56 protein-coding genes and 1 pseudogene are annotated in these 54,982 nt (G+C 69.2%); 36 read left to right on the top strand and 21 right to left on the bottom strand.

The genetic code is table 11. The annotated features are described in order from the left end of the window. Positions 1 to 123: 123 nt before the first annotated feature. Positions 124 to 657: a hypothetical protein gene (locus ACIBK6_RS29930; RefSeq protein WP_399054543.1), complete on the bottom strand. Its 534-nt coding sequence runs from the start codon at positions 655 to 657 to the stop codon at positions 124 to 126. Between the two features lie 108 nt (positions 658 to 765). On the opposite strand from ACIBK6_RS29930, the gene ACIBK6_RS29925 reads away from it, so the two are divergent. Further along, positions 766 to 2,217 carry a cellulase family glycosylhydrolase gene (locus ACIBK6_RS29925; RefSeq protein ID WP_399054542.1) on the top strand — a complete coding sequence of 484 codons (1,452 nt, stop codon included), beginning with the start codon at positions 766 to 768 and terminating at the stop codon, positions 2,215 to 2,217. Between the two features lie 118 nt (positions 2,218 to 2,335). Then, a complete protein-coding gene (locus tag ACIBK6_RS29920) occupies positions 2,336 to 2,683 on the top strand; it encodes an alkyl sulfatase dimerization domain-containing protein (RefSeq protein ID WP_399054541.1) in 348 nt (115 codons plus the stop codon). Here ACIBK6_RS29920 and ACIBK6_RS29915 read toward each other — a convergent pair. Together ACIBK6_RS29915 and ACIBK6_RS29910 are read right to left on the bottom strand one after the other, a co-directional pair. Then, positions 2,613 to 4,214, bottom strand: coding sequence for an amidohydrolase family protein (locus ACIBK6_RS29915; protein WP_399054540.1), 1,602 nt, complete (start codon positions 4,212 to 4,214; stop codon positions 2,613 to 2,615). The genes ACIBK6_RS29920 and ACIBK6_RS29915 overlap by 71 nt on opposite strands. Positions 4,215 to 4,548: 334 nt before the next feature. Next, on the bottom strand, positions 4,549 to 5,841 hold the full coding sequence (locus tag ACIBK6_RS29910; protein ID WP_399054539.1) for an amino acid deaminase: 1,293 nt from the start codon (positions 5,839 to 5,841) through the stop codon (positions 4,549 to 4,551). A 196-nt stretch (positions 5,842 to 6,037) separates the two neighbouring features. Here ACIBK6_RS29910 and ACIBK6_RS29905 point away from each other — a divergent pair, with 196 nt between their 5' ends. The 5 genes from ACIBK6_RS29905 (at position 6,038) to ACIBK6_RS29885 (ending at position 11,024) form a co-directional block, all read left to right on the top strand. Continuing rightward, positions 6,038 to 7,216: a sugar kinase gene (locus ACIBK6_RS29905; RefSeq protein ID WP_399054556.1), complete on the top strand. Its 1,179-nt coding sequence runs from the start codon at positions 6,038 to 6,040 to the stop codon at positions 7,214 to 7,216. Continuing rightward, positions 7,213 to 7,986: an IclR family transcriptional regulator gene (locus ACIBK6_RS29900; RefSeq protein WP_399054538.1), complete on the top strand. Its 774-nt coding sequence runs from the start codon at positions 7,213 to 7,215 to the stop codon at positions 7,984 to 7,986. Before ACIBK6_RS29905 ends, ACIBK6_RS29900 begins: the two co-directional genes overlap by 4 nt. Then, positions 7,983 to 8,396 carry a RidA family protein gene (locus ACIBK6_RS29895; RefSeq protein WP_399054537.1) on the top strand — a complete coding sequence of 138 codons (414 nt, stop codon included), beginning with the start codon at positions 7,983 to 7,985 and terminating at the stop codon, positions 8,394 to 8,396. The genes ACIBK6_RS29900 and ACIBK6_RS29895 overlap by 4 nt, the downstream gene beginning before the upstream one ends. A 123-nt stretch (positions 8,397 to 8,519) precedes the next feature. Further along, a complete protein-coding gene (locus ACIBK6_RS29890; RefSeq protein ID WP_399054536.1) occupies positions 8,520 to 10,001 on the top strand; it encodes a GntP family permease in 1,482 nt (493 codons plus the stop codon). 159 nt (positions 10,002 to 10,160) lie between these two features. Continuing rightward, positions 10,161 to 11,024, top strand: a complete 864-nt coding sequence (locus tag ACIBK6_RS29885; protein WP_399054534.1) for a serine protease — start codon at positions 10,161 to 10,163, stop codon at positions 11,022 to 11,024. 66 nt (positions 11,025 to 11,090) lie between these two features. Here the strand turns inward: ACIBK6_RS29885 and ACIBK6_RS29880 are convergent, their stop codons facing one another. Continuing rightward, on the bottom strand, positions 11,091 to 12,848 hold the full coding sequence (locus tag ACIBK6_RS29880; RefSeq protein WP_399054533.1) for a chitinase: 1,758 nt from the start codon (positions 12,846 to 12,848) through the stop codon (positions 11,091 to 11,093). Positions 12,849 to 13,188: 340 nt separating this feature from the next. Here ACIBK6_RS29880 and ACIBK6_RS29875 point away from each other — a divergent pair, with 340 nt between their 5' ends. The 17 genes from ACIBK6_RS29875 to ACIBK6_RS29795 all read left to right on the top strand — a co-directional run bounded on the left by ACIBK6_RS29875 (position 13,189) and on the right by ACIBK6_RS29795 (position 27,587). Further along, a complete protein-coding gene (locus tag ACIBK6_RS29875) occupies positions 13,189 to 14,112 on the top strand; it encodes a hypothetical protein (RefSeq protein ID WP_399054532.1) in 924 nt (307 codons plus the stop codon). Positions 14,113 to 14,179: 67 nt separating this feature from the next. Beyond that, positions 14,180 to 14,887 (top strand): Flp pilus assembly protein CpaB, encoded by a 708-nt coding sequence (gene cpaB, locus ACIBK6_RS29870; RefSeq protein WP_399054531.1) that lies wholly within the window; start codon positions 14,180 to 14,182, stop codon positions 14,885 to 14,887. Between the two features lie 7 nt (positions 14,888 to 14,894). Beyond that, on the top strand, positions 14,895 to 16,133 hold the full coding sequence (locus ACIBK6_RS29865) for a CpaE family protein (RefSeq protein ID WP_399054530.1): 1,239 nt from the start codon (positions 14,895 to 14,897) through the stop codon (positions 16,131 to 16,133). Further along, positions 16,133 to 16,540 carry a TadE/TadG family type IV pilus assembly protein gene (locus ACIBK6_RS29860; RefSeq protein WP_399054529.1) on the top strand — a complete coding sequence of 136 codons (408 nt, stop codon included), beginning with the start codon at positions 16,133 to 16,135 and terminating at the stop codon, positions 16,538 to 16,540. The genes ACIBK6_RS29865 and ACIBK6_RS29860 overlap by 1 nt, the downstream gene beginning before the upstream one ends. A 3-nt stretch (positions 16,541 to 16,543) precedes the next feature. Further along, positions 16,544 to 16,930: a hypothetical protein gene (locus ACIBK6_RS29855; protein WP_399054528.1), complete on the top strand. Its 387-nt coding sequence runs from the start codon at positions 16,544 to 16,546 to the stop codon at positions 16,928 to 16,930. 23 nt (positions 16,931 to 16,953) lie between these two features. Beyond that, a complete protein-coding gene (locus ACIBK6_RS29850; protein ID WP_399054527.1) occupies positions 16,954 to 18,291 on the top strand; it encodes a CpaF family protein in 1,338 nt (445 codons plus the stop codon). Positions 18,292 to 18,305: 14 nt separating this feature from the next. Next, on the top strand, positions 18,306 to 19,241 hold the full coding sequence (locus tag ACIBK6_RS29845; protein WP_399054526.1) for a type II secretion system F family protein: 936 nt from the start codon (positions 18,306 to 18,308) through the stop codon (positions 19,239 to 19,241). Positions 19,242 to 19,276: 35 nt separating this feature from the next. Continuing rightward, positions 19,277 to 20,170: a DUF5936 domain-containing protein gene (locus ACIBK6_RS29840; RefSeq protein WP_399054525.1), complete on the top strand. Its 894-nt coding sequence runs from the start codon at positions 19,277 to 19,279 to the stop codon at positions 20,168 to 20,170. Further along, positions 20,167 to 21,462 carry a sensor histidine kinase gene (locus tag ACIBK6_RS29835; RefSeq protein ID WP_399054524.1) on the top strand — a complete coding sequence of 432 codons (1,296 nt, stop codon included), beginning with the start codon at positions 20,167 to 20,169 and terminating at the stop codon, positions 21,460 to 21,462. The genes ACIBK6_RS29840 and ACIBK6_RS29835 overlap by 4 nt, the downstream gene beginning before the upstream one ends. Next, on the top strand, positions 21,452 to 22,255 hold the full coding sequence (locus ACIBK6_RS29830) for a response regulator (RefSeq protein ID WP_399054523.1): 804 nt from the start codon (positions 21,452 to 21,454) through the stop codon (positions 22,253 to 22,255). The genes ACIBK6_RS29835 and ACIBK6_RS29830 overlap by 11 nt, the downstream gene beginning before the upstream one ends. 110 nt (positions 22,256 to 22,365) lie before the next feature. Further along, complete coding sequence (locus tag ACIBK6_RS29825) at positions 22,366 to 22,626, top strand: hypothetical protein (protein ID WP_399054521.1); 261 nt, start codon at positions 22,366 to 22,368, stop codon at positions 22,624 to 22,626. Then, entirely contained in the window at positions 22,623 to 23,219 is a 597-nt protein-coding gene (locus ACIBK6_RS29820; protein ID WP_399054555.1) for a pilus assembly protein TadG-related protein, read from the top strand. The genes ACIBK6_RS29825 and ACIBK6_RS29820 overlap by 4 nt, the downstream gene beginning before the upstream one ends. 69 nt (positions 23,220 to 23,288) lie before the next feature. Beyond that, on the top strand, positions 23,289 to 23,849 hold the full coding sequence (locus ACIBK6_RS29815; RefSeq protein WP_399054520.1) for a hypothetical protein: 561 nt from the start codon (positions 23,289 to 23,291) through the stop codon (positions 23,847 to 23,849). 7 nt (positions 23,850 to 23,856) lie between these two features. Continuing rightward, a complete protein-coding gene (locus tag ACIBK6_RS29810; protein WP_399054519.1) occupies positions 23,857 to 24,495 on the top strand; it encodes an OmpA family protein in 639 nt (212 codons plus the stop codon). A 357-nt stretch (positions 24,496 to 24,852) separates the two neighbouring features. Next, positions 24,853 to 25,221: a hypothetical protein gene (locus ACIBK6_RS29805; RefSeq protein ID WP_399054518.1), complete on the top strand. Its 369-nt coding sequence runs from the start codon at positions 24,853 to 24,855 to the stop codon at positions 25,219 to 25,221. Further along, positions 25,218 to 27,011 (top strand): alpha/beta hydrolase, encoded by a 1,794-nt coding sequence (locus ACIBK6_RS29800; RefSeq protein ID WP_399054517.1) that lies wholly within the window; start codon positions 25,218 to 25,220, stop codon positions 27,009 to 27,011. The genes ACIBK6_RS29805 and ACIBK6_RS29800 overlap by 4 nt, the downstream gene beginning before the upstream one ends. Beyond that, the gene (locus tag ACIBK6_RS29795) at positions 27,012 to 27,587 is read left to right on the top strand and encodes a hypothetical protein (RefSeq protein WP_399054516.1); all 576 of its coding nucleotides are present in this window, start codon (positions 27,012 to 27,014) and stop codon (positions 27,585 to 27,587) included. A 485-nt stretch (positions 27,588 to 28,072) separates the two neighbouring features. Here the strand turns inward: ACIBK6_RS29795 and ACIBK6_RS29790 are convergent, their stop codons facing one another. Then, positions 28,073 to 28,264 carry a hypothetical protein gene (locus ACIBK6_RS29790; RefSeq protein WP_399054515.1) on the bottom strand — a complete coding sequence of 64 codons (192 nt, stop codon included), beginning with the start codon at positions 28,262 to 28,264 and terminating at the stop codon, positions 28,073 to 28,075. 222 nt (positions 28,265 to 28,486) lie between these two features. On the opposite strand from ACIBK6_RS29790, the gene ACIBK6_RS29785 reads away from it, so the two are divergent. Continuing rightward, complete coding sequence (locus ACIBK6_RS29785; protein WP_399054514.1) at positions 28,487 to 28,720, top strand: hypothetical protein; 234 nt, start codon at positions 28,487 to 28,489, stop codon at positions 28,718 to 28,720. Between the two features lie 41 nt (positions 28,721 to 28,761). Here the strand turns inward: ACIBK6_RS29785 and ACIBK6_RS29780 are convergent, their stop codons facing one another. Together ACIBK6_RS29780 and ACIBK6_RS29775 are read right to left on the bottom strand one after the other, a co-directional pair. Then, a complete protein-coding gene (locus ACIBK6_RS29780; RefSeq protein WP_399054513.1) occupies positions 28,762 to 28,953 on the bottom strand; it encodes a hypothetical protein in 192 nt (63 codons plus the stop codon). A 9-nt stretch (positions 28,954 to 28,962) separates the two neighbouring features. After that, the gene (locus ACIBK6_RS29775) at positions 28,963 to 29,814 is read right to left on the bottom strand and encodes a helix-turn-helix domain-containing protein (protein ID WP_399054512.1); all 852 of its coding nucleotides are present in this window, start codon (positions 29,812 to 29,814) and stop codon (positions 28,963 to 28,965) included. A gap of 252 nt (positions 29,815 to 30,066) precedes the next feature. Here ACIBK6_RS29775 and ACIBK6_RS29770 point away from each other — a divergent pair, with 252 nt between their 5' ends. Next, a complete protein-coding gene (locus tag ACIBK6_RS29770) occupies positions 30,067 to 30,555 on the top strand; it encodes an ATP-binding protein (protein WP_399054511.1) in 489 nt (162 codons plus the stop codon). Between the two features lie 164 nt (positions 30,556 to 30,719). On the opposite strand, the gene ACIBK6_RS29765 is transcribed toward ACIBK6_RS29770, so the two are convergent. From ACIBK6_RS29765 to ACIBK6_RS29740, 6 genes are all read right to left on the bottom strand, one after another. After that, a complete protein-coding gene (locus ACIBK6_RS29765; RefSeq protein WP_399054510.1) occupies positions 30,720 to 32,150 on the bottom strand; it encodes a DUF6177 family protein in 1,431 nt (476 codons plus the stop codon). Between the two features lie 232 nt (positions 32,151 to 32,382). Next, entirely contained in the window at positions 32,383 to 33,387 is a 1,005-nt protein-coding gene (locus ACIBK6_RS29760) for a hypothetical protein (protein WP_399054509.1), read from the bottom strand. 11 nt (positions 33,388 to 33,398) lie between these two features. Continuing rightward, the gene (locus ACIBK6_RS29755) at positions 33,399 to 35,690 is read right to left on the bottom strand and encodes a hypothetical protein (protein ID WP_399054508.1); all 2,292 of its coding nucleotides are present in this window, start codon (positions 35,688 to 35,690) and stop codon (positions 33,399 to 33,401) included. Further along, complete coding sequence (locus ACIBK6_RS29750; protein WP_399054507.1) at positions 35,687 to 36,094, bottom strand: DUF6507 family protein; 408 nt, start codon at positions 36,092 to 36,094, stop codon at positions 35,687 to 35,689. The genes ACIBK6_RS29755 and ACIBK6_RS29750 overlap by 4 nt, the downstream gene beginning before the upstream one ends. Positions 36,095 to 36,247: 153 nt before the next feature. Then, positions 36,248 to 36,877 carry a Uma2 family endonuclease gene (locus tag ACIBK6_RS29745; RefSeq protein ID WP_399054506.1) on the bottom strand — a complete coding sequence of 210 codons (630 nt, stop codon included), beginning with the start codon at positions 36,875 to 36,877 and terminating at the stop codon, positions 36,248 to 36,250. A gap of 44 nt (positions 36,878 to 36,921) precedes the next feature. Beyond that, the gene (locus tag ACIBK6_RS29740) at positions 36,922 to 37,134 is read right to left on the bottom strand and encodes a hypothetical protein (RefSeq protein WP_399054505.1); all 213 of its coding nucleotides are present in this window, start codon (positions 37,132 to 37,134) and stop codon (positions 36,922 to 36,924) included. 538 nt (positions 37,135 to 37,672) lie between these two features. Between ACIBK6_RS29740 and ACIBK6_RS29735 the strand changes: the two genes are divergently transcribed. After that, on the top strand, positions 37,673 to 38,434 hold the full coding sequence (locus ACIBK6_RS29735) for a hypothetical protein (RefSeq protein ID WP_399054503.1): 762 nt from the start codon (positions 37,673 to 37,675) through the stop codon (positions 38,432 to 38,434). Here ACIBK6_RS29735 and ACIBK6_RS29730 read toward each other — a convergent pair. Next, positions 38,424 to 38,798 carry a DUF192 domain-containing protein gene (locus tag ACIBK6_RS29730; RefSeq protein WP_399054502.1) on the bottom strand — a complete coding sequence of 125 codons (375 nt, stop codon included), beginning with the start codon at positions 38,796 to 38,798 and terminating at the stop codon, positions 38,424 to 38,426. The genes ACIBK6_RS29735 and ACIBK6_RS29730 overlap by 11 nt on opposite strands. A 46-nt stretch (positions 38,799 to 38,844) precedes the next feature. Between ACIBK6_RS29730 and ACIBK6_RS29725 the strand changes: the two genes are divergently transcribed. The 3 genes from ACIBK6_RS29725 (at position 38,845) to ACIBK6_RS29715 (ending at position 42,288) form a co-directional block, all read left to right on the top strand. Further along, positions 38,845 to 39,648, top strand: a complete 804-nt coding sequence (locus ACIBK6_RS29725) for a class I SAM-dependent methyltransferase (RefSeq protein WP_399054500.1) — start codon at positions 38,845 to 38,847, stop codon at positions 39,646 to 39,648. Between the two features lie 11 nt (positions 39,649 to 39,659). Next, entirely contained in the window at positions 39,660 to 41,222 is a 1,563-nt protein-coding gene (locus ACIBK6_RS29720) for a DUF2079 domain-containing protein (RefSeq protein ID WP_399054499.1), read from the top strand. A 385-nt stretch (positions 41,223 to 41,607) separates the two neighbouring features. Beyond that, on the top strand, positions 41,608 to 42,288 hold the full coding sequence (locus ACIBK6_RS29715; protein ID WP_399054498.1) for a hypothetical protein: 681 nt from the start codon (positions 41,608 to 41,610) through the stop codon (positions 42,286 to 42,288). A gap of 70 nt (positions 42,289 to 42,358) precedes the next feature. Here ACIBK6_RS29715 and mgrA read toward each other — a convergent pair whose 3' ends face one another. Further along, positions 42,359 to 43,396, bottom strand: a complete 1,038-nt coding sequence (gene mgrA, locus ACIBK6_RS29710) for an L-glyceraldehyde 3-phosphate reductase (RefSeq protein ID WP_399054497.1) — start codon at positions 43,394 to 43,396, stop codon at positions 42,359 to 42,361. Positions 43,397 to 43,532: 136 nt separating this feature from the next. Between mgrA and ACIBK6_RS29705 the strand changes: the two genes are divergently transcribed. The 4 genes from ACIBK6_RS29705 (at position 43,533) to ACIBK6_RS29690 (ending at position 48,853) form a co-directional block, all read left to right on the top strand. Further along, positions 43,533 to 44,294 (top strand): isoprenyl transferase, encoded by a 762-nt coding sequence (locus tag ACIBK6_RS29705; protein WP_399054496.1) that lies wholly within the window; start codon positions 43,533 to 43,535, stop codon positions 44,292 to 44,294. 480 nt (positions 44,295 to 44,774) lie between these two features. Further along, the gene (locus tag ACIBK6_RS29700) at positions 44,775 to 46,097 is read left to right on the top strand and encodes a PhoH family protein (RefSeq protein ID WP_399054495.1); all 1,323 of its coding nucleotides are present in this window, start codon (positions 44,775 to 44,777) and stop codon (positions 46,095 to 46,097) included. 386 nt (positions 46,098 to 46,483) lie between these two features. Next, positions 46,484 to 47,191, top strand: a complete 708-nt coding sequence (locus ACIBK6_RS29695; protein WP_399054494.1) for a transglycosylase SLT domain-containing protein — start codon at positions 46,484 to 46,486, stop codon at positions 47,189 to 47,191. A gap of 171 nt (positions 47,192 to 47,362) precedes the next feature. Continuing rightward, entirely contained in the window at positions 47,363 to 48,853 is a 1,491-nt protein-coding gene (locus ACIBK6_RS29690; RefSeq protein ID WP_399054493.1) for an AI-2E family transporter, read from the top strand. A gap of 96 nt (positions 48,854 to 48,949) precedes the next feature. On the opposite strand, the gene ACIBK6_RS29685 is transcribed toward ACIBK6_RS29690, so the two are convergent. Together ACIBK6_RS29685 and ACIBK6_RS29680 are read right to left on the bottom strand one after the other, a co-directional pair. Beyond that, entirely contained in the window at positions 48,950 to 49,483 is a 534-nt protein-coding gene (locus ACIBK6_RS29685; RefSeq protein ID WP_399054492.1) for an alkyl hydroperoxide reductase, read from the bottom strand. A gap of 3 nt (positions 49,484 to 49,486) precedes the next feature. Then, positions 49,487 to 50,056, bottom strand: coding sequence for a peroxiredoxin (locus tag ACIBK6_RS29680; RefSeq protein ID WP_399054491.1), 570 nt, complete (start codon positions 50,054 to 50,056; stop codon positions 49,487 to 49,489). Between the two features lie 141 nt (positions 50,057 to 50,197). Between ACIBK6_RS29680 and ACIBK6_RS29675 the strand changes: the two genes are divergently transcribed. Then, on the top strand, positions 50,198 to 50,701 hold the full coding sequence (locus ACIBK6_RS29675; protein ID WP_399054490.1) for a DUF6233 domain-containing protein: 504 nt from the start codon (positions 50,198 to 50,200) through the stop codon (positions 50,699 to 50,701). Positions 50,702 to 51,047: 346 nt separating this feature from the next. Further along, positions 51,048 to 51,674, top strand: a complete 627-nt coding sequence (locus ACIBK6_RS29670; protein WP_399054489.1) for a hypothetical protein — start codon at positions 51,048 to 51,050, stop codon at positions 51,672 to 51,674. 1,812 nt (positions 51,675 to 53,486) lie between these two features. Here the strand turns inward: ACIBK6_RS29670 and ACIBK6_RS29665 are convergent. The 4 genes and pseudogenes from ACIBK6_RS29665 to ACIBK6_RS29650 all read right to left on the bottom strand — a co-directional run bounded on the left by ACIBK6_RS29665 (position 53,487) and on the right by ACIBK6_RS29650 (position 54,814). Then, a complete protein-coding gene (locus tag ACIBK6_RS29665) occupies positions 53,487 to 53,642 on the bottom strand; it encodes an HNH endonuclease (protein ID WP_399054488.1) in 156 nt (51 codons plus the stop codon). Between the two features lie 30 nt (positions 53,643 to 53,672). Then, positions 53,673 to 53,936 carry a Scr1 family TA system antitoxin-like transcriptional regulator gene (locus ACIBK6_RS29660; protein WP_399054554.1) on the bottom strand — a complete coding sequence of 88 codons (264 nt, stop codon included), beginning with the start codon at positions 53,934 to 53,936 and terminating at the stop codon, positions 53,673 to 53,675. A gap of 145 nt (positions 53,937 to 54,081) precedes the next feature. Beyond that, positions 54,082 to 54,543: pseudogene (locus ACIBK6_RS29655) on the bottom strand (DUF6879 family protein). Positions 54,544 to 54,583: 40 nt separating this feature from the next. Then, entirely contained in the window at positions 54,584 to 54,814 is a 231-nt protein-coding gene (locus ACIBK6_RS29650) for a hypothetical protein (RefSeq protein ID WP_399054487.1), read from the bottom strand. Positions 54,815 to 54,982: the final 168 nt, after the last annotated feature.

Raw genomic sequence — 54,982 nt, 5'->3', positions numbered from 1 at the left:
TGTTGGGTGCGGGTGTCTGGGGGTGAGATTTTCCCCACCCCGCCCCTTCCCGCTGCGACACTATGCGGCTCCGCCACGTGGGGGCTCCGCCCCAGACCCCGCTCCTCAAACTCCCCCAAGGCCTTAAGGGCCAGGGAGGGACCCCCATGAGGGGCTGGAATTTGTACTGCCCAGCGCAGCCAAGCCCGCCGGCCACCCCAGCACCACCCCCCACACCGCCCCGAACACCACACCCACCACCCCGTAGCCGATCCACCCCACCGGGTCGGCCTCGACCATGCGGGCCGTGACCAGGCCGCGCCACGCCCCTGCCGCCGCCGCGCCCGCGATCAGGGCGGTCCAGCCCGCCAGGAGTCGGCGCAGGCGGCCCGCGTCCGGGCGCAGGCGCAGGTGGCGGCGCATTCGTACGGCGGCCACGGTCACCAGGACCGCCACCGCGAAGTCCTCGCAGAGCAGCGGCGTCCACCCCGTACTGCCCAGCGGCACCGCGCGCAGGGCGGGCAGTGCGAACGGCACCCCCAGTGCGCTCGGCACCAGGGTCGTCCCCTCGTGCGCGGTGAACGCGGTCAGTACCGGGGTGAGCCCGAGGAGCAGCGCGAGCAGCAGGCAGACCCCGGCGACGGCGGCCACCGCCGCCTCGATTCTGGGCAGACGCATGGCCGGACCCTAGGGCACCTGGCAGCGCTTGAGAAGATACTGAACAATTCTCAACTATGACTGTGAGCAAGGGTGTTGAATGGGGGAGGGAGCCCTTAGGGTCCGGCCATGCGGCGACGACGGGCGGTCGGGCGGGCGGTGAGGTGGACGGTGGCGGGTGCGATCGCGGCGGTGGCCGCCACGCTCCTGGCGGCGGTCGGCCCCCCGCACGCCGATCCCGTACGCACGGCCGCCGGCCACCGCTGGATCACCGACGACCGGGGCCGCGCTCTCGTCCTCAACGGACTGAACACCGCGAGCAGCGCCAAGTCCCGCCCAGACGGCCTCCCTTGGATCAAGGAGGCCGACGTACAGCGCGAATCGGATGAGCTCGGCTCCGATTTCGTACGGCTGCTCATCCAGTGGCGGAACGTGGAGCCGAGGCCGGGGGAGTACGACGACGGCTACCTCGGGCAGATCGCCGAGCGCGTGCGCTGGTACGGGTCGCGCGGCTACCACGTGATGCTCGACATGCACCAGGACGTCTACGGCCCCGCCGTCAAGGGCAACGGCGCGCCCGCGTGGGCGACCGAGGCGGAGGGGCTGCCGGTCGCGGAGCAGGGGCAGTGGGAGCTCACGTACATCGAGCCGGGGACCGTGCGGGCCTTCGACAACTTCTGGGGCAACCGCGCGGCGAGCCGTGATCTGCGCGGGCACTACGCCGCCGCCTGGGCCCATGTCGCCCGCCGCTTCTCCGGCGACCCCGCCGTCCTCGGCTACGACCTGATGAACGAGCCCTTCGGCGGCAGCGTCCAGGGCCCCGCCTTCGAAGCGGGCCCGCTCGCCGCCCTCTACCGCCGGACCATCGCCGCGATCCGCGGGGCCGACGCCGACTCCTGGATCTTCGTGGAGCCCGAGGCCGTCAGCGCCAACTGGGGCCTGCCGAGCGCCCTCCCGTACCTCAAGGACCCGCGCGGCGCCGGGGACAACGCGCGGATCGCCTACGCGCCCCACCTCTACCCCCTCCCCATGGACCTCGGCGGCGGCTACACGGGGGACGCCGGGACGTGGGTGGACCGCACGCTCGGCTCCTGGCGCGCGCAGACCGAGAAGACTGCCCGCCGGCTCGGCGCCCCCGTCCTCATCGGCGAGTACGGTCTCGACATCACGCTGCCCGGCGCCCTGCGCTACGTCGCCAAGGTGCGGGCCATGGCCGAGGACATGGGGGCGGGCACCGCCTACTGGTCCAACGACCCGGGATCCTGGGCCCCTTGGGACCAGCACCTCAAGCCGACCCCGCTGCTCCCCGTCCTCGAACGGCCGGCCCCGAGGGCGATCGCGGGAGACCCGGTCTCGTACGCCTGGGACGAGCCGACCCGCACCCTGTCCGTGAGCTGGCGGCCGAAGGAGGGCGTACGCGGCGACACCGAGGTGTACCTGCCCGCCCGCTACTTCCCGGGAGGGGGCGTGGTGGAGGGCGGAAGGGCGGGGGAGTGGGACCCCAAGTCCCGTACGCTGCACGTCACTTCGGACGCCGAAGCACCGGGGGGTGCGACGGTGAGGATCCGCCCGGCAACGTGACCGGGCACGCCACGGGGACGTATTGAGCCATGTCCGCAGTCGTGGTGTTGTGTCGGGCGGCGGGCTGTTCCTAGCGTGCTGGGCGTCCGTCCCGCACGTTCCCGAGGAGGCAGCCGTGATGACCGACCGGGCCCGTGGACGGCTGCGCTGGCGGGAGCTGCTGGCCGCCGCGCAGCGCGAGTACGACGCGCCGACTCCCCGCTACGACAGGGTGATCGAGCTCCTCGACCAGGTGGTCGGAGCCGCCGTCGGCCCGGCCGCCGCGCCTGCCGAGGCGCTGCGCAGCGCGAAGGCCCTCCAGGCCCTGGCCCTCACCCAGCTCGCCTACTCGGCCGACTACGGCCCCCTGCGCACGGTCTACCTGACGGCGGCCCGCGCACTCTCCACCGCGGCCCTCAGCGCGCCCCGGCCGTACGCCGCACCGAACGGCCCGCCAGTACGCCGGTCCGCCTGCCGTCCTCGATGACGAACTTGCCGTTGATCAGGACGTACGGAACGCCGGTCGGCAGCGTGCGCGGCGCCTCGAAGGTGGCGCCCGCGGCGACCGTGTCCGGGTCGAAGAGGACGAGGTCGGCGCGGTAGCCCTCGCGGACGAGCCCGCGGTCGGGCAGCCGCAGCCGGGCGGCCGCCCGCCCGGTGAGATGAGCCACCATCTCTTCCAGCGAAAGGATCTCCAACTCCCGTACGTATCGCCCGAGATAGTGCGGGAACGTGCCATAGGCGCGCGGATGCGGCTTGTCCCCCTGGAGGATCCCGTCGCTGCCGCCGGTGTGCACCGGATGCCGCATGATCGCCCGCACGTTCTCCTCGTGCCCGACGTGCTGGAGGATGGCCGAGCCGAGGCCGTCATCGATGAGCAGCCGGCGCGCGGTGGCCCAGGGGGTCTCGCCGCGCCGGGCGGCGGACTCGGCGACGGTCCTGCCGACACGGCCCGCGAGCCCGGGTTCGCTGACGCCGGAGATCTCGACGGTGTCCCAGTCGATGGGCACACCATGGCACCCGTCCGCACCGACGGCCTCCATGTGGTGCCGGATGCGCTCGGCGGTGTCGTCGTCCTTGAGCCGGGCAAGGATGGCCTCGGGCCCGCCCGCACTGGCCCAACTGGGCAGCATGGCGACGAGAGTCGTACATCCCGGGGTGTACGGATAGGTATCGAGCGTGATGTCCGCCCCGGCGGCCAGCGCCTTGTCGAGCAGGGCGAGCAGCTCGGGCGCCCGGCCCTTGTTCACGCCGAAGTTCATGGTGGCGTGGGCGAGGTGCAGCGCGCAGCCGGCGTCGTGGGCGAGCGTGACCATCTCCTCGTACGCGTCGAGGGCGCCGGCACCGTAGGAGCGATGGTGAGGGCAGTAATAGCCGTCGTAGCGCGCGACGACCCGGCACAGCTCGGAGAGCTCGGCGTCGGGGGCGTACATGCCAGGGGTGTACGTGAGCCCCGAGGACATCCCGACCGCGCCCTGCTCCATTCCCTCCGCCACCAACTGCCGCATCCGGTCGAGCTCTTGGGGCGTGGCGGGCCGGTCGTCCCAGCCGACGGCGTACATCCGCACGGTGCCCTGTGGGATGAGGTAGGCGGCGTTGACGGCGATGCCCCGGTCGAGCCGGTCGAGGTATTCGCCGACGGTGCGCCAGTCGAAGTCGATGTCGCTGCCGTCGCCGTTCCAGCCGGTGATGGCCTTGCGGACCTCGGCGAGCGTGCGGTCGTCGACGGGCGCGTAGGAGAGCCCGTCCTGCCCGAGGACCTCCAGGGTCACCCCCTGGGCGGCCTTGGCGCTGTGGTCCGGGTCGCGGAGCAGGGCGAGGTCGGAGTGGGCGTGCATGTCGATGAACCCGGGTGCGAGGGCGAGGCCGTGGGCGTCGAGGGTGCGGGTGGCGGTGAGCGGGGGTTCGTGGGGGCGCCGGATGGCGACGATCCGGCCGTCTTCGATGCCGATGTCGGCGGGGTAGGAGGGGGTGGCGGTGCCGTCGATGACGCGGGTGCGCTTGATCAGTAGGTCCATGGGGTGGCTGCCTCTCCGTGGTACGGGTCTTTTTGGCCCCTCCCCGCCCCTTCCCTCAACCCTCCGGGGGCGGGGGAGGGGAGGGGGCGGTTCCTCCGGGGGCTGCGCCCCCGGCCCCCGCTCCTTAAACTCCCCCAAGGCCTTAAGGGCCAGGGAGGGACCCCCATGAGGGGCTTGATTTGCCCCAGTGCTCTCAGACGGGGATCTGGGTCGAGGGGCGGAGCCCCTCGTGGGGGTCCAGGGGGCGAAGCCCCCAGGGGGTCTGGGGCGAAGCCCCGGGGCTCGGCCTTCTCAACCCCGCGTCACGGTCGGGAGGGTGGGCGAACCCCCCGGCTCAGAAGAACGTGCGGATGTAATCCGACACCGTTCCATCCCGCTCGACCAACGGAATCAGCTGCCACTTGTCAAACACCGTGCACGGATGCGAAAGCCCCAGCCCCACCCAGTCGCCGACGGCGAGCGAAACCCCCTCCTCCGTACGAAGCCACCCGTGCTGGTCGGAAAGCTTCGTCACCGTGACCCCGGTCGCCGCGCGGACAGCGCCCGTGACCCCGTCGCGTACGACCTGCGCCTCGGGCAGATCCAGGTCGTACGCCGCGTCCCGCTTGCCCGCGTTCACGAAGGCCTGCGAGGGGGAGGGCCGGGAGACGACCTGGGCCCAGAGCCGGAAGGCGGGCTGCAGCGCGCCCTCGTCGGGGACCCGGTTGAAGGGGGTCAGCTTCCGGTAGTGCCCGGAGTCGTGCGAGACGTACGCGCCCGAGCGGAGCAACTTCAGTACGGGCAGGGAGAGTTCGGGGACGGCCGCGAAGGACTCCGCCACCGTGTCGAACCACGCCGAGCCGCCCGCGCTCAGCACGACCTCCGCGAGCCCCGCGAACCGCCCCGCCCGGTCGAAGTCCACCACCAGCGAGACCAGCCGGTCGAGGTAGGCCCGTACCCGCTCGGTGTCGGCCTGCGGCACCTCCCCCTCGTACCCCGCGACCCCGACAAGCCGCAGGGTGGCGACGCCCGCCACCGCGTCCGCGACCGCCGCGCACTCCTCGGCCGTACGCACCCCGGTGCGCGCCCCCTCGCCCGCGGCGAGCTCCACCACCACGTCCACCGGCCGGGCCGCACCCCGCAGCGCCGCGTCCATCAGCTCGACACCGCGTACGGAGTCGACGTAGCAGATGAAGCGGAACTCGGGGTCGCTCTCCAGCTCCCCGGCGATCCAGCGCAGCGCGGCCGGGTCGACCAGCTCGTTCGCGAGGAACACGCGCTGCGTCCCGAACTCCCTTGCCACCCGCACCTGATGGGGCACCGCGAGGGTGATCCCCCAGGCGCCCCGCTCGACCTGACGGGCGAAGAGCTGCGGTGCCATCGTCGTCTTGCCGTGCGGCGCGAAGGCCAGGCCGTGCCGCTCGGCGTACGTCTCCAGGAGGGCCAGGTTGTGCTCGACCGACTCGGCGGACAGCGCGAGGACGGGCGTGGTGAAGCCGCCGGTGAACAGGTTGCGGCGCTCGGCGGCGAGCTCGGCGACGGTGAGTCCCGCCGCGTCCGGCGGGAGCGCCTTGAAGCGGTGGTCGACGCGTTCGGCGCCCAGCTCCTTGAGCTTCTGGACCCGCTGTTCGCGATCGGTGGCTGCCACGGAAACCTCACCCTCCTCGGGGATGTCGTTGCACTATGCGCAACGACCATTGCGCGTGTCGCTTAATGCTGTCTAACATCCGGGCCAACGCCGGGTCAATGACCAGTCCCGGCCGCCCACCAGCGAGGAGCCAGCAGTGACCACCGGAGCCCCAGCCGCCGACACCGGTGTCGATGTCGTCTGCCTCGGCGAGTCCATGGTCACCTTCCTGCCCACCCGGCCGGGCCGCCTCGCCGACGTCCCCGCCTTCGAGCGGACGATCGGCGGCGCCGAGTCCAATGTCGCCTGCGCGCTCGCGGCGGCCGGGCACCGGGCGAAGTGGGTCGGCCGGGTCGGCGCGGACGGCTTCGGCGACCATCTGGTCGAGGCGATCGGCTCGTACGGGGTCGATGTGAGCGCGGTGCGACGGGATCCGGCGCGGCCGACGGGGATCTACTTCCGTACCGCCGACGACCGGGCCGCCGGGGGCCACGAAGTCCTCTACTACCGGCGCGGATCGGCCGCCTCCGCCATGTCGCCGGCGACGGTGCCGTGCCGGGAGCTGTGGGATGGGCGGATCCTGCATCTGTCCGGGATCACGGCGGCGCTGTCCGACGACTGCCTCGCGTTGATGCGCGAACTGCTCGTGCGCCGGGCCGGGCCGCCGCTCGTCTCCTTCGACGTCAACTACCGGCCGGGGCTGTGGCGGGACGCGGCGGGGGCAGCGGTGCTGCTTGAGCTGGCCCGGGGGGCCGACGTTGTCTTCGTGGGGGAGGACGAGGCGGAGGAGGCGTGGGGGGTGCGGGGGGCCGCTGCCGTGCGGGCCGCGTTGCCTGAGCCGGAGGTGCTGGTGGTGAAGCGGGGTGCTGCGGGTGCGACTGTGTTCGCCCGGGAGGAATTCCCCACCCCGCCCCTTCCCGCTGCGACACCATGCGGCTCCGCCGCGGGCCTCCGGGGGTTGAGTGCCAGGTGCGGGCTGGTGGTCCTGGGGGCGCTGCCCCCAGCTCCCCGCTCCTCAAACTCCCCCAAGGACTGCGTCCAGGGGGGACCCCCAGGGGCTGGGTTTGTGCGGCCTGGCGGGGCTGGAAATCCAGCCTGCGACGACGCTCAATACTTCGTGCCCTCCCTCTCCGTCGACGTCGTCGCCCCCACCGGCGCCGGTGACGCCTTCGCCGCCGGGTTTCTGTCCGCCACCCTGCGGGGGTTGCCCGTGCGGGAGCGGATCCGGCACGGGCATCTCATGGCCGCCGCCGTGCTCACCGTGCCCGGTGACCTCGCCCCGCCCGCCTCGCGCGCGCACGCCGACCGGCTTGTCGGCCTCGACGACGCCGCCTGGGGGAGACTGCGTCTCGGCCCCGGCTGGACGGGGGACGACCAGGAGGTACGTACGTCATGAGCCAGACCGTCGACCGTGCGCTCAGCATCCTGCCGCTGCTCGCGCAGGGCCCCGCCGACCTCGGGCAGGTCGCCGACCGGCTCGGCGTGCACAAGTCCACCGCCCTGCGGCTCCTGCGCACCCTGCACGAGCACGGGCTCGTCTACCGCCAGGAGGACCAGCGCTACCGGCTCGGCGCCCGCCTCTTCGCCCTCGCGCAGGAGGCGGTCGAGAACCTGGACGTACGCGAGATCGCGCACCCCCACCTCATCGCGCTCAACGAGCGGATCGGGCACACCGTCCACCTCGCGGTGTACGAGGAGGGCGAGGTGCTCTACATCGACAAGGTGGAGAGCCGCTACCCGGTGCGGATGTACTCGCGGATCGGGAAGCCCGTCGCCATCACCGTCGCAGCGGTCGCGAAACTGCTCCTCGCCGACCTGCCCGAGGCCGAGCGCCGCGCCGTCGCGGAGAAGCTCGACTACCCCGCCTACACGTCCCGTTCGACACCCAACTCCGCCGCCTTCCTCAAGGAGCTGGCGGCGGTGCGTGAACAGGGCTGGGCCACCGACCTCGGTGGCCACGAGGAGTCCATCAACTGCGTCGCGGCCCCCGTCCGCGGGGCGGACGGCCGGGTCGTCGCCGCCATGTCGGTCTCCGCGCCGAACGTCGTCGTCACCGCCGAGGAACTCCTCGCTCTCCTCCCGCAGGTGCGCCGCACCGCGGAGGCCATCAGCCGCGAATACTCAGGAAGTCCCCTCAACACACCTATCCAGGAAGCAAGTTCATGACTGAGAAGATCGCCCTCACCCCGTCCACGCACACCACCCCGCCCGCCAAGTTCTCCCACGGGGTCAAGAAGGGGAACATCCTCCAGGTCGCCGGGCAGGTCGGCTTCCTTCCGGCGGTGGCGGGGCAGCCGCCCACCCCGGCCGGGCCCACCCTGCGCGAGCAGACCCTGCAGACCTTCGCCAACGTCAAGGCGATCCTGGAGGAGGGCGGCGCGAGCTGGGACGACGTGATGATGATGCGCGTCTACCTCACGGACGTGGACCACTTCGCGGAGATGAACCAGATCTACAACGCCTACTTCGAGGAGCAGGGCCTCAAGGCCCCGGCCGCCGCCCGCACCACCGTCTACGTCGGTCTCCCCAAGGGCCTCCTCATCGAGATCGACGCCCTCGCCGTACTGGACGCGTAACTCCTTGCTGCCCTTAGTCCCACCGCTCGACCCGCCGCACGGTGCGGCATCCCGGACCGCCGGGGTGCCGTGCCGCGGTCCCCCCTGCCCTGGAACCACCCTGTCCGACAACGGAGTCAGCCCATGTCGTTCCTCGTCACCGCGGCCGCCGCCCCACCACCCGGCCCCGCCCACACCGGCGGCATCCTCCCCCTCATCGGCGGCACCGCCGGTCTGCTGACCGTCGCCGTCCTCGGCATCGCCCTCCTCCTCTTCCTGATCATCAAGGTCCGGCTCCAGCCCTTCGTGGCCCTGCTCGCCGTATCCATAGCCGTCGGCCTCGGCGCGGGCCTTTCGGTCACCGAACTCTTCGGTACGGTGCAGAAGTCCGCCACCGTCTCCACCGTCGAGAGCGGCATGGGCGGCATCCTCGGACACGTCGCGATCATCATCGGGCTCGGCACCATGCTCGGCGCGATCCTCGAAGTCAGCGGCGGCGCCGAGGTGTTGAGCACCCGGCTGCTCCATCTGTTCGGCGAGCGGCGGGCGCCGCTGGCCATGGGCCTCACCGGCCTGATCTTCGGCATCCCGGTCTTCTTCGACGTCGGCATCTTCGTCCTCGCGCCCATCGTGTACGCCGCCGCCAAGAGGTCCCGCAAGTCGATCCTGCTGTACTGCATGCCGCTGCTCGCGGGCCTGTCGATGACCCACGCCTTCCTGCCGCCGCACCCGGGCCCGGTGGCCGCCGCCGGTCTCTTCCACGTCTCGCTGGGGTGGGTCATCCTGATGGGCGCCCTCGTCGGCATCCCGTCCGTCCTCGCAGCGTGGGCGTACGCCGCCTGGATCGGCAAGCGCATCTTCGTGCCGGTCCCGCAGGACATGGTGGAGGCCGCCGAGGAGGCGAAGGCCGCGGTCGCCGCCGAGCAGCGGGCCGCCGGGGTCGCCCCGCGCGAGACGCCGGTGCCGCTCGGCGCGGTGCTCGCCGTCATCGGTACGCCGCTGCTCCTGATCCTGGCCGCCACCTTCTCCTCGATCGCCCTTGCCCCCTGCACCCTCCGCTCGGTCCTGGAGTTCTTCGGCAACCCGTTCGTGGCCCTGACCATCGCGCTGTTCCTCGCGTACTACCTGCTCGGCATCCGGCGCGGCTGGTCCCGCAAGTCGCTGGAAACCGTGTCGACCGCCTCGCTGAAGCCGGTCGGCAACATCCTGCTCGTGGTCGGCGCGGGCGGGGTCTTCGGTGCGGTGCTCAAGGCGTCCGGCATCGCGGACGCGCTGGCCAAGACCTTCAACGACGTGGGCCTGCCGGTCATCCTGCTCGCCTGGCTGATCTCCGTCGTGCTCCGGATCGCCCAGGGCTCGGCGACGGTGGCGATCGTCACGACGGCCGGCATCGTGGTCCCGCTGGTGGAGGGCGGCGGCTACTCGCAGGCCCACCTCGCCCTGATCGTCACGGCGATCTCGGCGGGCTCGATCTTCGCCTCGCACGTGAACGACGGTGGTTTCTGGATGGTGGCCAAGTACTTCGGCATCAGCGAACGCGACACCCTGAAGTCCTGGACGGTCCTGGAATCGGTCCTGTCGGTCGCGGGCTTCGCGGTGACGGCGCTGCTCAGCCTGGTCATCTAGTAACCGGGCAAACCCTCAACCAGGCAACCGGGTAAACCCTCAACTCTCGGACCCAACTTCGCACGCCCACTTGCCCGTTGGGATCACGCCCTCAAGAATGACGATGCCCATGACAAGCCGAAAGATCTTCGGCACCGTCATTCAGAGGGGAACCCCCACATGAAGAAGCCTCTCGTCGGTGCGCTGCTCGGCCTGCTCCTCGTCGGAGCATCAGCAGCCCCGGCCCTGGCCGCGCAGCCCTCCGCCCCTGTCGCGAGAACCGCGCACACCGCGAAGCCCGCGCAAGCGAGCGCCGTCGACTTCGCCGGCACGGTCGCGCTCAGCAACTGCTCGGGCTCCGTGGTCCGCACGCCGAACTCGCAGCCGGACGACCCCGCGCTCGTCCTCTCCAACGGCCACTGCCTCGAAACCGGATTCCCCGCCGCCGGCGAGGTCATCACCGACCAGCCGTCGTCCCGCTCCTTCTCGCTGCTCGACAGCTCGGGATCCAAGGCCGCCACCCTGAGCGCCAGCAAGGTCTCGTACGCCACGATGACCGACACGGACATCTCGATCTACCAGCTCACCGAGACCTACGCCCAGACCCAGAGCCAGTACGGGATCAGCGCGCTCACCCTCAACGACCAGCACCCGGTGGCCGGTTCGGCGATCACGGTGGTCTCCGGGTACTGGAAGCGGACCTACAGCTGTAACGTGGACGGCTTCGTCTACCAGCTCAAGGAGGGCGACTGGACCTGGAAGGACTCGGTCCGCTACACCTCGTCCTGCAACACCATCGGCGGCACCTCGGGCTCCCCGGTGATCGACACGGCGACCGGCAAGGTCGTCGCCGTCAACAACACCGGCAACGAGAACGGCGAGCAGTGCACGGAGAACAACCCGTGCGAGGTCGACGAGAACGGCAACGTCACCATCCACCAGGGCATCAACTACGCCCAGGAGACGTACATCATCGTGCCCTGCATAGGCGCGGGCAGCACGATCGACCTGAGCCTGCCGGGCTGCACACTCCCCAAGCCGTAACGCCCGACCGTTGAGACAGCAGCGCCTCCGCTCCAGCGGAGGCGCTGCTGCCATGCCGGGCCGGTGTTACGGCAGGGCGTGGACGTGCGGGCCGACCGCGCCGGACCAGGCGTTGCCCGACGTGGCGTCCCAGTTGGTGGACCAGGTCATCGCGCCGCGCAGGCCCGGGTACGTCTTCGACGGCTTGAAGGAGCCGCAACTCGTGCCCTGGGTCAGGCAGTCCAGAGCCGCGTTCACGACCGACGGGGAGACGTAGCCGCTGCCCGCGCCGCTCGTGGAGGCCGGCAGTCCGAGGCCGACCTGCGAGGGGTCGAGGCCGTTCTGGAGCTGGATGCAGGCCAGCGCGGTCAGGAAGTCGACCGTGCCCTGGGAGTAGACGTTGCCGTCGCAGCCGTTCATCGAACCGCTGTTGTAGTACTGCATGTTGACGACGGTCAGGATGTCCTTGATGTTGAGCGCCGTCTTGAAGTACTCGTTCGACGGGGACTGCATGTCGATGGTCTGCGGGGCCATCGTGATGACCAGTTTGCTGCCCGCCTTCGCGGCGAGCGTCTTCAACGCCTGTGTCATGTAAGTGGAGTTGAGGCCGTTCTCCAGGTCGATGTCGACGCCGTCGAAGCCGTACGTCTGCATCAGCGAGTAGACGGAGTTCGCGAAGTTCGCCGCCGAGGTGGAGTCGCTGACGGAGATCGTGCCGTTCTGGCCGCCGATCGAGATGATCACCGACTTGCCCGCCGCGTGCTTGGCGGCGATGTCCGCCTTGAACTGGTCGACGGTGTAGCCGCCGAGACCGGCCGAGTCCAGAGTGAAGGACACCGCGCCCGGCGTGGTCGTGGCGTCGGCGAAGGCGACCGCGATGATGTCGTAGTCCGACGGCACATCGCTGATCTTCTGGACGGTCGCGCCGTTGTTGAAGTTCTGCCAGTAGCCGGTCACCGCGTGCTTGGGTACGTTCCCGCCGCCGCCCGGGCTTCCGGCCGCCGAGGTCGTGCCGGTCACCGCCGCCGACTTCGGGGACTCGCCCGCCGCGTTGGTCGCGGTCACCTGGAACTGGTACGAGGTCGACGCGCTCAGCCCGGTCACGGTCGCCGAACTGCCCGCCACGGACTGGACCCTGGTGCCGTTCTGGTAGACGTTGTAGCCGCTCGCGCCGGACACCGCGCCCCAGGACAGGTTCACCGAGGACGAGGTGGCCGAGCCGGCCGTGAGGCCGCCGGGGGCTGCCGGAATGGTCGGCGACGGGGTGCCGCCGCCCCCGCCGTCGGGGCCGTACACGGAGATGTCGTCGGCGTAGTAGGCGCTCTGGCCGTACCAGCCGTGCGTGTAGATCTGCACCGAGGTCGTCGAGGCCCCGGTGGTGAATGTCGTGGACAGCTGGCTGTAGCCGCTGCCGGTGCCCGGCGTCCAGGTGGAGACATCGGTGGTGCCGGTGCCGCTCGCACCGAGGTAGACGTAACTGCCCTGCACCCAGGCGCTCAGCGTGTACGTCGAGTTGGGCCGCACGGCGACGGTCTGCGAACACTGGGCGGTGTCGGAGCTTGACGGGGTGGCCTTGAGGGCGGCGGCTCCGCCGTGCACGGGCGATGCGACGGTCGTCCCGCTGCCGGCCGAGCAGATCCAGCCGGTCAGGCCCGACTCGAACCCGGCGTTCTGGGCGTTGTTGACGTCGGCCGCCTGAGCGGTGCCGGAGAGCCCGGCCAGGGAGAGGGCGCCGGCCGCGGCTACGGCCAGAGCGAGCCTTGCGTGTCTCGCGCGGTTCACGTGCTGCCTCCGGTGGGGGAGTTGGGAGGTGGGAGGGGGAGGGGCGCCTTGGTCGCACAACATGGTCCAGACCAATTGGGTTGTCAAGACCTCTGGCAGCGATCCGTACGCGTAGGGCCGCCGCCCGGACCCCGGGAGCCGAAGGATCAATTCCGGCCGGGAGGCGGGCCGGGACTGGCTGACTTTGAACGCAACTTCCGTCCCACCCGCATCAAAGTCGGCCGGGGGAGCACACAGGAAAGGGGAAGACGGTTCTCCGGCCGGTACGTCGTGGATAAAGTGCTGATGCAGGTGGGAATTGCAGGGATCAGTCGCGGTCGCGGGGGCTCGCACAGGCTCGCGCGTCCGAACGGAACGGGGGCCGCGCAGTGGCGACCGCGATCAGTGAACGGGGGCCCGCGACATGCCGACCGCGATAGCCGTGACCAGCCCCGATCTGGTGCTGCCGCCGACCGATCCGCAGACGCCGCTCGCGGCCCTGCTCCAGTCGCCCCGGGCTCAGCCCCTGGACGCGGCACTCATCGACATGCACCGCCTCCTGGAACAGCACGGTTACGTCATCGCGTGCTATCCGGCATCAATTCCCGCCGCTCACGAAAACCGGCTGCATACCGTTCGGTCGCTCCTGGAAACGGATCGGATCACCCTGATCAAATCCGAGCTTCCGCCGCTCGGACTCGCCATCCTCGTACGGCAGTTGAGGCAGCTGTCGGTCTGCGACTTCAGCCCCGGCGTGGTCGCGTCGGCGGCCCGGCTGCTCTCCCACTACATCCACGCCGGAGCCGTTCTCAACTCCGTGACCCGGCTCGACCGCATCCCGGTCGGCCTCACCGCGCACGCCAAGTCCTGGCTGCCGGGCAGCCAGTTCGCCGTCCTCGCCAACCCGTCCCCGCAGCTCGTCAAGATCGGCTCCGCGGAGCGTCTCACCGGGCCGGACTTCGCCTGCCACCTGCTGCTTGCCCCCGGCACCGCCAACCCCGGCTGGGTTACCGGCACCCTCGCCCCCGCCTGGCAGGTCACCGCCGTCCAGGAGGCGGCCCCGCCCGCCGACTCGGCGGCCTGGTGGGGCACCGGCAAGCTCACCGAGTTCGCCGCCTACCTGCCCGACATCTCCGTCCTCTACCAACTCGTCGCCTCCGTACGGCGCGAACAGTGCCGCTGGTGCGCCATGGAGCTCATCGGCGACCGCTGCGGATTCTGCGCCTCCGAGCAGCCCCCCGACGAGGAACAGAGCCCCACCGCCCTCAGCCCGGTCCCCGCCTCCGCCTACCGCGCCCGCCCCCTCACCCGGGCCGAACGCCGCCGCGCCATCGCCCCGGGCCCCTGACCCCAACGCGCTTCACACGCCCGCCACTTGCCCGCTCTGCCCCACGTCGAACGAGGTCGTACGGTCAATGAACTCCCGCCAGCGCCGCGGCATCATCCTTCTCCTCCTCTCGGTCCTGTGCGCCCTCGGCGCCTTCGCCGGGGTGCTCACGGTGATCAGCGACGTGAACTCCAAGGTGGGGCCGGAAGTGACGGCGTACAAACTCAAGTCGGACATCGCCGCCTACACCCCCTTGAAGGCGGACCTGTTCGTGAAGACCAGCATGCCCAAGCGCTGGCTGTCGCAGGGCGCGGTCACCGACATCTCCGACGTCAGCGGCAAAATGGCGGCGACGCGGCTCACGGCCGGATCGCTGCTCCAGGACGGCATGTTCACCGACCGGCCCGAACTCAAGCCGGGCGAGCAGGAGATCGCCATCATGATCGACGCGTCGACCGGGGTCGCCGGCAAGATCAACGGGAGCGACTCGGTCAACATCTTCGCCACCTTCGCCGCCACCAAACAGGGCGACACCCCCGTATCGAAGCTCATCGTCGCGAACGCCCGGGTCATCCAGGTCGGCGCCGTCCAGGCGCTCAACCCGGACGCGACCGCCAAGAACCAGGCCACCCAGGCCGTCCCGATCACCTTCGCGCTCAACACCCTCGACGCCCAACGGGTCGCCTACGCCGAGTCGTTCGCCACCCACGTCCGCCTCGCCCTCGTGGGCCGGGGCAACGGCGACACCACGATCCCGCCCGGTGACCGTACGTACCGGCTCGAAAAGGACCAGTGAGGCGCGGATGGCCACCAGAATCCTCGCGGCCGTCGCCGACGCCGACGCCGCCCGCTCCGTCACCACCCTGCTCAGCCAGCTCCCCGACGCCGAACCCGCCATGCCCGTCGGCGACTCCACCCACCTCCTCGACACCCTGGCCCGCCTCGCGGGGGAGTCCCTGGACGAACTCCCCGAGGTCGTCCTCGTCCACGAACGCATCGGCCCGGTCCCGGCCCTGGAACTGATCCGCGAGGTCGCCCTGCGCTTCCCCGCCGTCGGCGTCGTCCTGATCTCCTCCGACGCGGGACCGGCCGTGTTCTCCGCCGCCATGGACTCCGGCGCCCGCGGCCTGGTCGCGCTGCCCCTGTCCTACGAAGAGCTCGCGGTACGCGTCCAGGCGGCGGCCCAGTGGTCCGCGGGCGTACGCCGCCACCTGGGCGCGAGCCTCGACGTGTTCACCGGACCCGGCGGCACCGTCACCACCGTCACCGGCGCCAAGGGAGGCGTCGGTACCACGCTGGTCGCGGTCCAACTGGCGCTCGCCGCACGGGCGTCGGGCCGCACCGTCGCCCTCGTGGACATGGACCTCCAGGCGGGCGACGTCGCCTCCTACCTCGATGTCCAGTTCCGGCGTTCCGTCGCCGACCTCGCCGCGATCACCGACATCTCGCCCCGCGTCCTCGCCGACGCCGTCTTCAACCACGAGAGCGGACTCGCCCTGCTGCTCGCCCCCGGCGAGGGCGAACGCGGCGAGGAGGTCACCGACCGGGCCGCCCGCCAGATCATCGGCGCCCTGCGCACCCGCTACGAAGCCGTCGTCGTGGACTGCGGCAGCCAGCTGAACGCGGCCAACGCCGCCGCCGTCGAAATGGCCGATACGGCCCTGCTCGTCACCACCCCCGACGTGGTGTCGGTACGGGGCGCCAAGCGGACCGTACGGATGTGGGACCGGCTCCAGATCCGCAAGGCCGAGGAGACCACCAGCGTCGTCAACCGGCACACCCGCAACACCGAGATCCAGCCCCCGCTCGTCCAGAAGATCACCGGCACCCGGGTCGCGCAGACCGCCGTCCCCGCCCACTTCAAGGAACTCCAGTCCGTGGTTGACGCGGGCCGCCTGCACGACCTCGACGGCAAGAGCACCGTCCGACAGGCCCTGTGGGCACTCGCGGGCGAGCTCGGCCTGCTGAAGGCCCCGGAGGGCAGAGCGAAGGCGCGGGCCGCCCGCGGATCCGGGCTCGTGCTCAGGCGGAGGGGCGGCTGATGCGGATCCGGACTCGTGCTCAGGTTCAGGGGCGGCTGATGCGGATCCGGGCCGGCGAACGGGACCGGGGCCAGACCGCCATCGAGTTCATCGGCGTGGTCCCGCTGATCATTGTGCTGCTGATCGCGCTGTGGCAGTGCGCCCTGGTCGGCTACACGTTCGTCCTCGCGGGCAACGCGGCCGACGAAGGGGCGCGGGCGGGCGCGGCGGCGGAGGGCGACGCGGCGGTGGCGTGCGGTTCCGCCGCGCGCAAGGAGCTGCCCGCCGCGTGGGACGCGGCCATCGACTGCGTGCCGGACGGCGGCATGTACCGGGCCAAGGTCACCCTGCACATCCCCGTCCTGATCCCCGGTGTCCTCAACGGTTACCCCATCGACGGCACCGCCGCCCATGTGAAGGAGGGCTGAGCCATGCGCCTCCGTACGCGAATCCGTACCCGAAGAGACCGCGACCGGGGTCAAGTCGCCCTCGAATACATCGGGTTCGTCGCCATCCTGCTGCTCGTCGGCCTCGCCGCGATCCAACTCGGCGTCGCCGCGTACGCCGCGAACCAGGCGGGGACGGGGGCGCGGGCGGCGGCGCGGGCGGCGAGCCTGGACGACCCGGCGGGGGTGAGCCCGCAGGCCGCCGTGGCCGCGGCGGTCAGCGGGTGGCTGCATCCGAAGCCCGAGGGGTCGGTGGGCGCAGGACAGGCGACGTACACGGTGACCGTCGAGATCCCCAGTGTCATCCCCGGCATCTCCGACTTCGGCACCGCCACCCGCACCTCCACCATGCCCAAGCTGCACCAGGACTGACCCCACATGACTGGAGACGAGACATGAGCCTGCGGGCGCGCATCGCCGTCCCCGAGGAGACCGGCGCGGGTCGCGAGGACGGCCATCTGGTCGCCTCGTTCCGGGCCAAGCTCCTGGAGGAGATCGACCTCGCGGAGATGTCCTCGCTGGCCGCCGCCGAGCGCCGGGCCCGCCTTGAGCGGGTGCTCGGCCACATCATCAGCCGCGAGGGCCCGGTGCTCTCCACCACCGAGCGCGCCCAGCTCATCCGGCGCGTGGTGGACGAGGCGCTCGGCCTCGGCATCCTCGAACCGCTCCTCGAAGACGCCTCCATCACCGAGATCATGGTCAACGGCCCCGACCAGATATTCGTGGAGCGCGGCGGACGCGTGGAACAACTGCCGCTGCGGTTCGCCTCGCACGAGCAGCTGATGCAGACGATCGAGCGGATCGTGTCGACCGTCAACCGCCGCGTGGACGAGTCGAATCCGATGGTCGACGCCCGGCTGCCGTCCGGCGAACGCGTCAACGTGATCATCCCGCCGCTCTCGCTGACCGGCGCCACCCTCACCATCCGCCGCTTCCCGAGGTCCTTCACGCTCCAGGAGATGATCGCCTTCGGCTCCCTCGACGAGCACATGCTGCTGCTGCTCGCCGGGCTCGTCCAGGCCAGGTTCAACATCATCGTGTCGGGGGCCACCGGCACCGGGAAGACGACGCTGCTCAACGCGCTCTCCGGGCTTATCCCGCCGCACGAGCGCATCATCACCATCGAGGACTCCGCCGAGCTCCAGCTCCAGCAGGCCCATGTCATCCGCCTGGAGTCGCGGCCCCCGAACGTCGAGGGCAAGGGCCATGTCTCCATCCGCGACCTGGTACGCAACTCGCTGCGCATGCGCCCCGACCGGATCGTGGTCGGCGAGGTCCGCGGCGGCGAGTCGCTCGACATGCTCCAGGCGATGTCCACCGGCCACGACGGCTCGCTCGCCACCGTCCACGCCAACAGCGCCGAGGACGCCCTGATGCGGCTACAGACCCTGGCCTCCATGTCGGAGGTCGAGGTCCCCTTCGAGGCGCTGCACGACCAGATCAACTCCGCCGTCGACGTGATCGTCCAGCTCACCCGGCACGCCGACGGCGCCCGCAAGATCACCGAGATCGCGATCCTCGAATCGCACGGCCGCGACCCGTACCGCATCACCACCGTCTGCCGCTTCGACGCCCAGCCGATGGCGGCAGACGGCCGCATCCACGGCCGGTTCCAGTACTTCCCGCTGCCCCGCCGCGTCGCCGACCGCCTCTACCTCGCCAACCAGCCCGTCCCGCAGGCCTACGGCGTCGCCTCCCGCGCCGAACAGCTCGCCGTCCGGCACGCCAATTGACAGGGATCGCGCCGATGAACCTCTCCTTCCTCACGCTCGGCGTCACCCTGCTCGCCGGGGTCCTCGCCGTCCTGGGGCTGCGCTCCTACGCCGCGGGCCGGGCCCAGCGCGAGGCCCTGATCGACCGGCTCAGCAACCCGGGTGCCCCGGCCGCGACCGGCCGGCACCGCCCCTTCCAGGGCGTGGACCGCCGACTGCGCGGTACGAAGCTGGGCCGCCGCATCGAACTGAAGCTGGCCGCCACCGGCCTCGACCTGACCCCCGGCGAGTTCTTCGTCTACATGGTGGCCGGGGTGGCCGCGCTGTGGCTGATCGCCGCCTCCGTCCTCGCCGCGTTCTTCGGCCCCCTCGCGGGCCTCGCCGGACTGTGGAGCGCAAACTCGTTCCTCAACTGGCAGCGCCAGAAACGCATCGAGCGCTTCATCAACCAGCTTCCCGAGCTGTCCCGGATCCTCGCCAACGCCACCCAGGCCGGCCTCGCGCTGCGTACCGCGATCGCCATGGCGGCCGAGGAGATGGAGGCCCCGGCGGGCGAGGAACTGGGCCGGGTCACCGACCGGCTCGCCATGGGCGAGTCCCTGGACGACGCGCTCGGCGAACTCGCGGAGCGCCTCCCGTCGCGCGAACTGGTCGTCCTCGTCACGACGTTGGTGCTCTCCAACCGGGCGGGCGGCACCGTCGTCAGCTCGCTGCGCAACCTCACCACCACCCTGGAGGAGCGCAAGGAGACCCGGCGCGAGGTACGCACCACCCTCGCCCAGGTCACGGTCACCGCGTACGCCGTACCCGGCTTCGGCATAGCGGCGCTCCTCATGCTGAACGCGGTGATGCCGGGCGCCCTCGACCGCATGACGGGCGCCTTCCTCGGCCAGGCGGCCGTCATCGTCTCGATCGCCCTGTACGCACTCGGATTCTTCGTGGTCCGCCGACTTTCCCGCATCGACGTATGAGCCCGACCGAGCAACGAGAGGGGAGTGAGTGAGGGATGGGACTGCTCTTCGCGGCCCTGATGGGCCTGAGCGTGTACGGGATGTTCCTGGGCATCCGCATGTACCGGGCCGAGGTGAAGCTCCCGAGCGACCTCGCCATAGCGCTGGAGGTCGGCGCGACACGCACCACCGCCGTCGGCTCGGCCGTCGACCGCCTCGGCATGCGCTGGGCGCCCGCGGTGCTGCGGATGATGGGGCCCGACCGGGTCGCCAGGAAGCGCCGCCAGATCGACCTGGCGGGCAACCCGGGCGGCCTCACCGTCGACCGCTACGCGGCCCGCCGCGCGGTGTACGGCATCCTCGGCGCGGCGGCCGCGTTCATCATGCTGCTCGAAGGTCACTGGATCATCGCCCTGTTCATGGTGGGCTTCGCGCTGTTCTGGGTCGAGGTCGGCATCTGGTCGGCCGTCCGGGTCCGCCGCGACCACATCGAACGCACCCTGCCCGACTTCCTCGACGTGCTCGCCGTCGTCGTCAGCGCCGGACTCGGCTTCCGCCAGGCGCTCGACCGGGTCGCCGACAAGTACGAGGGCCCCTGGGCCGACGAACTGCGCATCACCCTGCGCCAGATGGACATGGGCGTCAGCCGCCGCCAGGCCTTCGAGGAACTGCGCAAGCGCAACGACTCCGAGCAGGTCGCCATGTTCGTCACCGCGCTCCAGCAGGGCGAGGAACTGGGCGCGCCGATCGTGGACACCCTGATCGCGATCGCCGCCGACATGCGCCGCACCGACGCGCAGAACGCCCGCCGCAAGGCGGCCCGCGCGGTCCCCAAAGCCACCTTCGCGGTGACGACCTTCCTCCTCCCCGGCACCTTGATCCTCCTCAGCGTGGGCTTCGTCTACGGAGCCAACCTGGACTTCGGAGGCTTCCTGGGAGGCCCGAAATGACCCTCCAACTAACCATGGGAGTACGGGGGTTGGGCGTGACCAGTCGCCGAAGGGTGACGGAGTCGGTGCCGCCCCCCACCCTCACCCTCCAGATCAACGCACTCCAGGCGATGTGCCGCCAGGTGTTCGGCTTCCGCCTCGCGATGATCGTGATCGGTGCGCCGTTCGCGCTCGCGGGCGCCGCCAAGGGCGCGCCCGGCCTGCTGATAGGCGCCGCCGTCCTGGTCACGTTCATGGGCTCGTACGTCCTGTTCCGCGACTGGGAGCGCTTCGGCCCGCTCCTGCTGCGGCACCCCTGGCTGCTCGCCGTGGACGCGCTGTTCGGCGCGCTCCTGCTGGTCACGGCGACCCCCGAGTCCCCCCTCGGTTACGTCACGATCTGCACGCCGCTGCTGGCGGGCCTGGTCTACGGCTGGCGCGGCGCGGGCGTCTTCGCGGGCCTCCAGGTGGCGATCCTGACCCTGGTGTACGCGACGAGCCGGCCGCACACCTCGGACCCCTCGGCGCTCCTGCTGCCCGGGTTCTGCGTGATCGCGGGCGCGGTCGGGGTGACGATCCGCAATCTGCTGTTCCGCTTCGGCGCCGCGAGCCAGGCCCTCACCGAGACCCGGGCCCGGCTCGCCGTGCACGACGCGGTCGAGGAGGAGCGGGCCCGGCTCGCCCGCGACATGCACGACTCGGTGGCGAAGACCCTGCACGGCCTGGCCCTCGCCGCCGACGGCCTCGCCGCGTCGGCCGACCGCATGGACCCGGCCGCGGTCAGACACCGGGCCGAACTGGTGGCCCGGTCCGCCCGCCGGGCCGCGGCGGAATCCCGCGAACTCCTCGCCGACCTGAGGCAGGGGCCGGGCGAGGTGGATGTGTTAGGCGAACTGGCGGCAGAAGTACGGGACTTCACACATCGAACCGGGGTACGCACGGTGTGGTCCCCCCTCGCGGGCGAGGCGGCACCCCCCGTCCCGGCGCGGGTGGCCCGCCACCTCCTCACCATCGCGAGCGAGGCGATGGACAACGCGCACCGGCATGCCGGCCCGGCCCGGATCGAGGTGACGGCGGGCGTCGAGGGTGCCATGCTCCGCCTCAGCGTCCACGACAACGGCCGCGGCCTCCCACCCGGCACCACCCTCGACGACCTGAAACGTACGGGCCACTTCGGCCTGGTGGGCATGGTCGAACGGGCCGCCGCGATCGGAGCCCGCATCAGGGTGGGCCGGGGCACGGCAGCGAAGGGTACGGAGGTCCGGGTGGAAATCCCGCTGAGCGCGCTGAGGGGGGCGAGCGATGGGGGATGAGGTCTCGTACGGTTCGGGGCAGGGGTGGACGCACGAGGACGCCGCTGCCGGGCCGCACGGCCGGACAGGGTCCCTGCGGATCGTGATCGCGGACGACAACCCAGTCGTACGCGCCGGTCTGGCCGCGCTGCTGCACGGCCACCACGCCATCGAGGTGGCCGCGGAAGCCGCCGACGGCCGCGAGGCGTACGAGGCCGCGGTGCGGCACCGCCCGGACGTGATCCTGCTCGACGTACGCATGCCGGGCGTCGACGGCATAGCGGCGCTTCCGCACCTCGTACGCCTCGCCCCGGTGATGATGCTGACGTACAGCCGCGAGAGCGAGATCGTGCGCGAAGCCCTGCGGCTCGGGGCCGGGGGCTACCTGGTCCACGGTGAGTTCACCGCCGACGAACTGATCGCGGCGGTACGGGGGATGAAGGAGGGCCGGGCCGTGTTCACGGCCACGGCGGCGAACACCCTCCTCGCCCACGTACGCGAGCAACCGGACCGTCCGACTGCTACTTCCCTCACTTCTGCGGAATCCCTTTCGCAACTGCAACCGGTTGTGGCACAGTCGTCAACTGCGCAGTGGTCCGTCTCGATGCGCAACAGGGAAGTTTTCAGGCTGAGTTCGCGGGAGGCCGAGGTGATGGAGTTGATCGCGGCGGGCATGAGCAATCAGCAGATCGCGGCCACCTGCTTCATCAGCGAGAAGACGGTCAAGAACCACATCAACCGGATCTTCGCCAAGCTGCACAGCACGACCCGCAGCGAGGCGATCGCGCGCTGGCTGGGGGCGGGCCATGCGTAACCCCCCTCTTTGGGCCCGGAATTGGGCCCCTGGACCCTCGGTCGCGCCGAGCACCCCGGCTTACGTTCCGGGTGACGCACGCAGCGCCGCAATCGGAGGAGAGCCGCGAAATGCCGCAGGACACTCTGCTGAAAACCGCCGTCGCAGCTCAGCTCCGCGCAAGTGGCTGGCGGGACACGGCGGTTGCCCGGATCCGACGCCGCTACGAGGGCCGGGACGGGGCCCGGGACCGGGGGCAGACGTCGTTCGAGTATCTGGGGATCATTTTGGTGGTGGTGGCGATCATCGCTGGGATCATGGCCACGGGGATTGGCAACAAGATCACCGATCGGATCAAGGACCAGATCGACAAAGTCAAGGCCGGCGGCTGATCTCAGGCCTCCGCCAAGACCGAGGGCAGGCCTTCCCCATCTACGTCGTGATGGTGGCGGGCCTGCTCTTTCTTGCGTTCGCCTTCTTTGCGGTCGGCCAGGCAGCGGCCACGCGCAACGGAGCCCAGGGGGCGGCCGATTCGGCGGCGCTCGCGGCCGCGCAGCGCGCTCGCGAAGAGCTGGGCCCGAAGCTCCTCGCTGCGCTCACGGCGCCCGGCGGCCTGGACGGCATCTTCAAGGACGGGACCTTTGCCGCCGCCGCTCACGACGAAGCTGTGAGTTTCGCCGCGAAGAACCACTCCGACCTTTCGGGGTGGGATCCTCATCCCGGTCGCGTCGGACAGTTCAAGTTCACCGTGACGGTCCGGACCCAGTACACCGTGGGCAAGTCGGTGATCCCGGGCACGGAACAGGACCACGCAACGGCCGGCGCCACGGCGGTGATCGAGCTTCGATGCGGTCTGCCACCTGGCACCGTCAGTGGCAACGATCCGAAGCCGCCGCCTGTCACGATCACGTGTGACGGTCAGGACATGCCCGTTGATCCGTTGCCGAAGCTGGAGAAGATCTTCACCGTGAAACTGGTCGACTGACGGCGACCGACGAGCAGAGGAATGGCACCGATGAGTGTTCGGCATACGTTGAGGCCCCGGAGGGGGGCTGTGGCGGCGGCAATGGCGGTCGCCTTGGCATTCACCGTCGCCGGATGCGGCGGAAGCGGTAAGGACAACAAGGCAAGCGCCAGCAACTCCGGTCGTTCACAGTCGAGTTCGGCCGGTGCAGGCCAGCAGTCGGACGGCTCCTCGCCGAAGCAGGATCCCGCAGTCAAGCTCGCGGAAGCCACTGGCGAGGGCGGCGTCGTGCTTACTGTCAACAGTGTGACCCGTGACTCTGGTGGATTCCTCACCGTCTCAGGCCAGTTCAAGAATTCCGGCAGTGAGAACTTCAACCATACGAGCGCCTGGGCCGGGAACGAACGGGACGTACTGGCCAGCGGCGACTCCGTGGCCGGGGCCACGCTCGTGGACAAGGTGGGGAAGAGGCGGTACTACGTGCTCCGCGACACGGGCGGCAAATGCCTTTGCACAATGGGGATTTCCAGCGTGGACGCGAGCCAGACCGTCGCCTTCTTCGCCCAGTTCCCCGCCCCTCCGAACGGCACCAAGCAGGTCGACTTCCAGCTTCCGACCTTCCCCACCATGACCGTCCCCGTCTCCGGGTGATCACGCGATGACGATGACGATCACGATGACCAGAACCCGGCACACTGCCGTAGCGGTTGCCGCAGCCCTTGTCCTGGCCGCCGGCGGCACCACCGCGTACGCCGACGGGACGCCGAGCAGCCCCCCACTGCCCGGCACCGAGGCGACGACCGATCCCTCCATGAAGGTCGACAGCACCTCGCCCAACCTCAAGCTCCCCGAAGGCGGCACACTCGCCGCTCCCAAGGTGCTGGACATCAAGTCGATCGTCGAGGACCAGGGCGGCGAGGAGCGGCGTTCCGACACGAACTCCTCGGTGACGTTCGCCCTCCAGGCGGAGGTCCTGTTCGCGATGGACAGCGCGGAACTCTCGCCCGCCGCCAACGACCGCATCCAGGGCATCGCCGCCGAGGTCAAGAAGCAGAAGGCGACCAGCGTCCGCGTCTTCGGATTCACCGACAACCTCGGTACGCACGAACACGGCGTCGTGCTCTCCAAACAGCGCGCCGACGCCGTACAGAAAGCCCTGTCGCTGTCCCTCGGCCCCGATGTCACCTTCGAGATCCGGGGTTACGCCGAGGACTACCCCATCTCCGACAATTCCACGGAGGACGGCCGCAAGAAGAACCGCCGAGTGGAGGTCAGCTTCACCCGGAGCAGCGGCTAGTCGATCGGCGGCACCTTGCTGATGGATGTCCGGCTACCGGTGTCTACTCGGCTCCCTTGAGTGGCCCCACGAACAGGCGAGCGAGGGAGTTGAGGTGCAGGCGATGGCTTCGCGCCGATCTCCGATCCCGCGAGCGATGTGAGTACACGTAGTACGGAACTACAGGCGGCTTGAGCGATCGAGCAGACATCACGCGCCGCACCGGTCCCATAGCGTTTGTCCCGGCAACCTCATTGAGTACAGCGGAAGCCAGACGAGGTCATCCCGGGTTACCTGGGTCATGGGGAGGGGCCGCGCGTGGCGTGGGACGAGTGGGAGCAGCTGAAGGCCCGAGCGGCCGATCGGCACAGTACGCACATGCAGATCAATCAGCTCCAGGCCGACGGCGCCGGAAGCGGCGGGCCCGACCTCCAGATCAGTGACGCTCCCTGGACCAGCGCCGCCAAAGTGGCCAAAGAACTCCGCACGTCCACGCATGACGGCTTGACGGAACTCAAGGGATCCGGCGGCGGCATCGGCGGCGGTACGGAGGGCTTCGACTGCACGGCCGCGTTGAAGGAGTTACAACCGACCTGGGAAGCTCGCCTTGAGTCCGTGCGCGACGAGTGCGACCGGCTGAACGGCGCTCTGGGGAAGGCAGGCAAGAGCTTCGGCGAGGTCGACCACGGCGTCAAGGACAAGGTTGGCTCGGTGCACACCCCGGCCAAGCCCGGCTGGGCCAGGTGATCCGGATTCCCACCTGGCAGCAACTACGCGATCTGAAGATCACTGAGTACGAGGACGCCGCGGACGGCTGGGGAAAAGTCAGCCATCGTGCCGACGCCGCGCGGATCAGGGTCGACCAGGAGATGTCGATCCCTGTGCGCGGCACCCAGAAGGGCGAGACGCCTGACGCGGCCGTAGGCCAGCTCAACCGGCTCAGCGACAACTACCAGTATCTGCAGAGCGAGTGCGGCCTCATCCGCACCTCGCTCAACGCGCTGGCAGTGGAACTCGCGGCGCCGCAACGCAAGTTGAAGCAGGCGCTGGAGGATGCCCATTCGCTCGGCTTCACGGTGAAGGCGGACGGCTCGGTGACCTACCCCAACTCCGCGCCCCTCTCGCTCGGCACCGGCAAGGCCACGCCGGGTGCCCCCTTTCCGCTCCTGCCCGGCAAGGGCGAAGGACAGGGCAACGCCAACAAGGACAAGGCCGAGGACCTGGCCGAGCGCATCTCCACCGCTGTCAGCGAGGCAACCAGCATCGACAGCCGTTACGCGGGGGTGTTACGCAAGCTCAAGGCCTCTGCCGGGCTGGCCATCACCAAGGAGATGCTCGCCGACGCCGGCAAAGACCTGGAGGCCGTACAGAAGGCGGCCGGAGCGGTGGTCCACAAGGACGACATTCCTCAGGGCAAGACGCCCGCGGAGAACAAGGCCTGGTGGGACAGCCTGACCTCGGAGCAGCGTGATGAGTACGCCACGCTGTATCCAGCCGAGACAGGTGCTCTCGACGGCCTGCCCGCCGTAGCACGTGACACCTCCAACCGCATGGTGCTGGCCGAAGCGCACGCTCAGGCCCAGGCCGATCTGGCCGAGCTCGGCCCAGAGCCGCAGAAATACACGCAGACCATGTCCGGACCGGTGATCAACCCTCTGTGGACGGCCTGGGACAACAAGGCCGGTCCACTGAAAGGGCAGATCAAGGGCATGGATGCCATCCAGGCCCGTATCGACGCAAGCGGCATGCCGGGTGAAAAAGGCAAGTCGGGCCTGCCGCAGGCGTATCTGCTGGGCTTCGACACCAAGGGCATCGGCCATGCCGTCATCGCCAACGGCAACCCGGAGACGGCCGACCATACGGCGGTCTACGTCCCGGGGACGACCTCGAACCTCGAAGGGATCGGCGGCAACATCAATCGGGCGACCCACTTGTGGCAGCAGGCCCAGGCTCAGGCCCCCGGGGAGACGACGTCCACCATCACCTGGCTCGGGTACGACGCTCCGCAAGGGCTCGTCACCGATGCGACCTTTGATGACTACGCATACGACGGGGCTCCGAAGCTCAACAACTTCCTGGACGGCCTCCAGGTCACTCAGGGTGGGGCAAACGGCAGTCACACAACCGTCATCGGCCATAGTTACGGATCGACCGTGATCGGCGCCGCCGCGATGGAACACGATCTGGCCGCGGACGACGTGGTGACGGTCGGTAGCCCAGGAGTCCTCGTCGGCTCGGCTGACGATCTCGACGTGGGCAGGGATCACGTATGGTCCGAAGCCGGGAGTACAGATCCGGTTCCCGCATTGGGCAGGGACTTCCTCGCGGGGCGCCACTGGGGCGTCAACCGATGGAACGGAATCCCGTACGACGCCGGGTACATCACGTCGATCCCCTCTGACGAATCGTTCGGAGCGCATCGCATGGACGTGGACACGGGCGGACACAGCGACTACTGGAACCAGGACTCGCAGTCACTGAAGAACCAGGCATGGGTCGTGGTGGGCCGCTACAACCGCGTAGAGGAAGCCGACTAGATGCTGAGCCGCACCGGCCCGAATCGCCGAAGGCGCGCAACGAACGCCGTAGCGCTCTCCGTTGGTGCCCTACTGGTCACGACAGGATGCGGTAACAACGTGGACAGCCACTCCGACCACACTCCACAGACCCTGGCCGTGGGGAAGGCCCGAGAGAAGACCAGCAGCGTATCCAGCCAGATCCTCGAATTGATCGGAATCAAGGAGGGCAAGGTCACCAAACCCGGCCCAAGTATCTCTCCCTGTGACGAGGACCCGAGCCATCTGTACCGCGCCAACCACCCGTGGTCCATCTACGACGTCTCCTCGGAGGACGTACTGAAGGACGGGTTTCATCGACTTCGTGAAAACCTCCCCAAGCGCGGCTGGAAGATCGTCGGGTACGGCCCGAACAAGAGCAAGGCCAAGACCCTTGAGCTCACCGCCGATTCGGCGAAGGATCACTACTCGATCAATGCTGAACTGGTGGTGTCCAGCCCGACCGCCGGTAAGGAATCCAAGCCGCTCATCCTGGTGACCGTGACGTCGGGCTGCTTCCGCGCCCCCGACGGAACCAAGCTGGATCAAGAATTCTAGGCGACGCGAAGTCGGCAACTGCCGCACCCACAGACCCCGCCGCAGTACGGGACCACTGATCGCGCCCACACCTCGCGAGGCATCCTCGACGTTCGAAAGCCCGGCGCCGCCGACTGAGACCCGTAGTCCGCTCTCTGTGATCGCGGATCAAGTCTTAGGCGGCTTCGATTGCGACGAGGTCCGGGCCGTAGCCGCGCTCAGCGGATGGGAAGCGGAACAGGAACGGTGAGGTCTCCGCGATATGCCCCTGTGGAGCGTATCCCTCAAGCTGCGACCGGAGCAGCCGCATAGGGCGAGGGTAGCGAAGTGGCTTGGAACACGGCGATACGACGATCTTCCCCCGGATGAGCTCGGCCTTGTAGCCGTCTGGGGTGTTCAGTTCCTCGAAGGGGACGGTCAACGCGATCCTCCATGCGACTACGGGGCGTGGTCGTGCATCAACCGTAGGCCGGGCGGTGTCCCGGGCCCAGAGTGAACCTTCCTGCTCAGAGCAGGTGGTCCGCCTTGCCGGCCTTGATGTCGCGGATGAGGTTCCGCAGGGCGTCGCGGCTGTCGGTGAGGTACCGGTCCTCTTGCCCGGCGATAGCGATGTAGCCGTTGCCGTCACTGTCGACCCCGAGGCGGAAGCAGTTGTTGCCCTCGCCGCAGTACGGCTCTTCCCACTCGATGTGGGTCATCTCGTCTCCTCCTGAAGCTGGCTTGCGACGCGCTGGATGAAGTCGACGGATTCCGTCGCGGGCAGTGCTGCCGCAAAGGCGTCGCTGATGACGCGCGCGGCAGGGGCGGTGCGCGGTCCCTTCAGCTCACGGTCCGATTCGATGCCTGACTATGCTGGCCGCTGCGCGGTGTGTGTGCGGGACGGTTGCGCCACTCCGGTTGTTCTTGGGAGAGGTGAGGGTGTGGCCAAGCCTGTACGTGCGGCTATCGGGAATGTGTGGGTCAAGTGCATATTCTGCCAGGGGGATCAGTTCCGGGAGCGTGAGGTGAAACTCAACAGCTCAGGCATGGAGTTCGTGGGCTTCGGCTGGGCGAATGAGTCTGCGAGCGGGCTGATCTGCTGGAACTGCGGCTATGTGCACCTGTTCGTGAACAAAGATCTCAAACTGTACAAATTGAAGAAAGATGAGGGGTGACGTAGGCCCCTTCGAGGGTGGTCGGCGGGCGCAGATCCAGCTCAGAGCAGGTGGTCCGCCTTTCCGGCCTTGATGTCGCGGATGAGGTTCCGCAGGGCCTCGCGGCTGTCGGTGAGGTAGCGGTCCTCCTGCCCGGCGACAGCGATGTAACCGTTGCCGCCACTGTCGACCCCGAGGCGGAAGCAGTTTGCTCCCTCGCCGCAGAGGGGCTCTTCCCAGTGGATCTCGGGCATGTCCTGCTCCTAGAGTCGGTGGGCCAGGTGGCTCATGAAGGCGCGTGAGTCGTCGGGGGTGAGCGCTCGCGACTCCAACTCATCAAGCTGGGCTCGGTATTTGGCGAGCTGGGTCTCGTCGTCGTGGAACTCCGCTCCGTGGGTGGTGTCGAGTTCGATCGTGTCGAGCTGCGGTACGGCGGTCGTCGCGTAGATGACGGACTGGCCGGAGCCGGGAAAGCCTCCGGCCTTGAACGGGATGACTCGTACGGAGACGTGCGGGCGTTTGGTCAACTCGACGATGTGCCGGAGCTGGGCCCGGGTGGTTTCGGTGCCTCCGAACTCCATTCGCAGGGCGGCCTCGTGGATGATCGCCTCGACTCTCGGCGGATCCGGCCTCTCCAGAACCTGCTTGCGATCCATGCGGTGGGCCAGGCGGGCCGCCAGATCGGCCCGGGTGAGCCGGGGGACGACCTGCGCGAAGACGGCGCGGGCGTGGTCGGCAGTCTGGAGCAGGCCTGGGAGGTGGATGGTGACCGCGATGCGCAGGCGCCGGGAGTGCCACTCCATCTCGGCGATGTCCAGCGAAGTCGCCGGGAGCCGGTCGCGGTAGGCCTCCCACCACCCCTTCTCGCGCTCGGCCGGGATGGCGGCGAGTGCATCGACGTACGCCTCGTCGGTGCAGCCGTAGTTGGCGGCCAGGGTGCGCACGCGGGCGGCGCTGATGCCGGACCGGCCTGACTCCATGTTCGGCACATTGGTGCGTGGGACGCCGAGCAGCGCTGCCGCGACCTCCGTGCCCATGCCCGCCGCGAGGCGCATCTTCCGCAACTCCGCACCGAGACGCCGCTGGCGCTCCGTCGGCGTGCTCCTGGGTGGCATGCATCCTCCACTGGGCCTGCTGGTCCCGCCCAGTCTGCCTCCCGCACACCAGGCGGTCCACCGGCACTTTCCGCAAGGGGGTAGTACACGTACTCCGCGATGTTCTACAGTGAGTAACGCACCGACTACGCAAGCGAGTTGGAAGTGCATCGCGCGAGCCTGCCCGCGTGCTCCTCCCCTGGGAGGGGTGGGCCCGTGTCAGGGAGACAAGCCACTGCTCGCTGCCCCCCCACCAGCACACGGGAGCCAGAGATGCTCACCACCCGCACCACGGCGGCCTGCCCGGCCGCGCACCCCGCGCCGATTGTCTGCCCGCCGCCTCCGGAGGGGCTGTCGCTCAGCCTCACCCTGCCCGGCGAGCCGCACTGCGCGGGCATCGCGCGCAGCGCCGTCCGCTCGGCCCTGCATGCCCACGCGCTCGACACGATTGCACCCGAAGCGGTGCTCGCCGCATCCGAACTGGTCGCGGTGGCGGCGTACTTGAACCCCTCCCAGAACCTCTACCTCTCCCTCCGGCACCGCGAAGGTGCGCTGCGTCTGATCGTGTACGACGCACACGCCCGGCACGCCCACCCCCGCCTCGCGGAGGCCTGTGACGCCCGGCGTCGGAGCGGGCTGCGGCTGCTCGCGGCTGTCGTGCGGGACCGCGGCGGGGACTGGGGGGTTCGGCGAGTCCCGCGAACCCGGCGGTGGCACCCGGAGTTGGGCGGTGCTGCCGTGCCTCGTGAACTGAGGGGGTGAGCGGAGCGCGGCGCATCCGGGCCGACGCTGAGGTCGCCAACTTCCGTACGGGCCAGACGCGTTGATCGTATGGCCCGTACTTCATTGCCCGGCCCATTCTGGGTGCCCTGTTCTAGAATGGGCGAGTTGCTCGACGGGTCCCGTCCGTTGGGTGGCCCTCTCTCTCAGGCCGACCCCCGGCCGGCGTTCAAGTAGGCGTTGACCTGGTGCAAGCGCTGCCAGGCTGAGGTATCGGTGCCGTCGCCGAGGGCGAAGTGGAGGGCCGGGCGGGCGGCTGGGCCGAGTTGCTCGGGGGCCAGGTCGGCCAGGGCGCGGCGGGCACGGTCGGGTCCGAGCTCCGCCACGGCGTCGGGGCCGAGGGTGAACGAGAGCGGGACGGACGGCGGCTCGTGGTGCGCCGGGGTCGTCAGGTCGGCTCGGGCGGGACGTAGCTCGGTGACCATCGTGGCGAGGTTGTGCTGGTCCGCAAGGGCCTCCGCGAGTTTCGGCAGCACCTCCAGGGGAGGGCATTGACCGGCGGTGTGGCCGACGGCCAGGGTGATGTGTTCCTCGACGCCGGCGCGGGTGTGGGCGATGCGGATGGTGGCGATGGCCGACTTGTCGGGAGCCCCGACGGCGACCAGCCAGGTCGGTATGGACCGCCGGGCCCGGTCGCGGGCCAGTTCGGTCAACTTGTCCGGTGACCAAGGCAGGTTGACAGGTTCCGCTGTGGACCATCCGGCGGGTGCGGATCCGGTGAGCACCTGCCAGGCGCACTCCATCGCTCCACCGAGGACGAGTCGGTCGGTGGCGGGGTGGATGGTGCGCAGCGACAGCACGAGTTGTCGTTCGCCCTCGCCATCTGCTGAGGGGCTCCGAAAGCGCGGAGCGACGCGAGGGGCTCCGTCGGACTCCATGATGGGTGTGAAGTGGCCGTCGTTCCAGGTCAGTTCGGAGCCGGTGAGGCCGTCGTAGTAGCCGTGTTCGGGATCCTGCACGACCCATCGGCCGGGCATGCGGTCCAGGAGGGTGCGCAGGGGGAAGGTGAGCCGGGTGCTGGGCGGGGTGATGAGGTGGAGCTCGCGGCCGGTGCCGGTCGTGAAGCGGATGATGTCGGTCAGCCAGGTCGTGGCGGCCGCGATGGGGCGGTCGTGGATGACGAGGGCGGCTTTGCCGGTGAGAACGTCAACGCCGCCGTGATCGATGTCAGCTTGGTCGGCGGGCTCTGCGGCGGGGATGGTGACGACATCGGTGTGGGCTGCTTCGCGCGGCCACGTGGCGCCGCCGAGGACCGCCGTGAGCCGCCCCGCGACCGAACCGGCCAGCCGCCGGGTCTCCGCGACCGCACTCGCGCCCCGCACCTCGGTCCACCACACCGGGGCTGCCGGGTCCACGCCCTCAACGTGTCCGAGCAACTGCGTTGTCTCACCCGGCAGTTGGAGGAAGCGGGGTGCTTCGATGGAGACGAGGGGCTGTCCATCGGCGCGGCAGAGCTGGGCGACCGTGCCGTCAGCCGCATGCTTCACCCGGAGGTCGGGGCCGCCCGCGTACAGCGCCGCGAGCAGCGTCTTGGTGTCCGGCATGGTCGGGGTGAGCGCTATGACGTCGTAGGTCATGTGGTGCTTTCTGGGGTGCTGTTGCCCGGGGCGCGATGCTCATAGAGCATCAGAGCCTGCTGGTCAGATCGGGGCCCACGCAGTCCTCATCGACGTCCGGGGTGGTGAGCCCATCGGTAGTGGCTCTTCCGAAGTAGGTCGGTTCGCCAATCTCGGGGGGCATCCCGAGCAACGTGGCAAGTTCCTCAGGGGTTTCCAATTCCCCGGTCGGAAGTCCGAGATCGCACGGGCCTCAATACCGGCCCGACAGCTCTTCCAGAGCGTCCAGCGACATGACCTCCCGAGAATCGGCCCCAGTAATGAGGCCGATTTCCGGCCGCGACGGCTGTCGGGCCAGCCAGTCCAGTGCGGCGAGCGGCGTCAGGCCCTGGCTGTGGGCTTCCCGCAGGCCCAACAACCATCCGGCCCCCGCCTGGAACGCGATCTCACCGACAGCGACTCGCGGCTCGAAGCCCGCGGCATCGTCGGCGACCGAGGCCCAGAGGTACCCCACCGTGTGCCCGGCGTGCTCGACGGCGAGATAGCGCACCGGATGGTCCGTGGTCTCCTCGTACTCGTCCTCGGAATCCGGGACCCGGGAGCGCAGCAGCCTCGCTCGGGCAGGAACCTCGAACGTCCCCCAAGAGTCGGTGTAGGCAGGGCCCTCGGTCCTGACGTCCTCGAACCCGTCCTGGGTGGGCTTCGCGTAATGGTTCTCATCGCCGGGGTCGGGCGCGCTGCCGAGCAGAGCCGAAATCTTCTCCAGAGCAGCGGCGAGCCGGGGAGCGTTCAGGGTGTGTACCTCGGGCTGTTCCCGATCCCGGGTATCGACGGTCAGCCACGCGTCGGAATAGGTCTCGAGCGTCACCATCAGAGAGTTGCCTGCCCAGAGCACCATCTGGACGGCGAAGAGCTTCTCTGCCCGGTACTTGCCTCCCTGTTCCAGCCAAAACCCAGGACACTCGACCCGGATCGTGACGACGCAGTCCTCCTCGACCGACTCCGCCTGGCCGACGGCCGTCGCGAATGCGGCTCCGGGAGCCAGCGGCTCCGGGACCAGGGGCATGCCGACGGCATCGACCCGTACGTCCCGCATGTCGCCCGCGATTCGAACGGAGACGTCCACCTTGCCCACCGGGGCCGCCAACTCTCGCTCGGCCAGAATGTTCCAGATTTCGACGGCGACATCCGCTGCCTGGGCAGGCCGGACCCCGCCGGACGCCGGCACGACTTCCCAAGTCCAATCGCCCACAGGCATTGATGAGGTGATCACAGCATGTCCTTGGGGTCGAGTTTGCTTCCGGGCGGGACTACGAGGGGCCCGTCCTCCAAGCGGATGACGAACGTGATGCTCTGGTTCTCCGGGTGGTTTACATCACGGCGGACATCCATAAGTTCATCATATGAGCCGTTGGCTATCCATTCCGCGCGCGTTCCACGGCCACCGTCCACAAGCAGTACACGGTAGTCCGCCTCGGCTAGCGCCAGTTGCCGCAGGTACTTTGCTCGGGTGATCTCACCAACCTGGTCAGCAGGGTCGTTGAGGTGCTTCATCTGGTAGGCGTATACCTTGCCCGACTCGTCCGCGATACGGACGTCCACATCAGCGCCGACTGGGTGCTTGAGCTCGAAGTCTATGGAATGCGCGGGCACACCACTCTTGACCAGGTCGTCAGCGAAGATGAGCTGATCGGCGCCCGGCTGGAACATATGCGTCTTGTTCGCCCCGAGTGATTTCACTACCGTGGCGAATTCGCCGCTCTGATTGAACTGGCCCGAAGCGATGATGTCGGCGACCCTCTGTCCGTCAGGCTCCGTGGTGAGCCGATCGATCACCTTCTCGAGAAGCTTGGGATTCGGCCGCTGCTTTCCAGGGACGCCCTTGATGGCTTCCCGGAGGCGCTGCTCCGTTTCTCCCCCGCGAACCATCGGCTGCCCCTCGCCGCCGTGCGAGGCGTCGCCGTGCGTACCCGGGGTGTCGCCACCGCCGGACCCGCCGTCGCCGGGACCGTGCGGTGTGTGCGGGCCATCGCCGGCCGAACCCTCGCTGCCGCCATGGTCCGGGCCGTGATGACTCGCGGAACCTTCCGCGCGCTCGGTGTGCCCAGTCGGGTAGTCGCTCTCTCGCCCGCCGTGGCCGTTCGCCGCGGGACCGGTGTCCTTGCCACTCCCACCATGTACTTCTTGACCGCCCCGTGGCGCCAACCCCTCGCCCGCATGGCCCGCCGCCCCATGCGCGTGACCTCCCGCACCCACGCTCGCGAGTTCACGCTCACCACGCCCCGCCCCCGTCACGAGATCCGAGCCCGCGGGCTCGTGCTTGGGCAGCGCGAGGTTGGGGGCGCCGTCCGCGTTGATCGGGATGAACTCGCCGTCCCTGCCCACCCGGTAGCGGTGGTCGAGGTCGAGGATGCTGTCGGGGAACTTCGACTTCGGTATCTGGAAGTGATCGGTCAGGTTGCCCAGTACCTGGGAGACCTTGGGTAGGTCCGACAGCGCCTTGACCGCCTTGAGGCTGCCAGAGAGCGGGTCGAGCACTTCACCGATCTTCGACAAGGTGCCGGCGGCCTTCGCGATGGTGCCGCCCTTGCCCAGTTTCGCGGCGCCCGCCAGAGGGCCCGAAGCCAGCGTGAGCAGGTTGAAGGAAACCATCGCGTGCGCGCGGGCAGGGTCCTTCTTGTACTCGTCGTAGGCGATGAATTGCTTGCCGAACTCCTTCGTGTACGCCTCGCTGTCGCGCTGCCACCCGGACAGGTGCTTGCCCTCCCCGAGCAGGTCCATGCCATAGGCGTAACCGCCGACGAACGTACGGCGCAGCCCGTCCCACGCCTGACCCCACGCTTCCCGGCCGTGATAGCCGAGCAGCGTGATGATGCCGTCGACGCCACCCCCGATGCTGTCCTTGGCCAGGCCGTCCCACACCCAGCTCTTGGCGCCGTGGGTCCACCAGCCCAGGCTCCAGCGTTCGTACGTCTGCTCCTCGGGGCTGCCCCATGGCAGGTTCTCGGTGCTCTTGAGCATGTCGGCGCTCTCGCCGTACATGCCCGGCGCATGGGTGCCGTCGTCGACGGTCCACGTGGGCCGGCACACCGCCGGACTGATCGCCTCGATCTTGTTGGCCGCACGGCGCTCCGCGTCGTGGAACGCCGCGCGCGCCTCGCTCACGCCGTCTATCAGTTCCCGATTGCGGTCGACCTTGTGCTGGTCCCGGGTCCAGTGGCCGTCGCCCTCGACGCTGGTGACGAACTCGATGGCATCCAGCTTGAGTTGCTTGAGCCGGTCTGCGTGCGGCTTGGCCTCGGCGGCGAAGATCTCCAATGCGTCGGCCAGCGACTCGATGTGCGAGGCGAACGTGTCGGCGGTGTCCATCACCGGCCGGGTCGAGGAGAGCAACTGCTCTGCTTCCGGGGCCTTGTAGTAGCCGGCCGTCGCCTGGAAACGCGAGTGCACGTCCTGCCCGTTGTTGCGGATCCCCGTCGCGTACGTACGCAGCTTCGACACCGCCGTCGCCAGCTTGCCGAAGTCACCGGTGTACTGCGGGATCCCACCCAGGTCGATCACTTCGGCTGCTTCCCGACCTTGTCGGCGGGCGCCTTGCCCACAGCGGCCAGTTCCGCCGGGGTGGGCGCGCCCGCCGCCTCGCGCTGCGCCTGCGCCGCCATCGCCACGTCACCCTCGACGTACTCCGTGGTGGCCTTGACCGTGCCGTCCAGCGTCTTCTTCGTACGGGCAGCCATGAACCGGATACTGCCCTGGGTGTCCGACGCGAAGTCGGCCACCGCCACACCCACCGGCCCGGGCGGCGCCTCACCGCAGTACGGGCCGCTGATCGTGCCCACGAACCGTGCGGCATCCTCCACGTTCGCGCCGTAACCCTGGATGTCCTTGCTCAGGTCATCCGCCGCGAGCCCGACAAGCGACAGCACGGACGCCACCCCGCTGGGCGTTATGTCCCACCCCGTCATCAACCAACCCCCGCAGTCCCGTAGCCCCCTGGTTGGTATGCATCGTCACACGCACCACTGACACACACCGCTGTCCATGACTATCAAGGGGTTCGTTGCACATGCAATGCGATTCAGGCCAGGCGTGGCCATGGCCACGCCGGAAGGCAACTCTTAGCTGGACGGGCTTTTGCCCTCGTCGGGCCCGGCTTTGGCCGGGGTGGCGGAGAGCTCGGCGGTGTCCAGCTCGAAGTCGAAGGGTGCCGGGATGTGCAGCGGACGGCCGAACGGAACGGTTGTCCGCGAGCGGTAGCCGCGCGGGGAGGGATCCCAGAGGCAGGTGATCTCCGCCGCCTGTGTGTCGAGCACCAGATAGACCGGAACTAGTTGGCCGTAGACGGCGACCTTCGCCTCCCAGTCGGCGTCCTCGGTGGAGATCGACGTGAAGTCGGCGACCAGCGAGAGCGCCCCGCCGTCGGCATGCCGTCCCTCCGCTTCGAAGGCGGCTTCGTTCGCGACGTGCAGATCCGGTCCGTATGCGCACCCCGCGAAGGCGAAGGCGAAGAGGAACGGGGCGGCGTCCACGTCGTGCCGGGCGGGGGCATGGGCCTCCAGCCTCGCCCGGAGCAGCCTCGTCGGGCGAAAGCGGTGAAGTCCGGCCCATGGCGAGACCACGATCTTCCCCCGGATGAGCTCAGCCTTATAGCCGTCCGGCGTGTTCAGCTCTTCGACGGTCCGGAGTAACTCCTCATACGGCACGTCTGCGTCCATGGCAGTCGGCCGGTCGGGCGTGATGGGCACCATTCCTCCATACGGCTAACTGTGCCGTCCTGTACGCCGGGGGTAGTTCAGGGTGTCGCACCGCTGGCTCGCAGCAGGTGGTCCGCCTTTCCGGCCTTGATGTCGCGGATGAGGTTCCGCAGGGCCTCGCGGCTGTCGGTGAGGTGGTGGTCCTCCTGTCCGGCGACAGCGATGTAACCGTGGCCGTCGCTGTCGACCCCGAGGCGGAAGCAGTTGCCACCCTCGCCGCAGTACGCCTCTTCCCGCTCGATGCGGGTCATGTCGTCTCCTCCGCTCGGTGGGAGTGGATCGCGTCGGCGTGCGGGCCAGTCTGCCGCCGCGCGCGTGACGCCCGGCGTCGGAGCGGGCTGCGGCTGCTCGCTGCGGTCGTGTGGGACTGCGGCGGGGACTGGGGGTTCGGCGAGTCCCGCGTGCCGGGTGGTGGTACCCGGACCTGGGCGGTGCTGCCGTGCCTCGTGAGCTGAGGCTGAGCCCCCGCCAGTGATGCGGGGATGCTTCAAGAGTGGGCCCCGCGTGCGGTGGCGCCCGAGCGGGGTGCGGTGCATCCGGGCCGGCGTTGAGGGTGCCCGGCGCCAACTCCCGTACACGCGACAGGAGTTGATCGTCCGGCCCGTATGTCATCGTCCGACCCGTGCGTCATCACCCGGCCCGTTTCCGCGTACCCCGTTCCGGCGAAATCGGGTGGGTTACCGTCGGGTGATGGCGGCATGACGGGGCGGGGGCCCGGGGGGCGACGGGGGGAATTCGGGGGGTCCGGGACCCAGGCAATCCACAGGAGTGGTTGTTACGGTGCTGGGTATGAAGCCAAGGCTGGTACGGAGCCGTGCGGCGACGGCTGGGGTGTGTCTGGTCGCCCTCGCGGCCGCGGCGGCGTGCGGGCCCAGTAGCTCGGGCGCCAAGGGCGAGGATCAGGGCTCGGTCCGGGACACGGCGGCCGCACCCGGTGCGTCCGGCAGCGCCGACACGAAGGCATCCGCGACCGGGGCGCTCACCGGCGACCAGCTCGCCACCGCCGCGCTCGTGACCGGCGACGTGAAGAACTTCGCCGCCGAACCGCTGGAAGGCGGCACCCCCACCGGCAGTTCGCGGAGCGTGAAGGCCGCGTGCACGCCGATCGTGTCCGTCATCAACGGCACGCCCGACCCCGCCCCCTCCGCGACCGTCTTCCGGCGGCTCGTCGACGCGACGCAGGACGGCCAGGCCGACCAGACCGTCGTCACCGAGGTGCTCGGCGCCCACCCGTCCGGCGCCACCGATGTACTGCCCCGGCTGCGTTCGGCCCTCGACGCCTGCGGCGACGGCTTCACCACCAAGGGCGGCGACCTGGAGCCGTCCGTCTTCACCCAGGTGAAGGAGCTGCCCGCGCCGGATGCGGGTGACGAGGCGATCGCGTACGAGCTGACGGGCGTCGCGGCGGGCGAGACCGTGCCGATGGTCTTCCAGGTGGTGCGGAGCGGGACGACCGTCGTCACCTATTACGCCGTCGACGTGACCGGGGGCGACACGCCCCGGATTCCGCCCGGGCTCGCCGTTGCGCAGGCGGCCAAGCTCAAGTCCTGAGATCCTGCCCGGCCACGATCCGGACCCGGGCACCCGGGCGAAGCCCCCACGCGGCCATCGCGCCCGCCTCTGTCTCCAGTACGTGCCGGGAGCGCGGCCGGACCGCGCCGAGGCGGCCGGGGCGCATCGTGCGGACCGCGATCACGCGCAGCTCGCGGTCCAGATGGGCCACGTCGATGGCGAACCGCATCCGGAAGGTGTGCACACTGCTCGCCGGGGTCAGCAGCAGCGCCCCCTCGATCCCGTCCCGGCCGAGCAGGCCCCGGGTGCGGGCCCGGTACGACGCCGCGATCTCCAGCGGAACCGCTGTCCCGGCGCCGTCGAGCACGCTCAACTCGCCCGTTCCGTCCCTCCATCGGCCCATGGATAAACGGTAGTGGCTCACGGGGTCGCCGCGTAGGGTCCGCAACATGGGCCGAAACATCAGGAACCACAACAACCGCCCCTTCGAGGAACTGATCGACGAGGCCGCGTCCGTCTCCGTCGACGGCTGGGACTTCTCCTGGCTGGACGGCCGGGCCACCGAAGAGCGGCCATCCTGGGGGTACGCCCGTGCGATGGCCGGACGGATGGCGAAGGCCACCGCCGCCCTCGACATCCAGACCGGCGGCGGCGAAGTCCTCGCCGCCGTGCCCCAGCTGCCGCCGCTCGCCGTCGCGACCGAGGGCTGGCCCCCGAACCTCGCCCGCGCGACCGGCCTGCTCCACCCGCGCGGAGTGGCCGTCGTCTCGGACGAGGACAAGCCCCCGCTGCCGTTCGCCGACGGAGCCTTCGACCTCGTGGTCAGCCGGCACCCCGTCACCACCTGGTGGTCCGAGATCTCCCGGGTGCTCTCGCCGGGAGGCACGTACTTCTCCCAACAGGTGGGCCCGGCCAGCGTGTTCGAGCTGGTCGAGTACTTCCTCGGACCGCAGCCGCCGGAGGTCCGGGGCGCCCGCGACCCCGGCAGGGCGCGCAAGGAGGCGGAGAGCGCCGGGCTCGAAGTCGTCGATCTGCGCCAGGAGAAACTGCGGACGGAATTCCTCGACATCGGCGCCGTCGTGTACTTCCTGCGCAAGGTGATCTGGATGGTGCCCGGCTTCACCGTCGAGGAGTACCGCGACCGGCTGAAGGCGCTGGACGAGCAGATCCGTACCGAAGGCCCCTTCGTCGCGCACACGACACGCTTCCTGATCGAGGCGCGGAAGCCGCTGCGGGCCACTCGTGCTGCCTAGCATCCGGATGTATGGGGACAATTGCTGACCAATGGGTGGGGCGGCGTGCTCGGCCGTCGATCACGCCCGCGCCCACTTCCCGCATCCCTCGCGTACGCATCGGACGGCCCGCCCTCCTGTGGTGGGGGTGGGCCGCCGCGCTCTTCCTCCTCTATGCCACCATCTCCGGCCACCGCCAGGCGCTGGTCCGCACCACCGGCTACGACCTCGGCATCTTCGAGCAGGGCGTCCGCGCCTACGCACACCTCGACGCGCCCGTCGCACCGCTGCGCGGCGCCGGCTTCAACCTCCTCGGCGACCACTTCCACCCGCTGCTCGCCGCCCTCGCCCCCCTCTACCGCCTCTTCCCCACCCCGTACACCCTGCTCTTCGCGCAGGCCGCGCTGCTCGCGCTCGCCGTGGTGCCGCTCGCCCGGCAGGCCACCCGCGTCCTCGGCCGCCGCGCCGGGCACGTCATCGCCTTCGGGTACGGGCTGAGCTGGGGCATCGCATCGGCGGTCGGCTTCGACTTCCACGAGGTGTGCCTGGCCGTACCGCTCGTCTCGTACGCCCTCGAAGCGCTGGCCCGCCGGCGGTGGCGGTGCGCCGTCGCCTGGGCGGTGCCGCTGCTCCTGGTCAAGGAGGACCTCGGGCTCACGCTCGCCGCGATCGGCGCGTACATCGCCTGGCGGGGCCCGCGTCGGCTCGGTCTGGCGACCGCGCTGCTCGGGCTCGTCGGCAGCGCGCTCGAATTCAAGGTGCTCCTGCCGTTCTTCAACCCGACGGGGGCCTACGCGCACGCCGCGAGCCTCGCCCCCGCCCACCACTCGCTGCTCGCCACCCTCGCCTTCGCCCCGCTGGACGCGGTGCGCCCCGAGATGAAGGCGACCACGCTGGTCCTCGTCTTCGCGCCGGCCGCGCTCATCGCCCTGCGCTCGCCGCTCGCGCTCATCGCCGTGCCGACGCTCGGCTGGCGGATGCTGTCCACCAACGTCTTCCACTGGGGGACCGCCTTCCACTACACGGCCGTACTGATGCCGGTGGTGTTCGCGGCGCTGACCGACGCACTGCGGCCGTACGCCGCCGCCGACGACCCGCTCGCCCGCCGCCACGTCCGGGCCTCGCTCGCGACGGTGGCGGCCGTGACGCTCGTCCTCGTCCCGTCCTTCCCGCTCGCCCAGATCGCCCACCGCTCCACCTGGCGCACCGCACCGCACGTCTCGGCGGTACGCGACCTCCTGCGGCTCATCCCCGACGGAGCGACGGTGGCTGCCTCCAACCGTCTTGCCCCGCAACTGACTTCACGCACCACGGTCGCCGTGTTCCCGACCTTCCCGGTCCACTGGGAGCTGGACGCGACCGACGGCCCCATCCCGGCCCCCACGGCGCAGTGGATCGCCTACGACCGCGTCCCGGCGGAGTCCTGGCCGTATCCCCCCGGCCACTGGCCCTACCCGGCCCCCCGCGAGGAGGAGGAGTACGGGCGGGCGCTGTCGCGGTACGGCTATGTGCTGGTCGCGCAGAAGGACGGGGTGTCGGTGTTGCGGAAGGGGCCAGGAGTGAGTCCGAGTGCCTGGCTTTCGCGTACTCCCTGACGCCCGGAGCGAGGCCGCGCGCCCGACTTTCGCGTACTCCCTGACGCCGGACGGTCACGCAGCCGACCCGGCACTGCTCCCTTTGGGTGAGTGGGGTGAAGCACTTGGGGAGCGGGTTTCCGACCACGAAATCCGCCGGGGAGGAGTGGTCCGAGTCCGTGCCGATCCTCTGACCTGCATGGTCGTGGATGGATCCGGGGCGTCGGCCGCTCCTGCGAAGGCCATCGGTCAGTGCCGGGCCGATTCCGGAGCGTAATTCCGGCACGCCGTGGCGCCCAGCATCACTTACGAAGGGTTATGGTGGAAACCCCCCCTCGGGCCGGTCCGTATCCCCCCCACGGACCGGCCCGTTTTTCTTTGCGGGGGCTTGGCTAAGGTCTGGATCATGTCGGACCAGCAGCCCCAGCCCCAGCCGCAGAACCTTCCGCCGCAGCCCCAGTGGGGCCCGCCGCAGCAGCCCGGCCAGTACCCGCCCCCGCCGCAGGGCCCGGACCAGCAGCCCGGCTACGGCCAGGCCCCGCATCCCCAGCCCGGCTACGGACAGCCCGGCTACGGACAGCCCGCCTTTGGTCAGCCCGCCCCCGGCCAGGCTCCGTACCCTCAGCCCGGCTACGGACAGGCGCCCTACCCACAGGCCCCGTGCGGCTTCGGCTACGGGCATCCCTACGGTGCGGTCGTGCCGCAGTCGATGCCCGGCGCGGTGCGGGCCGCGCAGGTGGTCATCTTCTCGATGGGCGGGCTCAGCGTGCTCGGCTCCGTGATCATGGGGGCGGTCAGCGGCGCCGAAGCTGCGGGCGCTGCGATCGGGGCGAACCTCTGCGGCTGGGTACTCGTCGTGTTCGCGTTCCTCTTCGACAGCGGGCGCGGCGGGGTACGGATCACCTCGATCGTGTTCGCGTCCGTGCAGATCCTCTTCGGGCTCGGATCCATCGGGGCGCACCGTCCGGCGGGCGTACTGCCCGGCCTCGCCGCGGTGGCCGTCGTGGTGCTGCTCAGCCAGGGTTCCGCGGGGCAGTGGTTCGGCAGGCCGCGCCTCCCGAAGCCCGGCCAGGGGTTCGCGGCCTGAGGAGGCGGCCATGCGGAGCGGCCCAGGGGGTGTCCGGCCCTGATCCGCCGGACACTCCCCAAGGGAAGCATCAGCCGCGGCCGGCCCAGATGTTGGTGCCCTCGGTGTCCACGGCGAAGGTGTCGATCTCCTTCAACTCCGCCTCCGTGAGCGCCGGTCCGGCCAGCGCCGCCACGTTCTCCTCCAGCTGCTTGACGCTGGACGCGCCGATCAGCGCCGACGTCATCCGCGGGTCGCGCAGCACCCAGGCGAGCGCCAGCTGCGCGAGCGACTGGCCGCGTCGGGAGGCGATGTCGTTCAGCCCGTTGAGACGGCGTACCACCTCGTCGGAGAGCAGACCCGGGTCCAGCGACTTGCCCTGGGTGGCGCGGGAGCCCTCCGGGATGCCCTTGAGGTACTTGTTGGTGAGCAGGCCCTGTGCGAGCGGCACGAAGGAGATGCAGCCCATGCCGGCCGCCTCCAGAGTGTCGAGCAGCCCGTCGTCCTCCGTCCAGCGGTTGATCATCGAGTACGACGGCTGGTGGATGAGGGCCGGGACGCCCATGTCCTTGAGGATGCGGGCGGCCTGCGCGGTCTGCTCGGCGGTGTACGAGGAGACGCCCACATACAGCGCCTTGCCCTGCTGGACGGCGGAGGCGAGGGCGCCCATCGTCTCCTCGAGCGGGGTGTGCGGGTCGAAGCGGTGCGAGTAGAAGATGTCGACGTGGTCGAGGCCCATGCGGTTCAGCGAGGCGTCCAGCGAGGACAGCAGGTACTTGCGGGAGCCCCACTCGCCGTACGGACCGGGGTGCATCAGATAGCCGGCCTTGGTGGAGATGACGAGCTCGTCCCGGTACGGGGCGAAGTCCTGGCCGAAAATCTTCCCGAAGTTCAGCTCGGCGGAGCCGGCCGGCGGGCCGTAGTTGTTGGCCAGGTCGAAGTGGGTGACACCCAGGTCGAAGGCGCGGCGCAGGATCGCGCGCTGCGAATCCAGGGCGCGGTCGTCGCCGAAGTTGTGCCAGAGGCCGAGCGAGACGGCGGGGAGCTTGAGGCCGCTGCGGCCGGTCCGCCGGTACTCCATGGAGTCGTAGCGGTCGGCGGCTGCGAGGTAGCGGAGCGATTCAGTCACGTTTCCCTGCTTATCACGGACTTGTGACAGACCGAGTTGGGCCGCCGTGACCGGTCCGCAGTACTGTGCTTTCCCTGGGGCGGCCGGTGTGCGGGGCGGCGGCGGGCCCCCGGGAAGCAACGAGAGGGTGGAATCGGTGAACTTGCGCGACCTGGTGTACGGGCTCTATGCGCGCCGGGTGGAAGGCCGCCTCGACCACGATCAGGTGCCCAAGCACATCGGCGTCATCCTGGACGGCAACCGGCGCTGGGCCAAGGCCTCGGCCCGCAGCCCCGAGCAGGGCCACCAGGCCGGCGCCAGCAAGATTCAGGAACTGCTCGGCTGGTGTGCCGAGACTGATGTCGAGGTCGTCACCCTCTGGCTGCTCTCCACGGACAACCTGGACCGCCCCGAGGACCAGTTGACCCCGCTGCTCGGAATCATCGAGGACGCGGTACGGGACTTGGCGGCGGACGGCCGCTGGCGGGTCCACCACGTCGGCACGCTGGATCTGCTCCCCGGGCACACCCAGGCCGTCCTGAAGGAGGCCGAGCAGGCCACCCACGACATCGACGGGATACTCGTCAACGTCGCCGTCGGCTACGGCGGCCGCCAGGAGATCGCGGACGCGGTGCGCTCGTTGCTCCTGGAGCACGCGGCGAAGGGCACGTCGTTCGAGGAGCTCGCCGAGATCGTCGACGTCGAGCACATCTCGGAGCACCTGTACACGCGGGGGCAGCCGGATCCCGATCTGGTGATCCGCACGAGTGGCGAGCAGCGGCTCTCCGGTTTCATGCTCTGGCAGTCGGCGCACTCCGAGTACTACTTCTGCGAAGTGTTCTGGCCGGCCTTCCGCAAGGTCGACTTCCTGCGGGCGCTGCGCGACTACGCCGCGCGGCACCGGAGGTACGGCAACTGAGGGGTGGATCCCTTTTCGCCCCCCTCTGTCCTCAATTGCCGGACGGGCTTGTTTGCGCCCCGTCCGGCTTTTTGCTGTCCGACTCCTGCGCCTGCGGCGAGCGTCCTCAATCTCCCCCAAGGCCTTAAGGGCCAGGGGGACCCCCGCGACGGGCTTGATATGGGCTGGAGGAGCCGACCCCAGCTTCTGGAGGTGCCGGGGTGGGGCCTAACTACGGGCATATGACGGGGCATGGCTTCGCTTGTTCGAGGGCATAACCCAGCCAGGTCGACGTCCGGTCCACGGACGTCGGATCTCAGTGAGCGGCGGCAGCGCCGCTCGCCCGGGAGGCCCTTTGCACCAGGACGACCGTGCACCGCGCGCGGACGACGCGGAGGGCCGGAGCTCGGCCCGCGCATCGCGGCCAGAGCCCGGTCCCCGTTTCCGCGACGCCGTCGCACCCCGACCTCATGCGCCTCTTACGAGGGGGTACGTCCTTCCGTGGTGACCAGCACAAAGCGCCGCATGCCCGACCGGCGCACTTACGTCCTCGACACCAGCGTCCTGCTGGCCGATCCCAACGCGATGACCCGGTTCGAGGAGCACGAAGTGGTGCTCCCGATCGTCGTGGTCACCGAACTGGAGGCGAAGAGGCACCATCCCGAGCTCGGCTACTTCGCCCGGCAGGCGCTGCGCCTGCTCGACGACTTCCGGGTCCGGTACGGACGCCTCGACGCCCCTATCCCGTTGGGGGAGCTCGGCGGCACCCTCCGCGTCGAGCTCAACCATTCCGATCCCGGCGTACTGCCCGCCGGCTACAGGTTGGGGGACAACGACTCCCGGATCCTCGCCGTCGCCCGCAATCTCCAGGCGGAGGGATACGACGTCACCGTCGTGTCGAAGGACCTGCCGCTGCGGATCAAGGCGTCGTCGGTCGGTCTGCTCGCCGAGGAGTACCGCGCCGAGCTGGCGATCACCGACTCCGGCTGGACCGGAATGGCCGAACTGCCGCTGAGCGGCGAGCAGATCGACCTGCTCTACGAGGAGGACGCGCTCTACGTTCCGGAGGCCGCCCAGCTTCCCGTCCACACCGGGCTCGTGCTGCTCTCCGAGCGCGGCAAGGCACTCGGGCGGGTCGCCGCGGACGGGAACATCAAGCTGGTGCGGGGCGACCGCGAGGCGTTCGGCATCCACGGGCGCAGCGCCGAGCAGCGGATCGCGCTCGATCTGCTGCTCGACCCGGAGGTCGGGATCATCTCGATGGGCGGGCGGGCCGGCACCGGCAAGTCCGCGCTGGCGCTCTGCGCGGGCCTGGAGGCCGTCCTGGAGCGCAGGCAGCACAAGAAGGTGATGGTCTTCCGGCCGCTGTACGCGGTGGGCGGGCAGGAGCTCGGCTATCTGCCCGGCTCCGAGGCCGAGAAGATGGGGCCGTGGGCGCAGGCCGTCTTCGACACCTTGTCCGCGGTGACGAGCCGTGAGGTGATCGAGGAGGTCACCTCGCGCGGCATGCTGGAGGTCCTGCCGCTCACCCATATCCGGGGCCGCTCGCTGCACGACGCCTTCGTGATCGTGGACGAGGCGCAGTCGCTGGAACGGAACGTCCTGTTGACCGTTCTGTCCCGGATCGGGGCCAATTCGCGGGTGGTGCTCACCCATGACGTGGCCCAGCGGGACAACCTGAGGGTCGGTCGGTACGACGGTGTGGTGGCGGTCGTCGAGAAGCTGAAGGGGCACCCGCTGTTCGCGCACGTCACCCTCACCCGGTCCGAGCGGTCGCAGATCGCCGCCCTGGTGACCGAAATGCTGGAGGACGTTCAGATCTGAGTCAGTACGCACCAGTTGGCGCCGTCCGGTCGAGCGCAGCAGCTTAGCCGGGCGGCGCCTTCTTGTGTGTGTGATTGGAAAAAACTACTGGGGTAAGCGGGGTGTGAGGTTTCACACGCAACGGGGAATTGCCTCGCGGCGTCGGCTTCCGGCAGAGTCTTGCATCCGTCAGGCCCCGCATACGGCACCCCTGTACCCCGGGTACCTCCGTACCCACGCAACTCAATAGCTGAGCCGTATGCCGCCCGCGCATCACGCGGCACTTCCCGCAGGGGAGTTGCCCATCGGGTCAGTTCCTCCCGTGGCCCAGTAGTTGGGAGGAGAGAGCCAGGGGCACGATTGCGTCCGCGAGGTCACCCGTGCGGACGCTGCTGGAAGGAAACCGTGTGAGCCGGATCTCGGTCCGGGGGTTCGCGGTGGCGTCTGCCACTGCGGTCACCACCGTAGGCGCCGTCGTCGGCGTTGCCGCAGGCAGCCCCGCTGCCGCTTCGAGCGACAACTTCGAGGCGACCGCAGCTGATTCGACGCTCCTGGCGGACATCCCCGCAGGACAGCAGGCCCAGGTTCAGACCGCGTCCCTGACGCAGCAGGCGGACGCGCAGGCCGCCCAGGCCAGCGCCTCGGCGAAGAAGTCCGCCGAGGAAGCCGCCCGCGTCCAGGCCGCCCAGGACGCCAAGGCCAAGAAGGACGCCGCCGACAAGGACAAGGCCGACAAGGAAGCCAAGGCCCGCGACCTGGAGACCCAGGCCGCCAGCCGCTCGGCCGCCCGGGACGTCTCGAACCTCGCGGTCAAGAGTTCCTACTCGGTCTCCGACGTGCAGGCGCTCGCCCGCCAGATCGTCCCCTCGGGCCAGTTCCAGTGCTTCAGCCACATCGTGAACAACGAGTCGAGCTGGAACTACCAGGCCACCAACGGCTCTTCCGGTGCCTACGGCCTCGTCCAGGCGCTGCCGGGCTCCAAGATGAGCTCCGTGGGCGACGACTGGCAGAGCAACCCGGCCACCCAGATAAAGTGGGGCCTCAACTACATGAACGAGCGCTACGGCAGCCCCTGCGGTGCCTGGTCGTTCTGGCAGGCCAACAGCTGGTACTAGCCGAGAAGGCTGGTACCGGGCTCCGGAAAAAACCGCCCGGAGCTGCTCAACCTTTCGAGGCCCCGCACCGTCCTTCGGTGCGGGGCTTCGCCCGTGTACGGTCAGGTCCGGACGGCTCGGGGGGAAGGCGTGGGGAGACTCAGCGTCGGGGGAAAGGGAAACGGCGGGATCATGTCGAGAGTGCCCAGTTTGCTCGGACGGCTAGGCGCCGGGCTGACCCGGATGGGAGAGCGCCTGGACGAGCGCCGCGCGGAGGCGGAAGCCGATGCGTGGGCCGCTCCGGTGGCCGTCGCCCCGTCGGTCGGACCGGCACACCTTGCTGCCGGTCCCGAGCCCGCTGCTGCCGGGGGCGAGCCCGCGATGCCGCCCGCCGCGCCGGAATCCCGGCCGACCGCACCGGAACCCTCGCCCGCCGCGCCGGAATCCCCGCCGGTCGAGGCCAACGCGGCGGTGGAGGTGGCGAGTTCGGGCGGCCAGGCCCCCGAGCGCGTACCGCCGCCGCCCTCGTACGCGCCCACGGTCGCCGCCCGGCCCGATCCGGTCCACGCCGTTCCGTGGAGCATGCGGGTCGCGGCCGAGGTGAGCTGGCGGCTGCTCGTCCTGGCCGGCACCCTCTACGTACTGACGCAGGTCATCAGCGCGATCCGGCTCGTGGTGCTCGCGTTCGTCGCGGCCCTCCTGATCACCGCGCTGCTCCAGCCGACCGTGGCCCGGCTCAAGCGGGCGGGGCTGCCGCGCGGCGTGGCCACCGCGGTCACCGCGATCTCCGGGTTCGTGATCATGGGCCTCGTCGGCTGGTTCGTGGTCTGGCAGGTCATGGACAACCTCGACGACCTGTCCAACAAGGTGCGGGCCGGCATCGAGGAGCTCAAACGCTGGGCGCTGAACAGCCCGTTCCATGTCACCGAGGACCAGATCAACCAGATCGCCAAGAACCTCAGCGACACCATCGGGGCCAACACCAACGCGATAACCTCGGCCGGACTCCAGGGCGTGACCGTCCTCGTGGAGGTGCTCACCGGCATTCTCCTCGCGATGTTCTCGACGCTCTTCCTGCTGTACGACGGCCCGAAGATCTGGCAGTGGGTCCTCAAACTGGTACCGTCCGCCGCCCGTCCGGGCGTCGCGGGCGCCGGTCCGCGGGCCTGGCGCACCCTCACCGCGTATGTGCGCGGCACGGTGATAGTGGCGCTGATCGACGCGATCTGCATCGGCGTCGGCATCTACTTCCTGGGCGTGCCCATGGCGGTGCCGCTCGCCGTGTTCATCTTCCTGTTCGCCTTCATCCCGCTGGTGGGCGCGGTCATCTCGGGCGCGCTCGCGGTGGTGGTCGCGCTGGTCACCGACGGCGTGTTCAACGCGCTGATGGTGCTGCTGCTTGTCCTCGCCGTGCAGCAGATCGAGGGCCATGTCCTGCAGCCGTTCATCCTGGGCCGCGCGGTCCGGGTGCACCCGCTCGCGGTGGTCCTCTCGGTGGCCGCCGGCGGCCTGGTCGCCGGCATCGGCGGCGCGGTGGTCGCGGTCCCGCTGGTCGCGGTCACCAACGCGGTGGTCGGCTACCTCAGGCAGTACGCCCGCGAGAACGCCCTGCGCGGTGCCCTCCCGCCGACCGAGGCGCCGGTCGCCGAGCTCGCGCCCGTCCCGGCCGGGGACCGGGAGTGACCAGGCACGCGTGAACGCCGAAGGGGCCCCGCCGGATCGATCCGGCAGGGCCCCTTCGCTCGCGTACGAGCGGGTTCGCTCGCGTACGAGCGAGGACTACTCGGCCAGCACGGCCTCGGAGTCGAGCGTGACACCCACGGCCTGGATCACCGCGGCGATCTTGAAGGCCTCCTGGATCGTCTCGCGGTCGACACCGGCCTTGCGCAGCACCTGCTCGTGCGAGTCCAGGCACTGGCCGCAGCCGTTCACCGCGGAGACGGCGAGCGACCACAGCTCGAAGTCGACCTTCTCCACGCCCGGGTTGCCGATGACGTTCATCCGCAGACCGGCCCGCAGCGTGCCGTACTCCGGGTCGGAGAGCAGGTGGCGGGTGCGGTAGAAGACGTTGTTCATCGCCATGACCGCGGCGGCGGACTTGGCGGCCGTGTACGCCTCGGGCGACAGGTTCGCCTTCGCGTCCGGCGCCAGCTCGCGCAGCACCTTCGGCGAGCGCGAGGCTATCGCGCAGGCGAGTACGGTGCCCCACAGCTGCTGGGCGGGCAGGTCCGAGTTCCCGATGACCGAACCGAGGTTCAGCTTCAGGTCTTTGGCGTAGTCCGGTACGGCGGACTTCAGGGCGTCGAGGGACATGGGTTACTCACCGGCCAGCAGCGCGACCGGGTCCAGGGTGTTCTCGCCCTTGGTCCAGTTGCACGGGCACAGCTCGTCGGTCTGCAGGGCGTCGAGGACCCGCAGGACCTCCTTGGGGTTACGGCCCACGGAACCGGCGGTCACCATCGTGAACTGGATCTCGTTGTTCGGGTCGACGATGAAGACGGCGCGCTGCGCGAAGCCGTCCTCGCCCTCGATGCCGAGGTCGCGCATGAGCTCGTGCTTCGAGTCGGCCAGCATCGGGAACGGCAGGTCGGTCAGGTCCGGGTGGTCCTTGCGCCAGGCGTGGTGCACGAACTCGGAGTCACCGGAGAAGCCGAGGATCTGGGCGTCGCGGTCGGCGAACTCGTCGTTCAGCTTGCCGAACGCGGCGATCTCGGTCGGGCAGACAAAGGTGAAGTCCTTGGGCCACGCGAAGACCACCAACCAACCCTTCTCGTCGCGGTTGCGCTTCAGCCACTCTGCGTCGATCTGCTCGAACTCCTTGCCCGCCTCCAGCGAGACGCAGGCAGTCAGGTCGAACTCGGGGAACTGGTCACCGACGTTGAGCATTGCACTCCTTGTTGCGTCGTATGCCCGTTTCAGGGCTTACGTGAGGGGTTGGACTGACGTTCACCCTGTCACAACAGGTATTGATCAGTGAAATAGCCATCACTGCTCGCATTGATCGGAAGTCCATATCACTCCCTATATATGCGCGCGAGGCGTCGTCATGAAAGATCAGTAAAGTCGAGCGTCGGGCCGAGGTGGGGCGCAGTGGCCCCTTGGGGCGCCCATCCGTACTCGCATGATGGGCGACCGGGTAGGCCTCCTTCTGCACTCGAACGCATGAGCGAACTGCTGCCTTCGGGCGAGACCCGGCTTCTGGTCTTGGAGCGGTATCTGGAGCTCCAGCTTGAGGCGGTACGCAAGCGTCTTGCTGATCTTGCTCGCAGTGCCGTCGCTACTCCGCATCCCGAGCCGAAGCGAAGGCCTTCCGCCCCGATCCCGCGGAGACCGATGTCTCCGGAATGGGTCGTCGAGCTCAACGATGGGCTTCCCGAGCGAGTCCACGAAGGCCAGTGCAGAAAGGTGAAGGCAAGACGGTCCGCCGCCACCGCAGTGACAGCTCATGAGGCCCGAGTGCTCTTGGCGAATGGCTTGTCGCCCTGTCCTGAGTGCAGCCCAGACATAGAACTCGACATCGATACCACCTGATGCAGGCGTCTGTGTTGGAGATGCTAACGGCCCGCACTCCGAGGGGCGCGGGCCGTTAAGGTTCACGCCGCGTCCACGGCGTGAGTACCGTTCTGGTGCCGAGCCTGAACGGAGCCAGGAGCCCGCCATGGTGCCCGCCGCTACATGCCTGTCCCGGGCAAGGCGGGGTTTCCGGCCGAAGGTGTGCGAACCGGCCTAAGTGCCCTACGTCCAGGGGCCATTGTGGCGGGGGCGGACTAGGTTCCGAGGTGACCTCTCTGCGCGCTGGAGCGGCGGCCACAGCATGAACGCTGTGGGAGTGGCGTGTGTTCAGCGGAGGACGTCCTGCGACGAAGGGGAGTGCACCATGATCAGTGCAGCAGTGGCGATCAGCAGTGAGATCAGGCTGTTCCGGGGCGACCAGGTGCTGTGCATCGACACGGCCTCGGGGAACAAGGTCACGTACAACGGGCAGACCACCAAGCACGGCACGTTCGCCCAGGTGCCCCCGAAGTTCGCCAACGGCATCGACGGGGCGCACTTCATCGGCAACGACTTACGGCTGTTCCGGGGCGGGCGCCTGGTGATCGTCGACGTCTCCCAGGCCAACAAGGTCACCTACAACGGCCCGGTCACCGGCCACGGTACCTACGCCCAGGTCCCGGCGGACTTCGCCCAGGACATCGACGACGTCATCAACATCGGCAACGACGTGCGGATCTTCAAGGGAGACCGCATGGTGATCGTCGACATCAGCCAGGGCAACAAGATCAGCTACGACGGACCGATCACCAAGCACGGCACCTTCGCCCAGCTCCCGGCGGGCTTCTCCGGCGACTTCGACGCGGTGCACACCATCGGCAACGACATCCGGATCTTCAAGGGCGAGCGCCTGGTCATTCTCGACTACACCCAGGGCAACAAGATCAGTTACGACGGACCGATCATCAAGCACGGCACGTACGCCAACGTCCCCGCCAACTGGGTCAGCTGACCTCTCCGGCCAGCCCGGGCCCCGGCAGCCCTCCCCGGCCGCCGGGGCTCAGTTCGTGTCGACGCGGCGAGCCTGCGGAGCACGGGAATATCGCACAGCGTGAGTAGGGGACCGCCAGTGGGGAGTCGACATGTCCATTTCCCTGGCGTCGGCTGTCCGTCAGCGGGGAAGTCACGGTGTCCGCCCACAGACCCCGCTGCCGGTTCTGCCGGGCACCGGGCGAGCAGCGCCAGACCATCTTGTGGCGGTGCACCAACCCGGAGTGCAACGCAGTACGCGCTGATGCTGGCTTCTGGGTACGCCTCGGGCACGTGCAATTGGCGACCAGAACTCAGCCCGTAGTGCTCGCCGCGGAGCACTCCAAGTTGGAAGCCGGTAACTGATGGGCGGCACGGCCCCCTTGTGCTGCCTCACGACCCCGGCAGACCGCCCCGAGTAACGCGGGGCGCGTGATGCATGGGCAGCAACGATGGAGATCTCTATTCAGCGCTTACCCACGGGCCGTCAGCTCGGGGCACCCGGGGACGGAGCAAGGTGGCGGGGTTTGCGAGACAGGGGGGTGCCCCCGGGAAGGGGCGAGAGATCCGTCCGGAGCCCAGAGGCACGAAATCAGCGGGACGGAGTCATGCCGCAATTTCACAGACTTTAAAGCCGGGCTCTACGAGAATAGCGGTTGCGCGGGGGTGCCTACGGTAACTGTGGAAGCGGGCAGGTCGATGGAGGGCGCCGAAAATTTTCAAAGCGTCAAATTCTGCTCCGGCTGAAATTGCGAGCTGGGCTCACTCGCGGCAGCGTGCCCACCTGCATAGCGCCCCAAGTAAAGGTGCGAGTGCAGGATGCCAAACGTTCGGCCGTACGAGCGGTTAGTTCGATGAGCGGTTTTTCAGGGTGAATGCCGGGGTAGCTTGGCGGCGACTTGTTGTCCTGGATGAGGAGGAAGCCATGCGCGTACGCAGAGCCCTGGCCATTGCGGTCACCACCCCTGTTCTACTCGCCGCGATCGGAATGAATGGCGCTTCCGCGGCGACTCCGCCAAGGGGCACGACCGGGGGTTCAACCGCCCGGCTTGAGCCTACCCCCGACAGTGGGCATCGCGAGGCCTCCGGCCGTAAGCATGACAGGAGCAAAAAGACCGATGACGAAATTGACGGAGGCCTCATCGGCAATATCGCAGGTGAACTCTTGGGTCGTGCTTAAGCGCCGCTCCGGCACTTCTTCAGCTCGGTAATTCCTCGACCCAGGTGGGCGCACGCGGTCCACATCCACTATGGTTGCCGCCCCGATATCGCGGGGTGCGTGGTGCATGGGCAGCAACGATGGCAGATCTCTCTTCAGCGCTTACCCACGGGCCGTCAGCTCGGGGCACCCGGGGACAGAGCAAGGGGGGCGTGGTCTGCGGGGCAGGGGGGATCGCCTCCGATCGGGGGTGGGGGATCGTTTCTCTCAGCTTGTTCGGGTGAGCCTCGATTAGCACCTGTCCCGAGCGGGCGACCCGTAGCCCGTATGACGCACACGGGATGCCTCTCCCTCGCGGTCTGCGTGTACTGGTGGCGACAGTGCAACCGTGGCGAAAGGAGACCCGGTATGAGCGGGAAGAGCAATAAGAAGGCTTCGAGGCGCAAGGGAAGAACAGAGCGAGAAACTGCGAAGCAAGCAGCTCAGCAAGAGACTGCTAGCCCGAGCAAGTCAGCTCCGAAGCTCCAGACGGGGGAGAAGGCCCCAGGTGCCTATTTCCAGGAAATGCCGGAGAAGCGCAAAGGGTGAAGGATTCACCGCCCCGTACGGACTCTGACCAGGCCCGTACGGGCGGTGTCAGAACAGGTCACCGGCGGCCCTGAACTCCGTACGCGTCTTGAGCTGGTGACACCCGTGGCACAGCACTTGCACATTGCTGTCGATGTCCTCGCCGCCGAGGGACAGCGTGCGCACATGGTCCAAGTCCACCCCGTCCGCGGGGAAGTCACCCAAGCACCAGTCGCACCAGGCCGACCCTCATTCTTACCCGCGTAGTGAGTGGGTAGGTTGGAGCGACTCCTCGATGAGGATCAGGAACCGATGGCGACTCGACCGAAGGATGCGCCGGCGCGCCATCCGCACGGCTACGGCGTCTTCGATGTCATCGGGGGCACCCCGCAGCGCCACGATGGTAGTCAGCACAGAGCGGGTGTAGTCCTCGGTCTGGAGCAGGCCCGGAACAACATCTGACTGGTAGATACGGAACAGCCGAGTACGCCGGTAGAGAGGCGCTACTGATTCCTGCACACGCTTGAGGCCGGTACGTTCAAGCCGCCGCCACTCGACGCAAAGGTCTGCCGCGCCACGTGCCGCAGTGATGAGGTCGAGCGCCTGATCTTGCGCGACTTCAGACGACGGGGCCACGGGTAGCACTGCCCAGCTCACTGGTGGATCACGACGGTCGGTAGTTCTCGTGCGGCGTTGCCCGCTGCCACACGGCCTCGAAGGCGGTTGAGCACAGCCGAACCACGTCCGGATCGGTCGTACGCTCCTCGTCACCGTCAGGAGACAGTTCACCTTCGCCAGTGAAGTGGAGAAAGACAACAAGGCTGTTGTCGAACAGCCAGAAGTCATTCCCCGGGAGAGTCAGGTCGGATGCCCTCCACCTGGGAAGGTAACGGACCTGCTCGCCGGCCTATACGTTGGCGTCGGTGAGGTGGTGCGCGAACCGGAGATAGTCCGACTCCGGCACAGAGAACACTCGGGTGCGTCGGACCTCAACACCGCGCTGTGTGATCTCCAGCATCAGCTTGAGCCAGGTCCGGATCTCCGCATCATTGTCCTCCGCACGGTGGCGCTCCCCAGCCTGCCAGGCGGCATAGCTGGGGTCCGACAGCATGTAGCTGTCGCGCATCTCCAGATGCACCGCGGACCGTTCGGCCTGCCGGAACAGCTCAAGAAAAGTCGGCTCCACGGCCACCGCTCACCTCCGGAAAGAACTTCGCCATGTACGTAGGGATCTCCACGACGGTCTCATGGTCGGGCAGATCCAACTGGGCCAGCCGCTCAAGGTCGAGAACCTTCTTCCCCTGGACCAGGTGCCTGTCAGCAACGTCGTCGTAGTACACAGTCGCCGACTTTCCGTCGGGAGACTCCGGGTCCTTGCCGAGCATGTGCGGGGCCATGATGACCTCCATGTCTGGCTGACGATCCCAACCGTCACCTTGCCTCGAACTGGGCCGTGCCGGAAGACACTTCCGAGCAGTCCACCCCTGCCGAGGGAGTCTGATCGGGTTTCGTCCGGCAGGGGCGGCGGACTCACTGTTGTTCTGCGGTGGGCCGAGTGGTGCTCC

This window comes from Streptomyces sp. NPDC050485 (assembly GCF_044458185.1).
Taxonomy (GTDB): domain Bacteria; phylum Actinomycetota; class Actinomycetes; order Streptomycetales; family Streptomycetaceae; genus Streptomyces.
The sequence above is the reverse complement of the archived record's forward strand: the minus strand, read 5'-3'. Positions and strand labels throughout refer to the sequence as shown.

Excerpts from the sequence above, each read along its gene's own strand:
- ACIBK6_RS29930 (WP_399054543.1), bottom strand. The coding sequence starts at position 657 with ATGCGTCTGCCCAGAATCGAGGCGGCGGTGGCCGCCGTCGCCGGGGTC.
- ACIBK6_RS29925 (WP_399054542.1), top strand. The coding sequence starts at position 766 with ATGCGGCGACGACGGGCGGTCGGGCGGGCGGTGAGGTGGACGGTGGCG.
- ACIBK6_RS29920 (WP_399054541.1), top strand. The coding sequence starts at position 2,336 with ATGACCGACCGGGCCCGTGGACGGCTGCGCTGGCGGGAGCTGCTGGCC.
- ACIBK6_RS29915 (WP_399054540.1), bottom strand. The coding sequence starts at position 4,214 with ATGGACCTACTGATCAAGCGCACCCGCGTCATCGACGGCACCGCCACC.
- ACIBK6_RS29905 (WP_399054556.1), top strand. The coding sequence starts at position 6,038 with ATGGTCACCTTCCTGCCCACCCGGCCGGGCCGCCTCGCCGACGTCCCC.
- ACIBK6_RS29900 (WP_399054538.1), top strand. The coding sequence starts at position 7,213 with ATGAGCCAGACCGTCGACCGTGCGCTCAGCATCCTGCCGCTGCTCGCG.
- ACIBK6_RS29895 (WP_399054537.1), top strand. The coding sequence starts at position 7,983 with ATGACTGAGAAGATCGCCCTCACCCCGTCCACGCACACCACCCCGCCC.
- ACIBK6_RS29890 (WP_399054536.1), top strand. The coding sequence starts at position 8,520 with ATGTCGTTCCTCGTCACCGCGGCCGCCGCCCCACCACCCGGCCCCGCC.
- ACIBK6_RS29885 (WP_399054534.1), top strand. The coding sequence starts at position 10,161 with ATGAAGAAGCCTCTCGTCGGTGCGCTGCTCGGCCTGCTCCTCGTCGGA.
- ACIBK6_RS29880 (WP_399054533.1), bottom strand. The coding sequence starts at position 12,848 with ATGTTGTGCGACCAAGGCGCCCCTCCCCCTCCCACCTCCCAACTCCCC.
- ACIBK6_RS29875 (WP_399054532.1), top strand. The coding sequence starts at position 13,189 with ATGCCGACCGCGATAGCCGTGACCAGCCCCGATCTGGTGCTGCCGCCG.
- cpaB (WP_399054531.1), top strand. The coding sequence starts at position 14,180 with ATGAACTCCCGCCAGCGCCGCGGCATCATCCTTCTCCTCCTCTCGGTC.
- ACIBK6_RS29865 (WP_399054530.1), top strand. The coding sequence starts at position 14,895 with ATGGCCACCAGAATCCTCGCGGCCGTCGCCGACGCCGACGCCGCCCGC.
- ACIBK6_RS29860 (WP_399054529.1), top strand. The coding sequence starts at position 16,133 with ATGCGGATCCGGACTCGTGCTCAGGTTCAGGGGCGGCTGATGCGGATC.
- ACIBK6_RS29855 (WP_399054528.1), top strand. The coding sequence starts at position 16,544 with ATGCGCCTCCGTACGCGAATCCGTACCCGAAGAGACCGCGACCGGGGT.
- ACIBK6_RS29850 (WP_399054527.1), top strand. The coding sequence starts at position 16,954 with ATGAGCCTGCGGGCGCGCATCGCCGTCCCCGAGGAGACCGGCGCGGGT.
- ACIBK6_RS29845 (WP_399054526.1), top strand. The coding sequence starts at position 18,306 with ATGAACCTCTCCTTCCTCACGCTCGGCGTCACCCTGCTCGCCGGGGTC.
- ACIBK6_RS29840 (WP_399054525.1), top strand. The coding sequence starts at position 19,277 with ATGGGACTGCTCTTCGCGGCCCTGATGGGCCTGAGCGTGTACGGGATG.
- ACIBK6_RS29835 (WP_399054524.1), top strand. The coding sequence starts at position 20,167 with ATGACCCTCCAACTAACCATGGGAGTACGGGGGTTGGGCGTGACCAGT.
- ACIBK6_RS29830 (WP_399054523.1), top strand. The coding sequence starts at position 21,452 with ATGGGGGATGAGGTCTCGTACGGTTCGGGGCAGGGGTGGACGCACGAG.
- ACIBK6_RS29825 (WP_399054521.1), top strand. The coding sequence starts at position 22,366 with ATGCCGCAGGACACTCTGCTGAAAACCGCCGTCGCAGCTCAGCTCCGC.
- ACIBK6_RS29810 (WP_399054519.1), top strand. The coding sequence starts at position 23,857 with ATGACGATGACGATCACGATGACCAGAACCCGGCACACTGCCGTAGCG.
- ACIBK6_RS29805 (WP_399054518.1), top strand. The coding sequence starts at position 24,853 with ATGCAGATCAATCAGCTCCAGGCCGACGGCGCCGGAAGCGGCGGGCCC.
- ACIBK6_RS29795 (WP_399054516.1), top strand. The coding sequence starts at position 27,012 with ATGCTGAGCCGCACCGGCCCGAATCGCCGAAGGCGCGCAACGAACGCC.
- ACIBK6_RS29790 (WP_399054515.1), bottom strand. The coding sequence starts at position 28,264 with ATGACCCACATCGAGTGGGAAGAGCCGTACTGCGGCGAGGGCAACAAC.
- ACIBK6_RS29780 (WP_399054513.1), bottom strand. The coding sequence starts at position 28,953 with ATGCCCGAGATCCACTGGGAAGAGCCCCTCTGCGGCGAGGGAGCAAAC.
- ACIBK6_RS29775 (WP_399054512.1), bottom strand. The coding sequence starts at position 29,814 with ATGCCACCCAGGAGCACGCCGACGGAGCGCCAGCGGCGTCTCGGTGCG.
- ACIBK6_RS29770 (WP_399054511.1), top strand. The coding sequence starts at position 30,067 with ATGCTCACCACCCGCACCACGGCGGCCTGCCCGGCCGCGCACCCCGCG.
- ACIBK6_RS29765 (WP_399054510.1), bottom strand. The coding sequence starts at position 32,150 with ATGACCTACGACGTCATAGCGCTCACCCCGACCATGCCGGACACCAAG.
- ACIBK6_RS29760 (WP_399054509.1), bottom strand. The coding sequence starts at position 33,387 with ATGCCTGTGGGCGATTGGACTTGGGAAGTCGTGCCGGCGTCCGGCGGG.
- ACIBK6_RS29750 (WP_399054507.1), bottom strand. The coding sequence starts at position 36,094 with ATGACGGGGTGGGACATAACGCCCAGCGGGGTGGCGTCCGTGCTGTCG.
- ACIBK6_RS29745 (WP_399054506.1), bottom strand. The coding sequence starts at position 36,877 with ATGGTGCCCATCACGCCCGACCGGCCGACTGCCATGGACGCAGACGTG.
- ACIBK6_RS29740 (WP_399054505.1), bottom strand. The coding sequence starts at position 37,134 with ATGACCCGCATCGAGCGGGAAGAGGCGTACTGCGGCGAGGGTGGCAAC.
- ACIBK6_RS29735 (WP_399054503.1), top strand. The coding sequence starts at position 37,673 with ATGAAGCCAAGGCTGGTACGGAGCCGTGCGGCGACGGCTGGGGTGTGT.
- ACIBK6_RS29730 (WP_399054502.1), bottom strand. The coding sequence starts at position 38,798 with ATGGGCCGATGGAGGGACGGAACGGGCGAGTTGAGCGTGCTCGACGGC.
- ACIBK6_RS29725 (WP_399054500.1), top strand. The coding sequence starts at position 38,845 with ATGGGCCGAAACATCAGGAACCACAACAACCGCCCCTTCGAGGAACTG.
- ACIBK6_RS29720 (WP_399054499.1), top strand. The coding sequence starts at position 39,660 with ATGGGGACAATTGCTGACCAATGGGTGGGGCGGCGTGCTCGGCCGTCG.
- ACIBK6_RS29715 (WP_399054498.1), top strand. The coding sequence starts at position 41,608 with ATGTCGGACCAGCAGCCCCAGCCCCAGCCGCAGAACCTTCCGCCGCAG.
- ACIBK6_RS29690 (WP_399054493.1), top strand. The coding sequence starts at position 47,363 with ATGTCGAGAGTGCCCAGTTTGCTCGGACGGCTAGGCGCCGGGCTGACC.
- ACIBK6_RS29685 (WP_399054492.1), bottom strand. The coding sequence starts at position 49,483 with ATGTCCCTCGACGCCCTGAAGTCCGCCGTACCGGACTACGCCAAAGAC.
- ACIBK6_RS29680 (WP_399054491.1), bottom strand. The coding sequence starts at position 50,056 with ATGCTCAACGTCGGTGACCAGTTCCCCGAGTTCGACCTGACTGCCTGC.
- ACIBK6_RS29675 (WP_399054490.1), top strand. The coding sequence starts at position 50,198 with ATGCGCGCGAGGCGTCGTCATGAAAGATCAGTAAAGTCGAGCGTCGGG.
- ACIBK6_RS29670 (WP_399054489.1), top strand. The coding sequence starts at position 51,048 with ATGATCAGTGCAGCAGTGGCGATCAGCAGTGAGATCAGGCTGTTCCGG.
- ACIBK6_RS29650 (WP_399054487.1), bottom strand. The coding sequence starts at position 54,814 with ATGGCCCCGCACATGCTCGGCAAGGACCCGGAGTCTCCCGACGGAAAG.